Annotated in this window: 45 protein-coding genes (2 of these 45 cut by a window edge); 14 read left to right on the top strand and 31 right to left on the bottom strand. The window is 66.1% G+C overall.

Going from position 1 to position 57,671, the window contains the following annotated elements; translation table 11 throughout:
- Positions 1-158: the 5' portion of a CoA transferase gene (locus ACT89H_RS23660; RefSeq protein ID WP_445110845.1), read on the bottom strand. Its footprint begins 1,048 nt before the window's first position; 158 of the gene's 1,206 nt are visible here — the first part of the coding sequence; it begins with the start codon at positions 156-158; the stop codon falls past the left edge of the window.
- Between the two features lie 100 nt (positions 159-258).
- Here ACT89H_RS23660 and ACT89H_RS23655 point away from each other — a divergent pair, with 100 nt between their 5' ends.
- Positions 259-1,050: a crotonase/enoyl-CoA hydratase family protein gene (locus tag ACT89H_RS23655; protein ID WP_445110844.1), complete on the top strand. Its 792-nt coding sequence runs from the start codon at positions 259-261 to the stop codon at positions 1,048-1,050.
- A gap of 108 nt (positions 1,051-1,158) precedes the next feature.
- Here the strand turns inward: ACT89H_RS23655 and ACT89H_RS23650 are convergent, their stop codons facing one another.
- The 9 genes from ACT89H_RS23650 to ACT89H_RS23610 form a co-directional block, all read right to left on the bottom strand.
- Positions 1,159-2,406: a cytochrome P450 family protein gene (locus tag ACT89H_RS23650; protein ID WP_445110843.1), complete on the bottom strand. Its 1,248-nt coding sequence runs from the start codon at positions 2,404-2,406 to the stop codon at positions 1,159-1,161.
- A gap of 455 nt (positions 2,407-2,861) precedes the next feature.
- Entirely contained in the window at positions 2,862-4,643 is a 1,782-nt protein-coding gene (locus tag ACT89H_RS23645) for a CocE/NonD family hydrolase (RefSeq protein ID WP_445110842.1), read from the bottom strand.
- A 106-nt stretch (positions 4,644-4,749) separates the two neighbouring features.
- Entirely contained in the window at positions 4,750-6,390 is a 1,641-nt protein-coding gene (locus ACT89H_RS23640) for a PEP-utilizing enzyme (RefSeq protein ID WP_445110841.1), read from the bottom strand.
- Positions 6,387-7,394 (bottom strand): DUF7064 domain-containing protein, encoded by a 1,008-nt coding sequence (locus ACT89H_RS23635; RefSeq protein ID WP_445110840.1) that lies wholly within the window; start codon positions 7,392-7,394, stop codon positions 6,387-6,389. Before ACT89H_RS23635 ends, ACT89H_RS23640 begins: the two co-directional genes overlap by 4 nt.
- Positions 7,391-8,887: a pyruvate, phosphate dikinase gene (locus tag ACT89H_RS23630; RefSeq protein WP_445110839.1), complete on the bottom strand. Its 1,497-nt coding sequence runs from the start codon at positions 8,885-8,887 to the stop codon at positions 7,391-7,393. Before ACT89H_RS23630 ends, ACT89H_RS23635 begins: the two co-directional genes overlap by 4 nt.
- On the bottom strand, positions 8,884-9,498 hold the full coding sequence (locus tag ACT89H_RS23625; RefSeq protein ID WP_445110838.1) for a hypothetical protein: 615 nt from the start codon (positions 9,496-9,498) through the stop codon (positions 8,884-8,886). The genes ACT89H_RS23630 and ACT89H_RS23625 overlap by 4 nt, the downstream gene beginning before the upstream one ends.
- A 213-nt stretch (positions 9,499-9,711) precedes the next feature.
- On the bottom strand, positions 9,712-12,357 hold the full coding sequence (locus tag ACT89H_RS23620; protein ID WP_445110837.1) for an AAA family ATPase: 2,646 nt from the start codon (positions 12,355-12,357) through the stop codon (positions 9,712-9,714).
- A 201-nt stretch (positions 12,358-12,558) separates the two neighbouring features.
- A complete protein-coding gene (locus tag ACT89H_RS23615; RefSeq protein WP_445110836.1) occupies positions 12,559-13,809 on the bottom strand; it encodes an NAD(P)/FAD-dependent oxidoreductase in 1,251 nt (416 codons plus the stop codon).
- Entirely contained in the window at positions 13,776-13,967 is a 192-nt protein-coding gene (locus tag ACT89H_RS23610) for a ferredoxin (protein WP_445110835.1), read from the bottom strand. The genes ACT89H_RS23615 and ACT89H_RS23610 overlap by 34 nt, the downstream gene beginning before the upstream one ends.
- A 59-nt stretch (positions 13,968-14,026) precedes the next feature.
- Between ACT89H_RS23610 and ACT89H_RS23605 the strand changes: the two genes are divergently transcribed.
- Both ACT89H_RS23605 and ACT89H_RS23600 read left to right on the top strand, forming a co-directional pair.
- Positions 14,027-15,190, top strand: coding sequence for a thiolase C-terminal domain-containing protein (locus tag ACT89H_RS23605; protein WP_445110834.1), 1,164 nt, complete (start codon positions 14,027-14,029; stop codon positions 15,188-15,190).
- Positions 15,191-15,195: 5 nt separating this feature from the next.
- Positions 15,196-15,654 (top strand): Zn-ribbon domain-containing OB-fold protein, encoded by a 459-nt coding sequence (locus ACT89H_RS23600; RefSeq protein ID WP_445110833.1) that lies wholly within the window; start codon positions 15,196-15,198, stop codon positions 15,652-15,654.
- A 95-nt stretch (positions 15,655-15,749) separates the two neighbouring features.
- Here ACT89H_RS23600 and ACT89H_RS23595 read toward each other — a convergent pair whose 3' ends face one another.
- Positions 15,750-16,310, bottom strand: a complete 561-nt coding sequence (locus ACT89H_RS23595; RefSeq protein ID WP_445110832.1) for a TetR/AcrR family transcriptional regulator — start codon at positions 16,308-16,310, stop codon at positions 15,750-15,752.
- A gap of 66 nt (positions 16,311-16,376) precedes the next feature.
- Here ACT89H_RS23595 and ACT89H_RS23590 point away from each other — a divergent pair, with 66 nt between their 5' ends.
- The 5 genes from ACT89H_RS23590 to ACT89H_RS23570 are packed head-to-tail and all read left to right on the top strand — an operon-like array spanning position 16,377 to position 24,637.
- Complete coding sequence (locus tag ACT89H_RS23590; protein ID WP_445110831.1) at positions 16,377-17,822, top strand: aldehyde dehydrogenase; 1,446 nt, start codon at positions 16,377-16,379, stop codon at positions 17,820-17,822.
- A 20-nt stretch (positions 17,823-17,842) separates the two neighbouring features.
- Complete coding sequence (locus ACT89H_RS23585; protein WP_445110830.1) at positions 17,843-19,108, top strand: cytochrome P450; 1,266 nt, start codon at positions 17,843-17,845, stop codon at positions 19,106-19,108.
- A 10-nt stretch (positions 19,109-19,118) separates the two neighbouring features.
- The gene (locus ACT89H_RS23580) at positions 19,119-20,660 is read left to right on the top strand and encodes a succinic semialdehyde dehydrogenase (protein WP_445110829.1); all 1,542 of its coding nucleotides are present in this window, start codon (positions 19,119-19,121) and stop codon (positions 20,658-20,660) included.
- Complete coding sequence (locus ACT89H_RS23575) at positions 20,657-22,483, top strand: AMP-dependent synthetase/ligase (protein WP_445110828.1); 1,827 nt, start codon at positions 20,657-20,659, stop codon at positions 22,481-22,483. Before ACT89H_RS23580 ends, ACT89H_RS23575 begins: the two co-directional genes overlap by 4 nt.
- Positions 22,484-22,534: 51 nt before the next feature.
- Complete coding sequence (locus ACT89H_RS23570; RefSeq protein ID WP_445110827.1) at positions 22,535-24,637, top strand: molybdopterin-containing oxidoreductase family protein; 2,103 nt, start codon at positions 22,535-22,537, stop codon at positions 24,635-24,637.
- 75 nt (positions 24,638-24,712) lie between these two features.
- Here the strand turns inward: ACT89H_RS23570 and ACT89H_RS23565 are convergent, their stop codons facing one another.
- Positions 24,713-26,446: an FAD-dependent oxidoreductase gene (locus tag ACT89H_RS23565; protein ID WP_445110826.1), complete on the bottom strand. Its 1,734-nt coding sequence runs from the start codon at positions 26,444-26,446 to the stop codon at positions 24,713-24,715.
- A 612-nt stretch (positions 26,447-27,058) separates the two neighbouring features.
- Here ACT89H_RS23565 and ACT89H_RS23560 point away from each other — a divergent pair.
- Entirely contained in the window at positions 27,059-28,828 is a 1,770-nt protein-coding gene (locus ACT89H_RS23560; protein ID WP_445110825.1) for a sigma-54-dependent Fis family transcriptional regulator, read from the top strand.
- A gap of 230 nt (positions 28,829-29,058) precedes the next feature.
- Here the strand turns inward: ACT89H_RS23560 and ACT89H_RS23555 are convergent, their stop codons facing one another.
- The 12 genes from ACT89H_RS23555 to ACT89H_RS23500 all read right to left on the bottom strand — a co-directional run bounded on the left by ACT89H_RS23555 (position 29,059) and on the right by ACT89H_RS23500 (position 44,104).
- Positions 29,059-29,382, bottom strand: a complete 324-nt coding sequence (locus ACT89H_RS23555) for a putative quinol monooxygenase (RefSeq protein WP_445110824.1) — start codon at positions 29,380-29,382, stop codon at positions 29,059-29,061.
- Between the two features lie 27 nt (positions 29,383-29,409).
- Complete coding sequence (gene groL / locus ACT89H_RS23550) at positions 29,410-31,059, bottom strand: chaperonin GroEL (RefSeq protein WP_445110823.1); 1,650 nt, start codon at positions 31,057-31,059, stop codon at positions 29,410-29,412.
- A 39-nt stretch (positions 31,060-31,098) separates the two neighbouring features.
- On the bottom strand, positions 31,099-32,124 hold the full coding sequence (locus tag ACT89H_RS23545; protein WP_445110822.1) for an NAD(P)-dependent alcohol dehydrogenase: 1,026 nt from the start codon (positions 32,122-32,124) through the stop codon (positions 31,099-31,101).
- The gene (locus ACT89H_RS23540) at positions 32,121-32,867 is read right to left on the bottom strand and encodes an iron-sulfur cluster assembly protein (protein WP_445110821.1); all 747 of its coding nucleotides are present in this window, start codon (positions 32,865-32,867) and stop codon (positions 32,121-32,123) included. Before ACT89H_RS23540 ends, ACT89H_RS23545 begins: the two co-directional genes overlap by 4 nt.
- The gene (locus ACT89H_RS23535; RefSeq protein WP_445110820.1) at positions 32,864-33,889 is read right to left on the bottom strand and encodes an amidohydrolase family protein; all 1,026 of its coding nucleotides are present in this window, start codon (positions 33,887-33,889) and stop codon (positions 32,864-32,866) included. Before ACT89H_RS23535 ends, ACT89H_RS23540 begins: the two co-directional genes overlap by 4 nt.
- Before the next feature lie 100 nt (positions 33,890-33,989).
- Positions 33,990-34,325, bottom strand: coding sequence for a propane 2-monooxygenase effector subunit MimD (gene mimD / locus ACT89H_RS23530; protein WP_445110893.1), 336 nt, complete (start codon positions 34,323-34,325; stop codon positions 33,990-33,992).
- A 5-nt stretch (positions 34,326-34,330) separates the two neighbouring features.
- The gene (locus ACT89H_RS23525) at positions 34,331-35,437 is read right to left on the bottom strand and encodes an aromatic/alkene monooxygenase hydroxylase subunit beta (protein WP_445110819.1); all 1,107 of its coding nucleotides are present in this window, start codon (positions 35,435-35,437) and stop codon (positions 34,331-34,333) included.
- Between the two features lie 47 nt (positions 35,438-35,484).
- Positions 35,485-36,534, bottom strand: coding sequence for a 2Fe-2S iron-sulfur cluster-binding protein (locus ACT89H_RS23520; RefSeq protein WP_445110818.1), 1,050 nt, complete (start codon positions 36,532-36,534; stop codon positions 35,485-35,487).
- A gap of 83 nt (positions 36,535-36,617) precedes the next feature.
- On the bottom strand, positions 36,618-38,249 hold the full coding sequence (locus ACT89H_RS23515) for an aromatic/alkene/methane monooxygenase hydroxylase/oxygenase subunit alpha (protein WP_445110817.1): 1,632 nt from the start codon (positions 38,247-38,249) through the stop codon (positions 36,618-36,620).
- A 228-nt stretch (positions 38,250-38,477) separates the two neighbouring features.
- A complete protein-coding gene (locus ACT89H_RS23510) occupies positions 38,478-41,144 on the bottom strand; it encodes a LuxR C-terminal-related transcriptional regulator (RefSeq protein ID WP_445110816.1) in 2,667 nt (888 codons plus the stop codon).
- A 172-nt stretch (positions 41,145-41,316) separates the two neighbouring features.
- Entirely contained in the window at positions 41,317-42,777 is a 1,461-nt protein-coding gene (locus ACT89H_RS23505; protein WP_445110815.1) for an aldehyde dehydrogenase, read from the bottom strand.
- Between the two features lie 13 nt (positions 42,778-42,790).
- A complete protein-coding gene (locus ACT89H_RS23500; protein WP_445110814.1) occupies positions 42,791-44,104 on the bottom strand; it encodes an oxygenase MpaB family protein in 1,314 nt (437 codons plus the stop codon).
- A gap of 324 nt (positions 44,105-44,428) precedes the next feature.
- Between ACT89H_RS23500 and ACT89H_RS23495 the strand changes: the two genes are divergently transcribed.
- Entirely contained in the window at positions 44,429-45,976 is a 1,548-nt protein-coding gene (locus ACT89H_RS23495) for an acyl-CoA synthetase (RefSeq protein ID WP_445110813.1), read from the top strand.
- 47 nt (positions 45,977-46,023) lie between these two features.
- Here the strand turns inward: ACT89H_RS23495 and ACT89H_RS23490 are convergent, their stop codons facing one another.
- Entirely contained in the window at positions 46,024-46,593 is a 570-nt protein-coding gene (locus tag ACT89H_RS23490) for a TetR/AcrR family transcriptional regulator (protein WP_445110812.1), read from the bottom strand.
- A gap of 110 nt (positions 46,594-46,703) precedes the next feature.
- Here ACT89H_RS23490 and ACT89H_RS23485 point away from each other — a divergent pair, with 110 nt between their 5' ends.
- Together ACT89H_RS23485 and ACT89H_RS23480 are read left to right on the top strand one after the other, a co-directional pair.
- On the top strand, positions 46,704-47,033 hold the full coding sequence (locus ACT89H_RS23485) for a hypothetical protein (RefSeq protein WP_445110811.1): 330 nt from the start codon (positions 46,704-46,706) through the stop codon (positions 47,031-47,033).
- Entirely contained in the window at positions 47,030-48,052 is a 1,023-nt protein-coding gene (locus ACT89H_RS23480) for a phosphotransferase family protein (protein ID WP_445110810.1), read from the top strand. The genes ACT89H_RS23485 and ACT89H_RS23480 overlap by 4 nt, the downstream gene beginning before the upstream one ends.
- A gap of 141 nt (positions 48,053-48,193) precedes the next feature.
- Here the strand turns inward: ACT89H_RS23480 and ACT89H_RS23475 are convergent, their stop codons facing one another.
- From ACT89H_RS23475 to ACT89H_RS23450, 6 genes are all read right to left on the bottom strand, one after another.
- On the bottom strand, positions 48,194-49,930 hold the full coding sequence (locus ACT89H_RS23475) for an amidohydrolase (protein ID WP_445110809.1): 1,737 nt from the start codon (positions 49,928-49,930) through the stop codon (positions 48,194-48,196).
- A gap of 591 nt (positions 49,931-50,521) precedes the next feature.
- Positions 50,522-51,715: an acyl-CoA dehydrogenase family protein gene (locus ACT89H_RS23470; protein ID WP_445110808.1), complete on the bottom strand. Its 1,194-nt coding sequence runs from the start codon at positions 51,713-51,715 to the stop codon at positions 50,522-50,524.
- A 46-nt stretch (positions 51,716-51,761) separates the two neighbouring features.
- The gene (locus ACT89H_RS23465; protein ID WP_445110807.1) at positions 51,762-53,318 is read right to left on the bottom strand and encodes an AMP-binding protein; all 1,557 of its coding nucleotides are present in this window, start codon (positions 53,316-53,318) and stop codon (positions 51,762-51,764) included.
- 110 nt (positions 53,319-53,428) lie between these two features.
- The gene (locus ACT89H_RS23460) at positions 53,429-54,430 is read right to left on the bottom strand and encodes a zinc-binding dehydrogenase (protein ID WP_445110806.1); all 1,002 of its coding nucleotides are present in this window, start codon (positions 54,428-54,430) and stop codon (positions 53,429-53,431) included.
- A gap of 751 nt (positions 54,431-55,181) precedes the next feature.
- A complete protein-coding gene (locus tag ACT89H_RS23455) occupies positions 55,182-55,754 on the bottom strand; it encodes a MarR family winged helix-turn-helix transcriptional regulator (protein ID WP_445110805.1) in 573 nt (190 codons plus the stop codon).
- A gap of 156 nt (positions 55,755-55,910) precedes the next feature.
- The gene (locus ACT89H_RS23450) at positions 55,911-56,318 is read right to left on the bottom strand and encodes a MarR family winged helix-turn-helix transcriptional regulator (protein WP_445110804.1); all 408 of its coding nucleotides are present in this window, start codon (positions 56,316-56,318) and stop codon (positions 55,911-55,913) included.
- A 168-nt stretch (positions 56,319-56,486) separates the two neighbouring features.
- On the opposite strand from ACT89H_RS23450, the gene ACT89H_RS23445 reads away from it, so the two are divergent.
- Complete coding sequence (locus tag ACT89H_RS23445) at positions 56,487-57,347, top strand: p-hydroxycinnamoyl CoA hydratase/lyase (protein ID WP_445110803.1); 861 nt, start codon at positions 56,487-56,489, stop codon at positions 57,345-57,347.
- Positions 57,344-57,671: the start of an aldehyde dehydrogenase gene (locus ACT89H_RS23440; RefSeq protein WP_445110802.1), read on the top strand. Its footprint extends 1,142 nt past the window's final position; only the first 328 of its 1,470 coding nucleotides appear in the window; it begins with the start codon at positions 57,344-57,346; its stop codon lies beyond the right edge, outside the window. The genes ACT89H_RS23445 and ACT89H_RS23440 overlap by 4 nt, the downstream gene beginning before the upstream one ends.

The following is a 57,671-nucleotide window of genomic DNA, read 5'->3' as shown; positions in this document are numbered from 1 at the left end:
GTGATGCGGCGAGCGGCTTCACCGCCCGGCGCCTCGATCTTGATCACTTCGGCGCCGAGGTCCACCAGAACCTGACCGGCCAACGGCCCCGCGACGTTCTGAGTGAAATCGAGAACGCGGAATCCCTCGAGCGGGCGAGGAGCGTCGATGCTCGGCATTGGCGGCCTTTCCATAACGTAGTCTATGGTGTTGTCAGAACCATATCCCATGCTATGGTGCGAGTCCAGGGCGGATTCGCATCTCGGAAGGACTCAACTCATGCCCGGTGCCGAACCCGCGGCCCTCGTGGAACGCCGCGGCGCGATCGCGATCCTCACCCTCAACCGCCCCGAGTCGCTCAACGCTGTCAACAGCGCCCTCGCCACCGCGGTCGGCAACGCACTGGAGGACATCGCCGGCGACCCCGACATCCGCGTCGCCGTGCTGACCGGGACCGGACGTGCCTTCTGCGCCGGCGCCGATTTGAAGGCCTTGGCCGCCGGTGAACGCATTCATGCCCAAGACCACGAGGAATGGGGCTTCGGCGGAATCGTCAGGCATTTCATCGACAAGCCGGTCATCGCCGCGGTCAACGGCTTCGCTCTCGGTGGCGGCACCGAGATCGTGCTCGCCTGCGACCTTGCGGTAGTGAGCGAGGAGGCGAAACTCGGACTACCCGAGGTGCGCAGAGGACTTGCGGCCGCAGCCGGCGGATTGCTGCGCCTGCCGCGTCAGATCCCGCTCAAACTCGCACTCGAAATGGCACTCACCGGGGCCCCGATCAGTGCCCGCACCGCGGCCGAGTGGGGGCTGGTCAACCGCGTCGTCCCCTCCTCCGAGGTGCTCGACACCGCGCTCCGCCTGGCCGGAGAGATCGCCGCCAACGCGCCGCTGTCCGTCCGGGCCAGCAAGCGGGTCGTCTACCGAGCCGCCGAGTTCGGTGGCGACTACAGCGATGAGCTATGGGAGATGAACGCCGCGGAGCTGCGGCCGGTCTTCCGGAGCACCGACGCCGAAGAAGGACCTCGGGCCTTCGCCGAGAAGCGGGTCCCGCGCTGGCAGGGTAGGTGAGTCGTGTCGCACCGGCACCGGGTTCGGGATCGTCGCTGATCACGGGGTTACTCGGGAGTGTGGGTACGACAGAGCATCAGGCGCGCGTCGCGGCTCTGCCGCACCGATTCACCGACGCGTTTTCGGGAAAACTACTGGTAGTGCGGCCATAGCGCGACGGAAAAGGCTGTTCCGCCAGGGCAGTTCGTCCGCGGGGACGGCCAGCTGGATCTCCGGCAGCGCATCGATCAGCTGATCGATGGCAGTTTGCGCTATCAGGTACGCGGGGGATCTGGCCGGGCATGCGTGTGGCCCGGCACCCCAGGCCAGGTGCGAACGATTACCGGTCAACTCGGCGGAACTGATAGTGGGATCCGCGTTGCAGCCGGCCATACTGATGATGACCGGTTGGTGAGCCGGCAACCAGATGCCCTCGATGAGAATCGGCTGCCGCGGATAGGTGACACAGAAGTTCGCCAGTGGGGGTTCGGTGAACAACACTTCGTCGAGCGCGTCGCGGGTGGACAGACTGCCTCCCAGCAAATCGCTCGAGAATCGGTCATCGGTGAGGATCAAAACCAAGCTGTTGGCTATCAAGTTCTGCAACGGCTCGATTCCGGCGCCGTAGATCACGACGACCTGATCAGCGACTTCTGCATCGTCGAGTTGGTTCGGATGTTGCAGCAGCCGCGTAGTGATATCGTCGCCGGGTTCGACCCTCTTCAGGGCGATCAGTTCCGCCACCACCCCGGTGAGCATGCGATTGCCCTCCTCAGGATTGGTGCCGTCGAACATCATCATCAGCGCCTTGCTGACCTGCAGGCCGATCTCGGGCGGACATCCGAGCATGGCATTGATCACTTGCGAGGCCAGTGGCAGCGCGTACCGGCTGATCAGGTCGGCGTTGCCCTCCGAACAGAAGGTGCCGATCAGCGAGGTGGCGATCTCCTCGACGGTATCCTGCAGCGCGTACAGATCGACCGCGTCGACGGCCGCAGTGTTGGCCTGACGGTAGTGGGTGTGCTCCGCACCGGAGTTGCGCGATGCGTTCGGCCGCCACTGCAACACCGGCAGGAGCGGGCAATCAGGCGGAACCGTCTGCTCCCACAGCCGCGGATCGGACGGGAAATGATCGGGATCGTGCAGGATGTGCACTGCGGTGCGATAGCCGATAACCAGCGTCGCCGGCACGCCCGGCGCGAGATCCACCGGTACCAGTGATCCGTACCGATCACGCAGCGCCGGGTACATACTGTGTGGATTCCTGCTGAATTCCTCCGAGTACAGCGGTATCCGATCACCGTCGGGCTCGGTGGGCGAACCGTGATGGGGCGCGAGGTGAGGGTCGGGCCGAGCCGCCGCGGGCGGTGTGGTCATCTGGGCTCTCTCTGGTACGGCGGGATCCGATCGCGCTTTCCGACCTCACCTGCTGTCGAGGCGGTCACACTCCATTGGCATCCTCTGTCCTAGAGCCTGCACGCTCGTCGGGTAACCGGAAGGTGGCCGGAGGCGCATTCGACATCCTATGTGGCCGAGTTCGATCAGGTGCAAGCCAGTCGCACGGCGGTGTGTTCATCGAGCAGGTGCCCGCTGAACGCATCGCTGCCCTGAGGAGCTCGCGCCGGCACCGGCCGAGGCCTCGATCGCTTGCGCAGCCCGCCGGGGGCGCCGCAGTAAGACATCCACTGCGGCGCCCTTCTCGCCGATGCGCTCATCTGGCCGACGGCGACTCCACAACCGAAACCAGTGGATTCACAACGGCCCTCGACTACCCGGCAGCGGCTCACTTCGACACCGGCACGGTGCGGGCAGCTGTCCCGTCACCACGAAGATCACCGCTTGATGATCGGCAGGACCAGGCGACTGGGATGCGCAGGTCCGTGCAGCACGCGATTCGTAGCGATCACCACCTGGTCTGCGGTGTCTGCGGAGATGAGCCCGCCCGTGTTGGTATTGCGGTCGTATCGAGGAAAGTCACTGCTGGAGACTTCGAGCCTGATGCGGTGACCCGGCTGGAACACATTCGACGTGATAGCCAGATCGAGGGTCAGCTCGTACACCTTGCCCGGCTCCAGCAGCTCCGGGTCCGCCAGTGAATTGCGGTACCGCGCACGAATAATGCCTTCGGTCAAATAGAAAGCCCGACCGTCGGGAAAGACATCGACCAGCTTTCCGGTGAAGTCGGTATCGAGCGCAGAGGAAGACACATGAAGAACGAGCGAAATGTGGCCGGTTACCTCGACCGGGTCGGTGAGGACTTCAGTGGTGAAGCACAACACATCGTTTCGAGCCTCGTTGACCCGTTGATCCGCAGGACCATGTCCCTTGTAGTTCTTGAGCAGGCGCCCGCCCACGGTGCGAACAGGATCACGAGGATCGTAATCGAATACATCCACCGAATCTTCGGCCGGCAGTTCGATGCTCAGCCGCCCGTCCCCGTCGGCGGTGTTCGCAGCGCCTCGGCTGTCGAGGTAGTAGGAGACGTAGCTGGTGTCCGGCAACGGCCAGTCCTGCTCATCGCGCCACTGATTGATGCCCATGACGAAGATCCGCACGGGGGCGGTCCCGTCCAGCGCATCCGATCGACCTCGCAGCCACCGATCGAAGAACCGAATGTGCGCCCCGGTGACGTCCACTGCCTCAGGGTTCGCCGCCACCCCGAACTGACGCTCACGGAACGCGCCGGTGAATCCCTCGTCGCCACCGTGCGCCCACGGTCCGACGATCAACTGCTGGCCTTCACGCGCCGCGACACTGTTGCCTTCGGTTTTCATTCGCCGGTAGGTCTTCAGGCCATTGTTGGCGAAGGGGTCGAACCACCCGGCGATATGGAATGCGGGTGCCGTGACCGCGCCCAGGCGTTCTCCGACGGAGATTTTCTGCCATGATTCGTCTCGCGAGGGATGGGCCAGCCATTGCGTCCACCACGTGGTGGCCTTCTCGAGGACCGGCCTGGCGTCCGTGGGAAGCATTTCCAGGTTCGAATCCAGATCGTCCAAGATCTCGACCAGCTCGGCGATCTTCTCGGCGGCGTCCGGCGCTCCGGATGCCAGGTCGCGATACGTGTTGTTCATCGCCATCAGCGTGGACCAATACAGCACGGTGTGCCACGACATCGCTCCGCCATCGGAATACCAGGGCGTCTCGAAGTAATCCACGGTTGCCAGGGCAGGCGCAATTGCCTGCGGCCCTTCGGATCCCTCCGCTGCTACCGCCCACTGGACGAGACCGAGATAGGAGGCGCCGAATGTTCCGACTTGTCCGTTGCACCAGGGCTGTTTCCTGATCCAGTCGATCGTGTCGATGCCGTCGCGGGGCTCGTCGACCATCGGCACGAACTCGCCTTCCGAGCCGAACGTTCCACGGCAGTCCTGAATCACTATCGCGTAACCGGCATCCAGCAGTCGCCACAGATTCGGGAAGAAGGGGTCCGCGATGATCGCCAGGGTGTCCTTGCCATAAGGAAGGCGAACCAGCAGCGCTTCCCCTGGTTCCGCTCGTCCCGGCAGCCAGAGGTCCGTCGCCAACGAGACGCCGTCTCGCATCGGCACGGGAATGTTCTTCGAGATGCGCACCTCGCGCGTACGAGTATCGGCGCCGACAGTGTCGGTCAACGTCTGCTCCTAACGTAAATCAGATCGAAATCCCTGAACTGTCAGCCTAGTTCAGCGAAGCATGCAGAACCTGCGAGCACCTGGACGTGGCCGGATATGACCCCGGTCACGCCCGGGTCTCCGCGACGGCCACGACGGTCACTGTGCCCTTCGCGCCGTCGACGATCACGCGGTCACCATCGCGCAGACGACGGGATCCGTCGACAGTGTTGACCACCGCGGGCAACCCGAGTTCCCGGGCGACGATCGCGCCGTGGCTGCCGACGCTGCCGATGTCGATCACGATGGCGTCGACGAGCAGGAACAGCGTCGTCCAACTCGGGTCGGTGGCTGCGCAGACAAGCACGTCGCCCGGTTCCAGATCGGCGTCATCTGCGTCATCCTCGGCATGGCGTATTACCCTGACCCGCCCCTCGTGAGTCGATCCACTGACGCCGATGCCCTGAATGACATCGCCCGGCTCGGCTCGGGTGGCGTCTCCCCGCACTGGTTCGGGCATACCGGTGAAGGTCGTGGGCAGGGTGATCTCAGTGAATTCTTCCCAATCGCGGCGGCGGGCCGTCACCAGTTCGGTTGCGGCCGGCCCCAGATCACTTGCCAGTTCGTCCATCTCGAGGAAGAAGACGTCATCCCGGTCACCGAGGACACCTCGCTCGACCAGATCAGTTCCCAGGTCGCGAGCCGCTGCCCGGAATCCGTCGATGGCTGCCAGAAAAGCGGCCTTCCCGAGCTCGGTCTCGCGCACCACATCGGCGATCTCCGCCAGCAGCGCCGCGAGTTCCGTGCGCTGGTCGTCGTCGAGCTTCGCCTCCAATTCTCCGACGGCCTGGCGGGCCTGTCGGGCGGCCCGTTCGGCACGGCGCCGTGGGTGGTCGTCCTCGGGCCTGTTTCGCAGGGCCGCGAGTGTGCGGTCGAGCAGGCTCGGGTCCTCCCGCCAGGAACGCCCGGCCGGGTTGCCTTCGTGCTCGCCATGGAAGCCGTGTCGTTCGAGGAAGGTGCGCTGGTCCAGATCACCGTGGGCGAGAGCCCAAAGGTCATCGGCCATCGAGAGTTCGGTGACATCACCGAAGGCGGAGGTTACGGCGGGCACGGTGTCGATCGAGCCCGCGGCGGCGGCCAGCCGGTAGATACCGCTCATCGCGGCCGTGCTGAGCAACCGGGTCTCGTTGTGCAATCCGATCGCCCGGACGAAGCGGTCGAACGCTGCCCGCAGCCGCTCCATCGGAGTGCCGGTGTGCGCGCCACCGAACACTTCGGCGCGCCACCATGCCATTTCCGCGCGCACTTCCGCGTCGAGCCGTTCCCGGTGGGTGGCGCGCACCGCGGCTACCGTTTCGGCCACGAATGCCTGCTGGACATCGGTCAGCGGTGGCACCGGCTCGGCATCCGGCCGCATGGCGCCGGCCAGCCCGAATTCGAACTCGTCGCCGGACATGCCCGGGAAGCGGTCCACGTAGCGGCGGATGGCATCGATGTTCATCGCTTGCCTGCCGTAGAAGATACCGGTGAGTCGATTGCTCTGGTCCGGATCGACCACGATCTCGTCCGGCCCGAGTAAGCCGAATCGATGCCATGTGCTTCGGACGGCGAGTTCGTTACCCGGTCCCCACAGACTCCAGCACAGTGGCGTCAGCACGGCCGGTGCCGCCTCACCGATATTCGCGGTGGTCCAGAACCGGTTCGGGGCACTCGTGCCGCGGGTGGGATTCACCGAAGCGGTCTCGCTTCGTGGTTCGGTGATGGTCATCGCTCCTCCTCGTCGAGCAGCTGGATCAGGGCGCCACGGTCGAGGTATCCGATTCCTCGCTCGCCTTCGCAGGTCCAGTCGATGAAGTAGTTGGTGAGGAAATACCGGTCCGGCCGCTCGAGATCGGTTCCGAGGCAGAATTCCGCGCCGTCGGTGACGGTGAAGCTCATGCCGCCACGGAGTCGGCCCCGCAGAGCCACGATGCGTTCACCGGTCCGCAGCTCCACGGTGAAGTCCGCCGGGTCACCAGCCGCCGTGGTCAACCCGGGCCAGTCCGTCATGGTCGCCTCCTGGGCGCCGTCGACGTCGAAGATCGCCGCACGCTGGAATTCGCCGTGCACGTAGCGACCGTGCATCGCGGCGAATGCCCAGCCCGATTCGAAGACACCATTGCCCCAGAACGCGGTGCGGAGCTTGCTCATATCGCGCGGGCCGATCGAGTGATCACGGTGTCCGAAACCGGACAGTTCGTGAACGGTGCCGTCGATCGAGACGATTCCGCTGACCGCGACGGCCTGCTCATGATGAAAACGTCCCCAGTCGCCGAACTGAGTGGAGCCCTCCGGGATCCATACCGGATACAGCGCCGACAGATCCAGTTCGATCTCGACCGTGGCGTGCTGGTCGTCGGACACGAGCCCCTCGGCGCCCCGATGCCCGGTGACGTCGAGCATTCCGCCGAGAAACTCCAGTCGCCACCGCTGGTAGGGCTCGATCGTCCGCAGTTGCGCGCCGGGCGGGCCGAAGTTTCCTGCTCCTGGTGCCACGATCTTGGTCGAGTAGACGGCACCTTCAGCGGTCGTCACCGTCACCACGACGTGCCACAGGCGCGGGTCTCGCAGCATGGTGCCTGCATGCAGGATGACGCCGAGGCCTGCGTCGTCGCGCACGTTCCACTGGATGTTCTCGGCCCATCGATCGACGCCACGATGCGGCTGGTGGACGAAGTCGTCAGCGGGATCGAGCGTGGCGTCGTGGGCGCCCACCGTGGTGTCGGTACTCATCGGTCTCCTCGGGTCCGCAGTTCCAGCAGGTCCACTAGGCCGCCCTCGGCCTCGGGACCGAGATCGTCGCGCAGCCACTCGGTCAACTGAGCGAGGTCGGGGTGGTCGTGTTCGGTGGTCGTGATCGGCGTCAGCGCATCGGCGTAGACGACGCCGGCGCCTGCGTCGACGGTGACGGTCCGGCCCGCCAGCGCGGCAAGCGATCCCGCCCCGGTCCCGACGACGCACGGCACGTTCATCTCGCGACAGACCACCGCAGCGTGCGAGGTGCTGCCACCCAGTTCGGTGAGAACCGCGCGGACCACCGACATCGCGGCGACGTCATCGGGATCCGTCGTGGGCCGGGCGAGAATCACATCCTCGCCCGCCTCCGCTCTGGCTTCCGCCGCATCGGCATCGGTGACCACGACGCCGGTCGCGATACCCGGACAAGCCGGCTTTCCCGTCGCCACCGTCGTCGCCGCCGCGGCTTCGGCGGGGTCGAGATGTGGGGTGAGCATCGCGCGAACATGGTCCGGCGAGATGCGGTCGAGGGCCTCGGATGGCCGGAGCAGGCCCTCCCGGCACAGTTGGGCGGCGTGCCGTACGACGGCGATCGGTGACCGCTTGGCCGAACGCGCCTGCAACAACCACAACTTTCCGCTCTCCACCGTGAACTCGACGTCTTGCACGTCGCGTCCACGCTGTTCGAGCAGTGCGGCGGCATCCAGCAACCGGTGGTGTACCTCCGGCATGGACTCCCGCAACGCCGCCAACGGCAGCGCGTTCGCACGGCCGGAGACCACGTCCTCGCCCTGTCCTCGTGGGAGCCACTCGCCGTAGGGTTCGTGATCTCCGCTGAGCGGATTACGCGTGAACAGGACTCCGGTCCCCGAGGTGTCATCGAGATTGCCGAAAACCATCGCCTGCACGGTCACTGCGGTACCGCCGTCGTCGCTGATGCCCCGTTCGCGCCGGTAGTGCACAGCGCGCCGCGACTGCCACGAATCGAGTACGGCGATCACGGCCAGCCGCAACTGTTCCCACGGGTCCGCGGGCGGGGCGACCGCGGTCACCCGCTCGAACTGCTCCTCGAAACGGCGCCGGGTGTCGGCGGCGTACTCGGCCCCGCCGGTGGCGGCCAGCACAGCTTCGATCTCGTCGGTCATGCCGAGGTTGAGGATCGTGTCCATCATCCCCGGCATGCTGGTGGCCGCGCCCGACCGCACCGAGACCAGCAGCGGACGTTCGCCCCCGCCGAAGGTCCGGCCGGTCGCCTCCGCCAGGCCGGACATCATGCGAGGCACCAGCGCCCAGACGTCGGACGGCACCTCGCCCACGCAGTCGCCGTAGTAGGTACGGCAGACTTCGGTGGTCAGCACGAACGCGGGCGGCACCGGGATGCCGAGTAACATCATGCGCTCGATGCTGAAGGCTTTACCGCCCAGGGTTTCCCGATCCAATCCTGTTGTCCCGTCGAGGATTCGCACCGGCGCGGTGATCATGCCGGTCATCCCGCACGTCCCGCGGCGGCCTCGGCGTGCCGGGTCAGCCCGCACAACCCGATCAGATCCTCATGCAGTTCGAACCAAACGGTGTGGTAACTGTCGCTCAACGGGTTCGCCAGCCAGGTGTGATCACCGTTCTGAATCCGATCCAGCGCGGCGGTGAATCGTGGCCGGTAGTTCCCCAGCCGAGGTGCGAGGGCGGCCACGCGTGCCAAGAACGGCAGGAATCGCTCGTGCAGAGACCGGAGCCGCTCGATGATCGCAGCGTCATACGCGGCGTCGCCATGGTCGTTGGGACGAGTTCCATCGACCAGTTGCCAATCGGTGACCAGTTGCTTGAAGGACGTGTTGAACTCGCCGAAATCGTGATACGCCGCGCTCATCATGTCGGCGTGGATCATCGAGCGCTCCGTCTCGATCAGCACTGCGAGCCGCTCGCGCCCGAGATCTGTGATGCGGACGCGGTCGCGCACGGGTTCGACATCGCCTGCCGCCAAGGCCCGCCGCAGGGTCGCGTCCAGAGTGTCGGCGTCGAGCCCCGTGCTGTGCGACAGTTCCTCGATCCGTGGCCGCCGCTTGAGCCGGATCGTCAGGAGTAGCGGCAGTTCTTCGTTCATAGTCGGGCCTTCCGGATTTTCCGCACCGCAGGCGAGGGCGAGCCGCGCACCACGTGCCGTGACGGGTGCCGGGCGGACGAGAAATCGCCGGCGACACCATGTGATCGTTGCCTCAAAGGCCCCTCAATGTGACCACGAACACAAATTGTCGGGCAGGGGTGGACACCCCCCTTTTTTCGCTCCCCCACCCCCTCCCGCGAAATACCCGAGGGGTTATGTATGAAGGTCGCCCATGGTGGCCAGGGCGACCTCGAGCTCGGATCGACCACCGACGCCCAGCTTGCTGTAGACGCGTTGCAGGCGGTTCTCGATCGTCTTGACCGATAAGAACAGCTCATCGGCGATCTCTTTGTTCGAGCGGCCGGACGCGGCGAGCTGCGCGCACTTCCACTCCGCGGGTGTCAACCGGGCGCGGGACTCGAGCGACCGCAACGCGGGAGTGTCGGCTCCGGGACACCGCGCAACCAGCCAGGCCGCTCTGCGCGCCGCCGCTGCCGCGGCGCGCCGATCCCCGCGCCGCAACCAGGCCACGGCGGCGTCGGCAGCCGCCTCGGCGCACAATAGATTCGCTCCCATCGTCTCGAACTGCGCCGAAACCGCTTCCAGCGCGCTCGGATCGCCGGCGGCGATGGCACGCGCGTGCTCGGCCCGCGCCCCCGCGAGGTCGCCCTCGATCCCCGCGGACACGCCCGCGAGCCGGGCCGCCACTTCCTTGGCATGTCCGGTACGCGCGAGCGCGTGCATTGCGCAGCTGGCCCCGACCAGGTCTCCGATCCGTTCGCCGCGGTCGGCGGCCTCGCGGAAAACTGCCGCGGCACGCGTGGGATTCCCATTGGCGATCTCTGTCCAGCCGCGCGCCAAGGGCAGATCCACACCCAGGAAGTTGGTCACAGTGACGTCGAGTTGATCGTGCAGTTGCAGCGCTTCCGAGGCTTCGCGGCCCCGTCCGCCGATCGCCAAGGACAACACCAGGGCGACGGCACCGAATTCGATGTATTGCGGCCGGTCCAACTGGCGGTTCATCGCCATAGCCATGCGCGCCCGACGAACCGCGTCCTCCACATCGCCCCGGTCGGCCACCGATTTGCTGAGCAGCCAGGCGAACATCGCCTGGGCTTCGACGGAGCCCTCGGCGACTCCCGCTCGGTACCGCTCGCGAGCCAGGTCGACGGACTCCTCGAACCGCCCGGCGTAGGCCAGCGCGTCGGCCTGGTTGAACAGGTGTACCCACGGATACCAGTCCATCGGTGTGGTCAGCGCCGCGTGCTCGCGACGGCCCCGTTCCGCCGCCTCGAGCGCGGCGGCGATACGGCCGGCGCGAGCCAGACTCCACGAGCCCGGCAACGCCGCGCGAACCAGCGCCGGACCGGCCGAGTCCGCCAGCAAGGTCTCGGCGAGGTCGGCGGCAGCGCCCGGCCCTTCGTCGGCGAGCACCAGCACGATGCGCTGCGCGGCGATTTCGGGCCCCCACCGGGTGTGCGCGAGCTCGGCCTCGGCTTCTTCGGCGATGCGCAGCCCTTCATCCACCGTTCCGGCATAGATGAGCCGGTTGTCGAGCCGGGTCAGGGCAACGCGGGCCCGCTGCTCGTCGTCGACGGCTTGTCGCGCCAGCTCCGAAAGCTCGGCGGCCGCTTCAGCGGATCGTCCGGTCAGCGCGGCGAGCTGGGCCGCGAGCAGCTGGGCGTCGAAACCCGCACCCGCGCCGACCGCCGCCCCAGCCAGTCGCTCGGCGAGGTCGAAGTCGTACCGCCAGCGCGCGGCCGCCGCCGCCGCCAGCATCGTGGCCGGATCCGCGCCGCCACCGATCAATCGCCACGATGCCACACGCAGCAGATCTTCCCGCCTGCGTGCTCCCGTCGCGTCCACCGCGTCGGCGAGTGCGCGGACGATCGAACGCGCGGTCAGGGTCGGCACCTGCGTTCTGAGCACGTCGCCGTAGAGCGGATGGGCCAGCCGCACCACCACCCGCCTGCCTTCGGTGGAGCTGGCCAGAAGACCGGAACGCTCCAAGCGATCGACAGCGTCGAGGTCGGCGACTGCGGCCAGTTCGGCGGGGCCGAGTGGCTCGCCGAACGCCAGGACCTCCACGAGCTTGCGTTCCGGCGCCTCGAGACCCGCCAGCCGGGCTTCCACCAACTCGACGAGCCGTTGGCTGGGCCGCAGCCGCCCCGCGAGCCGCCACACCCCCGCTTCGTTGCGCAGCGTTCCGTCCTCCAAAGCACCGATCACCAGTTCCCGCAGGAAGAGGGTGTTGCCCTTCGTCCGATCGGCCAGAACGGCTACAGCGGCCTCGTCGATCGGGCCGTCCAATGCTCTCGCGAGCACCTCGGCGACGTCGTCGAGGGTGAGTCTGGGGACCTCGATCCGCTCGGTGAGCTCGTCCTTCCACAGGGCGACGATGGGGTCCGGCGCGGGCTCTCCGCTGCGCACAGTAGCCACCACGAACGAGTCGGAGTCGGTCGCGAGCTGATGTACCAGCGTCGCGGACATATCGTCGAGCACGTGGGCGTCGTCGACGAACAAGACGAGGCGGCGCGCATCGCCGCGTTCGAGCAGCGCGGCCGAGCATCGGCGCAGCAGATCAGCCCGGTCGTCGACGAGCCCGGGTTCCGGGTGCCGGCCCAGGGGCAGCAGCGGAGCGAAGGCTCCCAACGGTATTCCAGCGCCCGCCCTGGTTGCGGTGACTCGGGCGGTCGGCAACCCGGTGCGCTCGGCTCGGTGCGCGAACTCGCCCGCCAGCCTGCTCTTGCCGACTCCGATGGGTCCGGCCAGCACCACACCGCGACTACCCGGATCGGCCAGCAGGGTGTCGAGGTGCCGCAGGATCTCTTCTCGCCCGACCAGCGGCCACTCTTTCACCGTGGCGTCCAGGGGCGGTTGCCGGATGCCGGTACCGGCTCGGTATTCGCGAGGACACCTACCGGATCAGTGACGCGAACCGGAAATCGGGGGCCGAGCGGAACCATTGATAACTCCATGCGAGTGCGGACGTCGTCGTCTCGGCACACCATAATACGAGATATGGTTGGCGGAACCAGGTCGTATCAATCGGATGCCGAGTCAGATCGCGACGACGGGAGACGGCCACGCTGACACCCGCTGAGCCGCGAAGGCAACAGCATCGCTCCACGCGGTGCGCTTGGCGACCATCGCGCGTAACTTCATGATGTCCGCCTGCCGATTCAGCGCGAGCGCGCCTACGATCCGGCTACCGTCGCCGTAGAGCGCGAGAAACCGACCCTCTCGAACCGATCCGAAAACTTCGAGGTCCTCCGCCTCCGGTATGCCGACGAATTGGATGCGCGAACCGTACCAGTCGGACCAGAAATACGGGACAGTGACATAGGGCACCGCATTCGCCGGATCCAGGACGTTGCGCGCCGCCAGCGCGCCCTGCTCCTGCGCGCTCGTCCAGTGCTCCAGCCGCATGGATCGGTCGAATGCGGCATTGCGCCAGCGTGCGACATCACCCGCCGCGTACACGCCGGGCGCGGAGGTGGCGAGCGTGGCATCACAGACGACACCGTCGTCCACCTCCAGTCCCGAGCCCGCCAGCCATCCCGTTGCGGGTTGCGCCCCGATGCCGACGACAACCAGGTCGGCGTCGACCGTGGTGCCGTCGGACAGGCGCACCCGTTCCACAGCGCCGTTGCCCTCGACCGCCGTCACGGTGACACCGCAACGCAGATCGGTGCCGTTGGCCGCATGCAGCGAAGCGCACATCTGTCCCATGACCGGCCCGACGGCGCGCACCAGGGGCGTCGGCAGTCCCTCGAGCACGACCACGGGCAGACCTCGTTTGCGGGCGGCCGACGCGACCTCCGACCCGATGAAGCCGGCGCCGACCACCACCGTCCGCGCTCCGGCATCGAGCGCCGCTCGCACAGCCCTGGCATCGGCGACAGTCCGCACCGTGTGCACGCGGTCGAGAGCGCCGGTACCCGGCAGGGGGCGTGCGTGCGCACCTGTCGCGATGATGAGCCCGTCGTAACCGATCCGCTCGTCGCCCACCACCACGGTTCGACTTACGCTGTCCAATGCCGTGGCTGTCGTGCCCAGTCGAAGATCTACGGCCAACTCTCGCAACTCGGCGCGAGTGCGGTAGTACGGCACTGTCGGTTTGGCAGCGTCGAGAAACGCTTTCGATAGCGGTGGGCGATCGTAGGGGAGCTCGCGCTCTCCCCCGACGAGCGTGATCGCGCCGGAGAAGCCGTTCTTGCGAGCGCTCTCCACCGCCTTCAGGCCGGCGAGCGAGGCGCCGACCACCACCAGCCGTTTCACCGCTCGAGTCGCAGCGCGAAGGTCGGGCATCCCTCCACCGCCTGCTCGACGGCCGGCAATCCCGCTTCGGTGACCTCTTCTTCGAGGATCACCAGATCACCGTGCTCGTCGACCTCGAAGACATCGGGAGCGAGCGATTCGCAGATCCCGAGACCGGTGCACTTCGTGCGATCCACAACAATCTTCATAATCCTGACCATAACACACTCTATGGTATGGTAGCTTTCCAGAGGAAGGGAGAACATTGGTGACGACACCTGGTCGCGCCGCCATCGCGGGCATCGGCATCACCGAGGTCGGCAAGGTATACGGGCGCAGCGCAACGGATTTCGCGGCCGACGCCGTGCGGAGGGCGACGGCCGACGCGGGATTGACGACCGCCGATCTGGACGGCCTGCTCGTCTCGGCGGGAATGAAACGCGATGTCGGCATCTCCCTCGCCACTGTCCTCGGCCTGCGCAACCTCCGGCTGCTGAGTGAGATGAACAGCTTCGGCGCGACCGCCGGGGCGATGGTCTCCTATGCCGCGGCCACCGTGGCCAGTGGCGCCGCGCAAGCCGTGGCATGTGTATTCGCCGACGCCCCGCTGCGGCCGAAGGTCTCCGCCGGCGCCGCGTACACCGGACGCGGCCGCAAGCCCCTTACCGGTTTCCCCAGCTATTCGGTCGCCGGCGGAATCACCAACGCCAATGCCAAGTACGCACTGGCGACCCGCAGGCACATGGAGACCTACGGCACCACCAGCGAGCAACTCGGCCACATCGCGGTGGCGCAGCGCGCCTGGGCGGCGATGAATCCGCTGGCCCAGCTTCGCGAACCGATGTCGCTCGCCGATCACCAGAACTCCCGCTGGATCGCGGAGCCGCTACGCCTTCTCGACTGCTGCCTGGTGTCCAACGGTGGCGCCGCAGTCGTGGTCACCAGGGCCGACCGCGCACGCGACCTCGCGCAGCCACCGATCGAGATCCTGGGCTGGGGACAAGGCCATCCGGGTCAGATCGACGAGCGCGGCTCGGTGTTCGGTCTGCGCACCGGTGCGGCGATCTCGGGCCCGACGGCACTGAAGATGGCCGGGGTCACGGTCGCCGACGTGGATGTGGTTCAGCTCTACGACTGCTACACCTTCACGGTCCTGATCACCCTCGAGGACTACGGCTTCTGCGCCAAGGGGGAAGGTGGCGCCTTCGTCTCCGACGGCAGACTCGGTCCCGATGGCAGCTTGCCACTGAACACCGGCGGCGGACAGCTCTCCTCGTTCTATCTCTGGGGTATGACACCGCTCTCGGAAGCCGTCATCCAAGCCCGCGGACAGGCGGGCGAACGGCAGGTCGACCGACGCGAGATCGTTCTTGTCAGTGGCAACGGCGGCATTCTCGATCACCACTCGACACTCGTTCTGCGGGGAGCGTGATCGGCATGACCACAACCCCATCCGGCCCGCCCGTGGTACGCGACGAGCGCAGCGCGGCGTTCTTCGACGCCGCTGCCGAGGATGTACTCCTGATCAAACGCTGTACCACGTGCGGCCACTGGCTCGGCCCGGAAGCACGCACCTGCACACGCTGTGGCCGCACCGAATTGGACTGGGCGCCGGCGTGCGGGACAGCCGAACTCGTCACCTGGTCGATCGTGCACCATCCACCGCACCCCGCGTTCGCCGAGCAGGTCCCCTTCCCGATCGGCGTGGTGGAACTCACCGAAGGCCCCTGGTTGACTGCACGCATTTCCGCCTCCCTCGATGAACTCCGTGCGGGCATGCCGCTGCAGGTCCGATTCGTCCATCCCGACGAGGGCGAGTCCTATCCGATCTTCGCCGCCGACCATCAGGAGCGACGACCCACGCATGCGCCGCGAACTGATCACCGTGGACGGTGATCCCGGGGATTTGTTCACCCGATTGATGCCGGTCGACTTCGGATGACCATCACCGGTTGAATCGGCCGACCGGAGCACAAGTACGTCGGCGCCGGTCAGACCGGCTGCTCGACGGAGTGATGCGAATCGACCAGCCGGATGTACTCGTCGAGCAGCTCGCCCAGATCCTCGCGGTGCCCGGCGGCCGACAACTGCTGGTAGCCGATCAGCATCGCCATCCCCAGTGACGTCAGCGAGCGTGCGACGGCATCGTCGCCGACGACGCCGCGGACCGTCCGGTACACGGTTTTGCGGCGAGCGTCGTCCACCCGGCGCTGCACTTGGCGCACCGCCTCGTCGTTGGCGCCCCAGGCCCGGATCGCGGCCTCCGCTTCATGGTGCAAGCCGAGAGTCAGCCTCCGTAGCTTCTCGACGTCCGACTCCGGCGTGGAACTGCCGAACTCCATTTCCTGCAACAGCACCACCTGCCGCCGTTCCCAGAAGCCGAGCAGTCCTTCGACGAACCCCGCGTAGCCGCCGAAGTGGTGGTAGAAGGAGCCACTGGTGACGCCGAGGCCCTTGACCAGAACTCCGATGTTGAGCCCCTTGAACCCCGATCGGGCCAGGGTCTCCAGCCCGAACAGGAAGTACTGCTCCTTGTTCACCACTCGCGTCATCCATTCACCGTAACTCATCCTACTGTGCCACTTCCGGTCGACCGTAACATGCTCTATGGTGTGGTCATGACGCGCGAGTACACCCGGCTGTTCGTCGGCGGTGACTGGGTGCAACCCCGATCCGACCAGGTGATCGAGGCGGTCTCGGCTGCCTCCGAGGAGGTGGTCGGGGTAGTCCCCCATGCCACGAGCGCTGATGTCGACCGTGCGGTCCACGCGGCCCGCCGGGCATTCGACGACCCGGTCGGGTGGGCGCATTCGGCTGCTGGAGAACGAGCCCGACTGCTCCGCCGATTCGCCGAGGAAATGGCCGCGCGCCGGCACGAGATCGCCCGCAGCGTGAGCCTGCAGAACGGCATGCCGATCGCGATCGCGCGGCGGACCGAGGCGGTAGCGCCGGCGATTCTGCTGCGCTACTACGCGGACCTCGTCGAGAAAACTCCAACGGAAGTGCCGCGACCCGCACTGGTCGGTGGAACCACCGTCGTACGCACGGAACCGATCGGCGTCGTCGCGGCGATCGTGCCGTGGAACTTCCCGCAGAGTCTGACGTTCTTCAAGATCGCGCCTGCGCTCGCGGCGGGATGCACCGTCGTACTCAAACCGGCACCGGAAACCGTACTGGATGCATTCCTGCTGGCCGAAGCCGCGTCCGCAGCAGGGCTACCACCCGGCGTACTGAACATCGTCACCGGCGGCGGCGCCATCGGCGCGCACCTGGTCGCTCATCCCGGCGTCGACAAGGTCGCGTTCACGGGATCCACGTCCGCGGGCTCGGCGATCGCCGAGCAGTGCGCACGGCTGCTGCGGCCGGTCACCCTCGAACTCGGCGGAAAATCAGCGGGCATCGTGCTCGACGACTTCGACCCGTCGGCCGACCCGGCCGGATTGTTCGACGCCACGCTGCTGAACCAAGGCCAGACCTGCTACCTCAGCACCCGGATCCTCGCACCCGAGAGTCGCTACGACGAGATCGTCGACGCCTTCACCGCACTGGCCGCGGGCCTTCCGGTGGGCGATCCCCTCGACCCGGCAACCCGCATCGGCCCGCTCGCCACGCAGCGCCAACGCGAAACCGTCGAAGGCTATATCGCCAAGGGCCTGGCGGAGGGCGCGCGCATCACCACCGGCGGCAAGCGGCCACCGGACCAGCCGCGAGGCTGGTACGTCGAGCCCACGATCTTCGCCGACGTGAACAACTCCTCGACCATCGCCAGGGAGGAGATCTTCGGACCTGTCCTCTCGATCATCCGTTACCGCGATATCGACGAGGCCATCCGAATGGCCAACGACTCACGCTACGGGCTCGGCGGCACCGTCTGGACCGGGGACGCCGAGCGCGGCCTGCGGGTCGCACGGCGCATCCACACCGGCAGTGTCGGCGTCAACGGCTTCGCCCTCGACCACGGCGCGCCGTTCGGCGGCGTCAAGAACAGCGGAATCGGCCGCGAATTGGGCCCGGAAGGGCTCGCGACCTATCAGCAACTCAAATCCGTCTACCTACCAGCCTGAACGCAGTTCGGAGACCCACCATGAGCACCGTCGACACCTCCGTCCGCCCGTTCCACCCGGTGGAACTGTCCTCCAAATCGTTCTGGGGCCGGACCGCGGCGGAACGGGAGAAGTCCTTCGCCATCCTGCGGGCGCAGGAGCCGGTCAGCTGGCAGCCGCAAGTCGAGGACCCGTGGATGCCCGAGGACATCCCCGGCTACTGGGCCGTGGTTCGGCACGCCGACATCGTCGAGGTCAGCAGGACCAGCGACGTCTTCGTCTCCGGTCTCGGCGTCACCTTCGAGAACCTGCCGCCCGACGTCCTGCGCGGATCGCAGTCGATCCTCGCGATGGACCCGCCGGATCACACCAAGATCCGCAAACTGATCAGCGCGGCGTTCACACCCAAACAGGTGCAGCGCATCGAAGGTCAGATCCGGGCCAACGCGACCGAGATCATCGACGATGTCGCGAGCGCCGGTTCGGCGGAGGTCGTGTCCCAGATCTCCGCGGTACTGCCCATGCGCACCGTCTGCGACATGATCGGCATCGAGCGATCCGAGCAGCCCAAGGTGGCCCAGGCCGCCGAGGTCATCACCGGATGGAACGACCCGGCCGTCCGCGGCGGCCGCGACCGCGGCGAAGCGCTCGCCGAGGTCGGTTGGTACCTGACGAAACTGGGCCGCCGAATCGCCCGTGAACGCCGCGACGAGCCCCGCGGGGACCTGATGTCGGCTCTGGTGCACGCCGAGGTCGACGGACAGCACCTCAACGATGTCGAGATCTCCTCGTTCTTCACCCTGCTCTGCGTCGCCGGTACCGACACGACCCGTCAGACCACTACCCACACCATCAAGGCGTTGACCGATTTCCCGGACCAACGCCGGTGGCTGATGGCGGACTTCGAGGGACGGATCAGGACCGCCATCGAGGAGATGGTGCGGTGGGCTTCGCCGGTGATGACCTTCAAACGCACCTGCGTACGGGACTACGTACTCGGCGGGCAGCAGATCCGGGCGGGTGAGAAGGTCGTCATGTTCTATCCGTCGGGCAACTGGGACACCGAGATGTTCACCGATCCGGATCGGTTCGACCTGTCCCGCGACCCGAACCCGCACGTGGGCTTCGGTGGCGGTGGCGTCCACTTCTGCCTTGGCAACCAAGTAGCCAAGAGCCAGCTCGAAGCGCTGTTCCGGGAGCTGCTGACGCGGATCCCCGATTTCCGGGCCGGCGAGCCGGAGATGCTGGCAGGCAACTTCATCCACGGCATCAAGTCGATGCCGATCACCTTCACACCCGAGAAGTGAGGCTAGAACCGTGAAAAGTTCACCGGCGGCCACCACCATCGGACGGCTCACCGGTCGGCTGGCGGGAAACGGGCCGGAGACGACCACCACCGATCCGGTCACCGGCGCCCCGCTGGCGACCGTGCGCCAGGCAACCGAAGCCGACGTGGCCGAGGCATTCCATCGCGCCCGCAAGGCGCAACTCGCCTGGGCCGACGTACCGGTCGGGCGACGCGCCGAACCGTTTCTCGCGTTGCACGACAATGTCATCAACAATCAGGAACTCATCGGCGTCATCCAGGCCGAGACGGGCAAATCCCGCAACAGCGCGTTCGAGGAGACTCTCGACATCGCCGGGGTAGCTCTGTACTACGGACGCCGCGCGCACCGGTTCCTCGCGCCGCGGCGCCGGGCGGGCGCGATCCCGCTCGCCACCCGGGTCCGCGAACTGCGCCGGCCCAAGGGCGTCGTCGCGATCATCTCGCCCTGGAACTACCCGTTGTCCCTCGGCGCGGGCGATGCGATCCCGGCGCTGCTGGCGGGCAACGCGATCGTGCACAAGCCCGACACGCAGACCGTCTGCACTGCTCTGCTGGCCAGGCAACTGCTGGTCGAAGCCGGACTGCCGGAGGAGTTGTGGCAGATCGTGGTCGGCGAGCCGGAGGTCGTCGGTGACACGCTGATCGACTACGCCGACCACGTCTGCTTCACCGGATCGACGAGTGCCGGTCGCCGGATCGCCGAAGCCGCCGCCGCGCGCCTGATCGGCTGCACGCTCGAACTCGGTGGCAAGAACCCGATGATCGTCCTCGCCGACGCCGACATCGGCAAAGCCGTGACCGGGGCGGTGCGGGCCTGCTTCTCCACCAGCGGCCAGCTGTGCCTGTCCACCGAACGCCTCTACGTCGCCGATGCGATCTACGACGAGTTCGTCTCCGCCTTCGTCGCCAATACCGCGAAGTTGCGGCTCGGCAGCGGCCCGGGCTTCGACTACGACATCGGGACCCTGACGCTCCGACGTCAGTTCGACCGGGTCCACGAGCACGTCGAGGACGCCCGGAACAAAGGTGCCCGTGTCCTCGTCGGCGGGCAGCCCCGGCCGGATCTCGGTCCGCTGTTCTACGAACCCACGGTCCTCACCGGCGTCACCGCGGACATGACCGTCCACCGGACGGAGACATTCGGTCCCGTCGTCTCGCTCTACCGTTTCCGAGACCCCGACGACGCTGTGGCGATGGCCAACGACTCCGAATACGGGCTCAATGCCAGCGTCTGGACCCGCGACGTCGGCCGCGGACGCCGCATCGCCGAGCGAATCCGATGCGGCACGGTGAATATCAACGAGGGCTACGGTGCGGCGTACGCGTCCAACGACGCGCCTATGGGCGGCATGAAAGCTTCCGGGCAAGGTCGCCGCCACAGCGAGCACGGCATCCTCGAGTACACCGAACTGCAGACGGTCGGAAGTCAGCATCTCGTGGGCTTCGATCCCCCGCGGGGTGTATCCGTCGAACGCAACGCCGCCCTGCTCACCGCCACGTACAAGTTGATGAAAGTGCTGCACCTCAAATGACATCCCTCTCCCGCACCGCCGCGGGCGCACGCCCGGACGTAAGCGCCTCCCCCGGCCCGTATTCCGTTCGGGCGCGCACCATGTGCGAAGCCTTCCAGGCCACGGTCGCTCGGAACCCGGACGCCGTCGCGATACGGACCGTCGGCGGAGTCCGCACCTTGACCTTCGCCCAGTGGGGACGGCAGGTCCGCGAGCTGGCCGCGGGGTTCGCCGCGCTCGGTATCGGACCCGGCGACACCGTGGCGTTGGTGCTGACCAACCGGCCGGAGTTCTATCCACTCGATGTGGCCGTCCAGCACCTCGGCGCCACAGCGTTCTCCGTCTACAACACCTCCGCGCCCGATCAGATCGCCTACCTGCTGCGCGACTCCGAGTCGAAGATCGTCGTCTGCGAAAAGCAATACCTGTCCACAGTTGTCATCGCCGCGGCAGGTACCGCCGTACAGCACATCGTGTGCGTCGATGACGCTCCCGAGGGCTGCCTCGATCTCGACGGCGTTGTCGCGGCGGGCGATCCCGCCTTCGATTTCGACAGCGCTTGGCGGGCAGTGGATCCCGATGACGTGCTCACCCTGATCTACACCTCCGGCACCACCGGCGACCCCAAGGGCGTCCAGGTCACCCATGCCAACATGCTCGCCATGGTGCTGGGCGCGGAGAAGCTCTGGCGGTCCGAGCCCGGCGACCGCATCATCTCGTTCCTGCCCTCGGCTCACATCGCCGACCGATTGTCGGCGCTGTACCACCTGATGGTGGTCGGGAACCAGGTCACCACCGTCGCCGACCGCAAGGACATCGCCCGAGCGCTCGTCGACGTGAAACCGACCATTTTCGGTGCCGTTCCGCAGGTCTGGCAGAAGCTCAAAGCCGCGATCGAGGCCAGGTTGGGCGAGGCGACCGGACTCAAAGCGCGTCTGGCCCACTGGGCGGTGGACGTCGGTCGCCGCAAATCCGATCTCGATCTCGACGGCAAGCCGGTACCGGCACTGCTCGGTGTGCAGCACACGGTGGCCGACGCTGTCGTCCTCACCAAACTCCGTCACGCGATCGGCCTCGGTGACCCGAAACTCGCGATCTCCGCCGCCGCGCCGCTGTCGGAAGAGATACTGCGGTTCTTCAACGGACTCGGCATCCCGGTTTCCGATGCGTGGGGCATGTCGGAGTTGTCCGGTGTAGTCACGATGAGCGCCAAGGGCCAGGTACGTCCCGGCACGGTGGGCGCTCCGCTGCATGGCGTCGAGATCCGAATCGCCGACGACGGCGAGATCCTCGTCCGCGGTCCGATGGTGATGAAGGGGTACCTCAACAAGCCCGAACAGACCGCGCAAACGGTGACCGCGGACGGGTGGGTCCACACCGGCGATATCGGGGACCTCGATGACAAGGGCTATCTGCGCATCGTCGATCGCAAGAAGGAACTGATCATCAACGCCGGTGGCAAGAACATGTCGCCCGCGAACATCGAGAACTGGATCAAGGCGTTCTCGCCGCTGATCGGCCAGGCAGTCGCCATCGGTGACAACCGCAAGTACAACGTCGCCCTGATCTCCCTCGACCCGGAATCCAGCATCGCCTACGCGGAAAAACACGACTTGCCCCGGACCGCGAGCGCACTGGCCGCTCATCCCGTGATCATCGACGCGATCGCGCAGGCGGTCGAGCAGGCGAATACGAAGCTCTCCCGCGTCGAGCAGATCAAGAAGTTCCGCATCGTCCCGGACTTCTGGGAGCCCGGCACCGATGTGCTCACCCCGACGATGAAGCTGCGCCGCAAACCGATCCGCGATCGGTACGCCGACCTGATCGACGATCTCTACACCTGATGGGCGCACGATCGGCCCGACGGTAATCGCCTATCTGCCGAGGAGATACAGATGACCCGTACGACAGTGCCCAGCTACTGCCGCATCTGTGAAGCCGGCTGCGGCATTCTCGTCGACGTCGAAGGCGGCCGTGTGCTCGGGATCCGTGGCGATCCCGAGCACCCCTCATCCCGAGGTCTGATGTGCCCCAAGGGATCGCTGATGGCGAAGGTGACCCACGACCCCGAGCGCCTCACCGAGCCCATGCGCGGCGATCGCCACGGCAACTTCGTGCCCGTGACATGGGATGAAGCGCTCGACGACATCGCCGGACGGGTCCAAGCGCTGGTCGCTCGCCACGGACCGAACTCGATCGCGTACTACTCCGGCAATCCGGCCGGGTTCAGTATGGCCGGGCACATGTGGTCGAAGATGTTTCTCGAGCACCTGGGATCGAAGGGCTCCTACAGCGCTGCCCCGCAGGACACCTCGTCACGCTGGGCAGCATCCCACTTCCTGTACGGCAACAGCCACGAGACTCCCCTGCCCGACCTCGACCACACCGACTTCTTCCTCTGCTTCGGAGCCAACCCGCTGGTCAGTCACGGGTCGCTGATGTCCAGCGGCCGAATCCGTGAGCAGCTCGCCGAGATCGTCGAACGCGGTGGCCGGGTCGTCGTCGTCGACCCGGCCAGGACCAAGACCGCGCAGATCTACGAGCACGTCTCGCTCTCGCCGAGCAGTGATCCGCTGGTGATCGCGGCGATGCTGCACGTGATATTCGCCGAGAACCTCATCGCCGCTTCGGTTTCCGAACACGCTGTCGGACTCGCCGCACTCGCCGCGGCGGTCGCGCCCGCTTCACCGGAAGCGGTGGCCGGTCGCACCGAGGTGGACCCGGACGCAGTACGTTCACTCGCCCGCGACTTCGCCACCGCGCGCACCGCGTGCGCCTACGGCCGGCTCGGTCTGTGCCGCGGCGAGTACCCCACACTCGCCAACTACTTGCTCGACGCACTCAACGTCGTGACCGGCAATCTGGACCGCCGCGGCGGAGCGGTGTTCGGTCACGGCTTGATCGACTTCCCAGCGATCAACGCCAAGGTCGGACGTAGTTCGTACGCCGGCGAAACGACGCGGGTCGCGAATCTGCCGATCGTCGGCGGACGCAAACCCTGGGTACTGGCCGAAGAGATCCTCACTCCCGGACCCGACCGAGTCCGTGGGGTATTCCTGGTGGCGGGCAACCCGGTGTCGTCGACCCCCGACGCAGGTCGCCTCCTGCAGGCGTTCGATCAGCTCGACCTGCTGTTCTCGGTGGACTTCTACATCACCGAATCCAACGAGCGTGCCGACTACGTGCTACCGGCGCCGACCTTCCTCGAGCGTGCCGACGTACTGCTGAATTTCGGCGGGGGAATGACCCGCCCCTGGACGCAATGGACCGAACCGGTCATTCCACGCATCGGCGATACCCGCGAGGAGACCGAGATTTTCGCGGAACTCATGCGCCGGACCGGCGCTCCGGAGGGGCCCGGACCGTGGGAGCTGATCGACCAGATGGTCCGCAGCGGCGAACGCGGCGCCGCCGAGAACTGGACACTGGACCGCATCAAACGGCACCGGCACGGTGTCGAATTGGGCGGTGAGGTCCCCACCGGCGTGCTCGCCGAGCGGATCGCGCTCTACACCCACGGTGCGCGCGACAAGGTCGATCTGGGCGCGGCGGAGGTACTCGATCAGCTCGCCGAATTCCTCGATCGCCCGCCGCTGCCGCCCGGCATGCTGAGATTGATCAGCCGCCGTCATCTCCGCAGCATGAATTCCTGGATGCACAACGCACGGCCTGCCCGCATCGGCGGTGGCCCGACCCTCCATCTGCACCCCGCCGATGCGGCGGAGCGAGGCATCGCCGACGGTGACACCGTGGTCCTGTCCTCGGACATCCGCGCGGCCGAGGTGATCGTCACCGTCACCGACACGGTACGGCCGGGAACAGTCAGCTACCCCCACGGTTGGGGGCATTCGGGCAGATGGTCGAACGCCGTCGCGCACGGCGGAATCAACATCAACACGCTGATCCCGAACGATCACGCCGCGAAGGACCGCCTCTCGGGAATGTCGTTCCTGGACGGCGTTCCCGTCACCGTGACGGCGAAGTCACGAGCCCGCTGAGCGTCGGCCCACCTTGCCGAACACTTCGGCAGCCGAGGCACAGTGACCTCGGCCGCCGACACGCGTGCACGCCGGCTACTGCGAAGGGCCACCCAGCTCGTCGCCGGCCACGGCGGCCATCTGCTCAGCATCGACCAGTTTCACGCGCGGCCGGTGGGAGGCCTGTCCCAGCGCCCGTTCGTATCGGTCCAACCGCAGCCATCCCGCGTAACCGAACGCGTTCGGACGGCGAGCGGCGACCAGATCGTCCAGTTTCTCGGCGCCGAGGGCCGGTTCGCGTAGCCGGCCGGTGGCGTGGTCGGCAAGCAATGCCTCGACGGTTTCGTGCGCGCACCTCTTGTTGGTGCCGATCACGCCGGATGGCCCGCGCTTGATCCAACCCGCGACATAGGCCCCGACAACAGGTTCGCCGGTAGCGGGGTCGAGGACGCGACCGGCCCGGTGCGGCAACCGACCGGCCGCATCGTCGAACGGTAGGCCCGGGACCGGCCGTCCGCGATACCCGGTCGAACGTAGTACGAGCCCGCAGGTGAGCTCCTCGAACTGCCCTGTGGGTATCGCCTCGGGACGGCCGGTCCCGGATACATCCATCAACTCGTTCACCCCCACACGCAGGGCACGCACCTTCTCCTGCCCAAGAATTTCCACCGGAGAACGCAAGTAGCGCAGAACGATGCGGCGATTGTGGCGCGGACGCCGTGCCGCGAAACGCTGGACCACCGATACCTTGTAGCGCGCGATCTCGCCATCCGGGCCCGACGGCAGGTCGGTGACCTCGTCCGGCCGGGCCTCGGCAGGGTCGACGACCACGTCCGCGTTTCGCAAGTGGCCCAACGCCATCAGCTCCGGGGTCGTGTACGCCGCCTGAGCAGGACCTCGACGACCGAGCACGACGACCTCGCGGATCCGGCCTGCGCCCAGTTGCGCCAACGCGTGGTCGGCGATGTCGGTCCGGGCGAGATCCGCGGGGTCGGCGACCAGAATCCGCGCGATGTCCAGCGCGACATTGCCGTTGCCGATCACCACGGCTCGTTCGCAGGACAGATCGAAGGTGCGCTCACGGGCGTCGGGAGAGCCGTTGTACCAGGCGACGAACTCTGCGGCCGAATGACTGCCGGGCAGATCCTCGCCACGGATACCCAGCCGCTGGTCTGCCGAAGCCCCCACCGCGTAGATCACCGCATGGTGGTGGTTGGACAACTCTTCGTGTGTGATGTCGCGTCCCACTTCGACACCGAGGTGGAAGGTGAACTCCGGACGGGCCGCAGTGCGCTCGAAAAGCTGAATCACCTCTTTGGTCTCCGGATGGTCCGGCGCCACCCCCGCCCGGACCAGGCCCCACGGCGTGGGCAGCCGCTCGAACATGGTGACCCTCGCGCCGGGATGGCGGGCCAGCACCTCCGCAGCGGCGTAGCAGCCGGACGGTCCCGAGCCCACGATCGCGACTCGCAACAGCGTGGTGGTGGTGATCACCGGCTCGGGCGCGACCTCCTCGGCAAGTCGCATTCGGCCCGGCACCAGAGACGACGGCGCTCGCCGGCTTTCCTGTCCGGGCCCGGCATCGAAGTACCGGGCATTCAGGCCGGCGAATTCGCGCGTCCGCGAGGTCAACTCGTCATCCGGCACGATCGCGCCGACCGGACACGCCTCGATGCAGGCTCCGCAGTCGACACACAGCTCGGGATCGATGTACAGCATCTCCGCCCGCGCGTAATCGGGTTCGTCCGGGCCCGGATGGATGCAGTTCGCAGGGCATACCGCGACGCAGGTTGCGTCGTTACAGCAGGGCTGGGTGATCACATGGGCCACAACTGCGCTCCTTTGCAGCACTTCAGGAACCCAAGGAACCCGAATGCTCGTGGCGGCCGAACTCCACAGAAACAGCGGCGAAGCGGGAACCGGGCACCTCGCAGTACCGATCACTGCGCCAATTGCAGTGCGACGACACAGCTGCCGGGTGTGTTGATCCCGCCTCGTCCACGACGGCGCCGTTGCCGCCTCCTGGCTACCGGCAGAACACCCGCACCATAACATAGTGTCCGTTATTGTCCGGATCGCGGGTGACGCACACACGTGCACGATTGCCCATCCGGCGTCACGAAGACGATGGGCGCGCCGATCTCCACTGCCCCAAAATGCGCGCTGTCTGCGGAATTTCGTCGACTCGGCGGGACCGGGCCACCGCACGACGCGGAGCCTTCGATTCTTCGGACTCCGCCGCGGCTGCCAACGCCGGCTCGCCTCTACCGCGACGCACGCTGCCGGCGGATCGGGATGCGGGAGTGCCACAAGGGCACTCGGAGCAAGAGCCCACGACATATTGACCTGTGCCGCCGACCACCAGTGTCTCAAAATGAGATCTGACTCACAGCGAAGGCGCGTAACGTGGGTTCACGGCGATGAAACTAAGGAAACTCGATGATGAGCGACGACTACGCCGGTGTACGGCTCCTGCAGGCACGAGATCAATTCCTGAGCTCGGGGGCGGTCGACGGCAAGCTGATCTCCGACACTGTCCGCGACTCCTGGCAGCGTTCTCGTGAGCTCCGGATCCACCCCGACCGTGTGGACCTGCCTTTCGTCCGGGAGCCGGACCTGGAGTCCCCCTTGGTCACCGCGGCCTCGCCGGTCATCCATCGTTTGGCCGATACGCTCGCGCCCCAGACCGTCAGTGTCATTCTCACCTCGGCCGACGGACTGGTCCTCGACCGTGTCGCCGCCGACCCCAGCATCCGCCGCACCCTGGACGCAGTGCAACTGGCTTGCGGCTACAGCTACGCGGAGAAGTTCGTCGGCACCAATGGCATCGGCACGGCGGCGGAGACCGGGCGACCGACCTTCATCCGCGGCGGGGAGCACTACCTCGGCGCCCTCGGACAGCTCACCTGTGCCGGTGCCCCGATCCGTGACCCACTCTCGGGGCGCATCGTCGGCATCCTGGATCTGACTTGCTGGGCACAGCAGTCGGATCCGCTGCTGGTCGCATTGGCCAAGACAGCGGGCGCGCAGATCGAGGATCGTCTGCGCGCCCACACCACCGAGAGCGAAGCCGCGCTGCTGGAGACCTATCTGCGGCAATGTCGCCGCTACCCCACCGGCGTCCTCGCTGTCGGAGACGACATCGTGTTGATGAACCGATATCTGCGTCAACAGCTGGACGCCCTGGATCAACACGCCATCCTCGAACACGCAGCCGATCTCCAGCGCTCGCTGGCGACCACGACGAGCGCCGTGCTGCCGAGTGGAATGTTCGCCAAAGTGACTGTCGCGGAACGGATCAGGCTGCGAAGTGGCCGAACCGACATCGTCACCCACATCACCCTGACCGAGAGCGCCACCAGCAGCCCCCGTCTCATGCCTCGTTCCCCGACGATCCCCGGCCTGGCGGGTAGGAGCACCTCGTGGCGGCGAAGCTGCCAGCAGGTCGAACGCTGCTGCTCCGATCGCAATTGGGTGGTCCTCGACGGCGAACCCGGTTCGGGCCGCGCCAAACTCGCGGAGATGGTCGCCCATCACGTGCGCCCGGACAAAACAGTTCGAGTGCTGCGCACCGGTCGGCACCTCGACGCCGAGGATGTTCTCGCCGCGCTCGAAGCCGAAGTCGCCAAAGACGACTTCGACATCGTTCTCGCCGATGTCGACAAACTGCCCGGCGAGGTCATCGAACCGATATCCGCCGTTCTACAGTCTTGCGCGGGCCGCGGCTGGATCGCGGCCACGATGAGCTCGATGAACCAATCCCCTGATGTGGAAGCTCAGGTGCTCCCACTGTTCATGCACACCGTGCCGGTGCCCGCGCTCCGTCACCGCATCGAAGACCTCGACGACCTGGTACCCCACCTGCTCCGAGAACTCACCAGGGGCGCCGACATCGAGCTTTCCCCCCTGACGCACCGGCAGTTGTCGAAATTGCCGTGGCCCGGAAACGTCGCACAGCTTCGCCAGGTCCTCATCGACACGCTGACCCGGCAACGCTCCGGCGTCATCATGCCCGACAAACTCCCACCCGAGTGTCATTCCGTCGCTCGACGCACCCTCACGTCGATGGAAGCTCTCGAACGCGACGCGATAGTGCGCCGCCTCCACGATCACAACGGTGACAAACAAGCCGCCGCGGCCGACCTCGGCATCTCACGTGCCACGATGTATCGCAAGATCAGGCAATTCGGAATCGGCATGGAATGCCACTGACCTTTCCCGAACCGTAGTGCGGCGGGGCCGGGTGGTGCACGCGCAGAGTGCTGGTGCACCATGATCCGGATGGCGACCACCGCGGCCGGATGCGGGGCCGCCCTTGACGACCCCGCATCCGACGGTGGCAGTAGGCGCCGGTACGTCGGATCTTCGGGTTCCGGTCGCACCCCACCGCGATCGGCCGACCGGCTGGAGATCAGCGACCGATCACATCGCGGAGCGGCTCGTCACGGTATCTCCAGCTCTCCCATACGCGCCCAGTCGGTACCAGGAATCTCGGTATGGATGATGCGCGGTGTCTCGGACAGCGCCGGCCGCATCGCGTCCAAGCCCTTACGGAAATGGTCGGCCTTCACGTGATCCACACCGGCCTGGCTGTCTCGAAAGGCCTCCACCAAGACGTACTCCGCAGGGTCTTCTGTGCTGCGGTTCCATTCGAACCAGAGGTTTCCCGGTTCCGCCCGAGTAGCGGCGGTGAACTCGCTGGTTATGAGCGGCCACTCATCCTGAAATTCTTCGCGCACTGCGAATTTCACCACAATGAAAATCATGATGACCCTATCGATCGTCGGTCGATTTCAGTAGATGTTGGAGGGACGGACCATGCCTTCGGCCAAGTCGCCGAAGCCGGGGGCGATGATGGCGCCGGGATTGCCGACGACCTCCTCCACTATCGCGGTCTCGGTTGTGATGAGCAGGGCCGCAATGGATGCCGCGCTTTCGAAGGCAGCGCGAGTCACTTTGAACGGATCTATCACTCCGTCGTCGAACATGTCGCCGTACGCACCGGTGAGTGCGTTGAAGCCGTGGCCGAGCGGCAGCCCGGCGACCACCTCGACAACTTCGTCGCCGTCGAATCCGGCGTTGATCGCGATCCACCGCAGCGGTTCGGCGAGTGCCCGGCGTACGACGTCGCAGCCGATGGCCTCGTCACCGGGGAGATCGAGATCCGCCAGAATGCGGTGCGACTGGGCCAGGGCGGTGCCGCCGCCGGCGACGATGCCCTCCTCCACCGCGGCGCGCGTCGCCGCCAAGGCATCTTCGACTCGCAGCATCCGTTCCTTGAGTTCGACGCTGGTGGCGCCGCCGACTCGGATGACCGCCACGCGGCCGGTGAGCCGGGCGATGCGCACTTCCAGGCTGTCGCGGTCGGCGTCGATCTTGGCGCGTTCCAGTTGCGCTTCCAGTTGCGCGATGCGGGCGTCGAGCAAGTGCTGATCCCCCCGGCCGCCGACGATGGTCGTCTCGTTCTCCGTCACCGTGATGCGGTCACAGGAACCGAGGTGCGCGAGGGTCACTTCGGACAGTTCGATGCCGGTGTCCTTCGCGATGACATGCCCGCCCAGAGCCACGGCCAGGTCTTCCAGTTCCGCGACACGGCGGTGCCCGAAGCCGGGAGCACGCACGACCACCGATGGCATGGTCTTGTGCATGTTGCCGCCCACGAGCAGTTGCAGCGCCGGCCCGTCGACGTCCTCGGCCAGCACGACCAGCGGCCGGTCGGCCCGCTTGGCCACCTCGATGCTGGGCATGATGTCCTGCACCTGGGTGATCTTCTTGTTGGTCAGCAGAATCAACGGGTTGCTGTGGACCGCTTCCATCCGCTCCGGGTCGGTGACCATATAGCCGGAGGTGTAGCCGTGATCGAACTCGATGCCGTCGACGATGTCGACCGACAATCCGAACGCGTCGCTCTCCTGTGTGCTGACGATTCCGGACTTGCCGACGTACTCGACGGCCCGCGCGACCGCCTGCCCGATGGTCTCGTCGTCACTCGCCGCGAGGGTCGCGATCCGCTGCAGGTCACTGAGACCGCCGACCTCGGCGACCTGCTCACCGAGCGCAGCGATGACCGTGGCCACGGCCCGCTCGATTCCGCGGCGCACCCGCATCGGGTTGGCGCCGGCCTCGACGGCGCGCAGCCCCTCGCGGACCATGGCCTGGGCAAGGACCGTGGCGGTGGTGGTTCCATCGCCCACCACGCCGTTGGTCTTCATCGCCACTTCCTTGACCAGCTGCGCTCCCATGTTGGCGAAGGGCTCGCGCAGCTGTATTTCGCGGGCGATGGTCACGCCGTCATTGGTGATCGTGGGCGGCCCGGTGAGCTTTTCCAGCACCGCGTTGCGGCCCTTGGGGCCGAGGGTTACCTTGACCGCGTCGGCGAGGGCGTTGACGCCCTGCTCCAGCCGGGATCGCGCGTCCTTGTTGTAGCGTAGCTCTTTTGCCATGGCTGGCTTCCTTTCGTGCGTCGTTGCGGAGGAGTCGGCCTAGGGGACGAGAATGGCCCGGCCGCGTACCCGCCCGGCATCGAGATCATCGAGTGCCTGCTGGAAGCCGGTGAGCGGATATTTGGTCGTGTGCAAGGTGACCTTGCCCTGGGCGGCGAGGGTCATGAGCTCCTGCAGGTCGTTGTAGGAGCCGACGAGATTTCCGATGAAGTTGATCTCGGTGGAGATCACGTCGATCGTCGGGACGTCGATGTTCTCGCCGTATCCGACGACGTAGTAATTACCGGCGCGGCGCAGCATCGCGATTCCCTCTCGGGTCGCGCCGCCTTCACCGACGAAGTCGACGACGGCTTCGGCTCCGTGTCCGCCGGTCAGCTCCAGCACCTGCTGGATGTGCGTCCCGTCGGCGACGATGCCGTGATCAGCGCCGATCTGCACCGCGAGCTCGACCGCGGCGGGGTTGCGGTCGAGGACGACCACCGTCACCGCGGAGATCGCTTTGAGAACCTGAATGCCGATGTGACCGAGGCCTCCGGCGCCGATCACCACGCACACATCGCCCGGGCGGGTCGTCTTCGCGACCTTCGCGACCGCGTGGTAGGCCGTCAGGCCCGCGTCGGCGAGCGCCGCGACGTCCGCCGGCTCGAGCGAATCGTCGATCCGGACCACGCTGCGGGCGGTGGTACGCAGATATTCGGCATAGCCACCGTTGACGTCGATGCCCGGGAACTGGCTGTGCTCGCAGTGGACATCGTCGCCGGAGCGGCAGGCGCGACAAAGTCCGCAGGTGATCAGGGGATGCAGGATCACCTTGTCGCCGACGGCGACGTGGGTGACCGCATCGCCGATGGCGTGGACCCATCCAGCGTTCTCGTGGCCGATCGTGTACGGCAGCTCGACACCGCTCTTCTCCTCCCACTGCCCCTCGAGAATGTGCAGATCGGTGCGGCACACGCCGGCGCCGCCGATGCGCACGATCACATCGAGAGACCCCTCAATGGTGGGTTCGGGAATTTCGGTGAGCTGCAGTTTGGTGTGGTAACCCACCACCTGCACGGCCTTCATTGCGGGCTCCTGGTTGTTCGGCGGTTGATGATATGCGGTGTTCCGCCGACGGACTCGCTGTCGGCGTAGCGGGTAGCGAGCAGACCGCGGCAGAAGTGGGCGTTGCCTTCCATCGATATGCGCACCGACTTGGCGAATCGCAGGCGGATCGGTACGGATTCGGGCGGTATGCGCTGCCCTTTGTCGTCGACGAATACCCGGCTGGCCGGGCAGATGCTCAACCCGATGTCCATGCGGCGGCGCAACAGTGCCGCCTTGTCCTTTCCGGGCGGTAGGTCACCGACGGTCAGTTTGTAGATCTCATTGGCGCCCACGCGGCTTCGCTTCAGATACGCCTCGACGCATCGTTCCATCGCCGCGGCATGCGCCTTCACCCGAAAAGTCCTGCGCAATTCGTGCAGGCTCTCCTGCGCCTCGGATCCGAAGGTGCCGACATACCCGGCGTCGGCGGCCAGGCCGGCATTGATCTTGTCACTGTCGTGATGATCGTCGAGCAGCACCCGGACCGTACCGGCTCCCTCGACCAGGCGCAGGGCGTCCAGGGCATCGGAGGCCATCAAGTAGGCGAAATTGGGCGAACAGAAAGCGGTGGGCAGACGCAGGTGAACAGTAACACCGTCGTCGTCGAGGATCAGCGATCGCACAAAGCCCAGATCGGTGATCGCCTCGTCCAACTCGGGGTCCATGACCGTCGAGAGCGCCCCGAGCACGTCCTGTTCCGTGCACACGGCGACGACAGTCATGACGACACTGATTCCCGCGCCCCGGATACGACGTCGTCCTGCCCGGCGCGCAGCTCCACGGGGACGTCGATGTCGTACAGGGCTGCCGCGTTGAGGCCCAGAATCTTCTTCTTCTGCTCGACGGTGATCGGGGCGTACTCGGTGAGGTCGGCCGGGATCTGGAAATCGACGAACTTCTCGATCAGCCACTTCGGCGTCCAGAGCGCGTAGTCGCTGCCGAACAGGATCTTGTCCTCACCGATCCAGTAGAGGAGCTCACCGATGATCTGGGCGAAATACCGGGGCCGCGTGTGGATGAACGGCAATGCCACCGCCAATCCGCCGTAGACGTTCGACTCCTGGGTCGCGATCCAGCAGAAGTCCTCCAACCGGGGCAGGCCGACGTGCTCGACGATGAAACGCAGGTCGAGGTAGTCGGTGGCGACCTTGTCGATATCGGAGACATCGAACGCATCGCGGTCGAGTGGGCGGATCGTCGGGCCCTTGTGGACGTGGATGTTGTTGATGCCCAGCTCGACGCATTCCTCGAGGTAACGCCGCGACCAGGGGTCGTCGAGCTTGTAGCCGCGGGAGTCGCCGTACCATTCGGCGGTGTAGAGCTTGACGCCCTTCAGGTTCATGCGCTCGGCGTCCCTGCGCAGCTGCTCGAGGCCGGCCTGCTCGTGACGCGGGTCGTAGGCGTGGTTGTAGGTCAGCTTGCCGGGGTTCTTGCGCACCAGGGCGAGCGCTTCCTCGGTCTGCCCGAATCCGTTGTGGTAGAAGTCGCTCAGCAGCGTGGCTTGAAAAATCGCGTGGTCGACATATCCCTCCACGAACAGATCCCGCTCGAAGCGGTCGCTGCCGTAGTAGGTGTAGGTGTCGTAGTCCCACAGGTATTCCTCGGGGCTGAGGTTCTTGTGGTAGTCGTAGAAGCAGTCGATGAACTGCTTGCCGTGCACGTTCTTGTGATTCGACTCGCGGCCGTCCCAGATGTGGACGTGGCCGTCCACGACGAAGTACTTGTCGCCATTTTTCTCGTACATGCTGAATAACTCCGATATTCGGGCTGTGGGATGGTGCGGCGCCGTCGCGCACGACTGGTTGCGCGACGGCGCCGGCACGCGGTTACTGCAGGGTGCTGATTCAGTGCGCGGTGAGGTCGAATCCGATGTATTCGGCGGCGTCCTCGGGGCTGGCGAAAAGCAGGGTCTTCTCGTCGAGGTGGACCATGCGCCCGTAGTGCGTGGAGCTGATCTCCTCGAAGGTGGAACCGTCGAACTCTTCGCCCAGAGCGTCGCTGAGTTCGGCGTAGTCGAAATCGAGCAGGCGCTGGCCGTCGACGCGGATCATCGACGGATACTCGGTCAGCTCGACGCCTTCCTTCGCGCCCATCACCCCCGCGACGACGCGTCCGATCGGGGTGTTCATCAGGGTGACGCCACACATGTTCGAGAACTCGGTGGACGATCCGAATTGCATGCTGCTCACTTGTCCAACTCCTTGGGGATATCCAGCCCGAGGTCCTCGAGCAGGGAACCGAACTTCTCCTTGGCGGTTTCGAGGCTGGTCGCGAAGGTGACCGCCTTGTCGGCCGGCTGCGACCAGATCGGCTGCAGCGCCCGAGCGGCGTCGAGGCACCGCGGCACCCAGGTCTCGAGCCAGCTGCCGAACAGCTGCTTGTTCGACGCGCCGTACTCGGGATCCCGAGTGAGCAGGCGGAACAGATTGCGGGTGTAGGCCAGGTCGCGGTCGTAGTCGTGCTCACCGGTGCCCACGATCGTGGGCGTGATGTAGTCGCCGTTCCCGGCGGCGATCTGCATGACCAGTTCGCTGCGGAACAGCGAGCCGACCAGTTGCTCGAAAACGATGTTCGAGGCGAACAGCAGTTCACACCAGTCCGGCACCGCGGTCAGCCGCTCGACCACCTCGCGGGTGGGTTGCCACTCGGGCGCGGACTGCCAGACCTGCTTGTGCACGGTGCCGTCGAAGTCCTCGGTGGCTTCGGACAGATCCAGGTTGAACAACGCCAGGTCCTGCGCGAACCGCAGCTTGTGGGCGGCGTTCACCGCGACGGCGGTGTTGATCATGTTCGTCGGGCAGGAACGCTGGACGGAAGTGAACACGTGCAGCGCAAGACCGTTTTCCGCGTGCATCCACGCGCCCAGGTTGCGGGCGATGAACGTGAGCCACGGGGTGTTCCACGCGTCGTAGACGCGAGCGCGCTTGGCGTTCGACAGGCACAGGTCGACCTGGTGGACCACCTTGGAGTTGTTGCGGTAGATCGTCTGATCCCACTCCTCGTTCGGGTCGAGGAAGGCATGCCAGTTCGACGACTTCGCGACCGTCCACTCTTTCGGGTATCCGCCCGGGCCGTCCGCGAAGCCGTAGATCCAGCCCTGGGTCAGGTGACGCTCAGGATCCGGCTGCACGTCGACGGTCACGTCCTCGTACATCGTCGAGCGCAGTTTGGCCGGCTTGTAATAGTTGTAGGTGCGGCTTCGGGAGCTGGGGAAATCCAGCGCTCCCGCCTCGGAGTCGGTGAATTCGATAGTGGGAAAGCTGCGTTGCTTGTTCCCGCTGAGTGCGCTCATCTCGTTTCTCTGTTCTTGTCGGTGCCGGAGAACGGCAGTTCCTGCGGTTACTGGTCGAAGGCCGGACTGGTGAACTTGTCGTAGAAGACCTGGTCTTTCGGGGTGTTGTTCGCCTCGAGCAGTTCCAGAGCCGCGTCGACCATCGGCGGCGGTCCGCAAAGATAGACCTCGGCTCTGCCGATGCCCGGTTCGCGGCGAGCGACCACGTCGGTGACATTTCCGCCCTCGGCAACGATGGATCCCGGGATCGACGCCGGGTCCATGGATTCCGAGAGACACACGACGAACTCGAATTCGGCCAGGGTCGCGCCCAGTTCGAGGATTTCATCGAGATAGAACAGGTCCTGCGGGGTGCGGGCCCCGTAGTAGAAATGCACCTGCCGGGTACTGCCCGTCTCGCTCATGTGCCGTAGCAATGAGAGAATCGGAGCCATCCCCGCTCCGCCGCCGATGAAGATCAGCGGCAGGACGTGACCCTCCTTGAGGGTGAAAGAGCCGTACGGACCGGTCAAACCGATCTCGTCGCCCACCGAGATCCCGTCCTCGAGCAACCCGGCGAACTTACCGCCCGGATATTTCTTGATGAGGAATTCGACCTCCCGCGGTGTCGACTGCGTCGTCGCCATCGAGAAGGACCGATGTTCCTCGGTTCCGGGGATACGCAGGTCGGAGTACTGGCCCGGTTTGAACTCGTAGGCCGCCGGTTCGACGATCCCCAACCGCAACGACACGATGTCCTTGGTCATCGGCTCGATCGCCACCACCTGTGCACGCACGTCCTGGATGGCGATACCGCTGAGCAGTTCGTCCTCGTCGAAATTGAGCAATTCGATTGTGCATTCGCTGAAAGCGTGTGCCCGGCAGAGCAATACGAATCCCTCCTCGACCTCGGCGTCATTGCACGCGAAAGTCGAGTAGTTCTCCATCTGGATTTCGCCGTCGAGGACATAGGACTTGCACGCCGAGCACCGCCCCTCACGGCAGCCGTGCATCAGGTGAATCCCCTGTCTGAACGCGGCATCGAGGATCTTCTCCTCTTCGTCGACTTCCATTTCGATGTCGACGGGCTCGAATTTGATGCGGTGCTTGTCGCCCACGGGTGCCTCTCCTGGACTATGGAACTGGTGTCAGGCAGTGGGTGGCACCGGGCTGGACACCGGTGCCACCCACCGTCCCGGGGTCAGGCCGAGACTCCGCCGGCGCGGTAGGCGGCGACATGCGCCTCGCGTTCGTCGTCGGACATCTGGTTCAAGAGCACGTTCGGGCTCTGGAACGTGTTGCCACGCACGTCGTCGAGGGTCCACAGCTTCTTCGGGTCGTCCAGATTCAGATGCGGCTGGCCCACAAGGGTTTTGCCGTCGTCGCGGACGTACCCGAGATCGGAGACGATGTCGGCGAGGTCCTTGTCGTGGTGCAGGGTCTCCCACTCCCGGAATCCCGTGAGCCGGCCCATGTTCGGGGTCGGACGGCCTTCGTACTCGCCGCGGAATGCGACGGCGTCGGTCCAGTGGCAGGTTTCCGAGCAGTAGGTCCGCCACTGGCCATCGACCTTGTCGACAACCAAGTCCTCACGAATGAGCGCAGGCACCATGCAGGTCCAGCACCGGTGCGGGTACTGGTAGCCGACCTCCTCGAACGCGATCGGCTTGTTCCGGCCGGGGTAGGCGAGCCGGTTGTACTCCTCCCACCACTTGCCGTACTTCGAGTACCAGCCCGGGTACTTGTGCTCGAACCACTCGAAGTCCTTGTCGGTCATCGCGTCGATCCGCCAGTAGTTCACCGGCCAACCGGTGGCGAAGAACCGGCCCACCTCATGGACATAACCCTTGTCGACGATGCGCTTCCACGCTTCCTCGACCAGGTCGTGCGGAATCGTCAGACCGTACTTCTCGAGCGGGATCAGGTAGCTGCGGTAGTAGTCGTCGTAGATCCACCGCCGCCACATCTCGGCGTAGCTCTCCCGATCCTTGCGGCGGTCCTTCGTGCCGTACTCGATGAAGGTGCCGATCGCGGCGTCGACGACACAGTGGTTGTTCCACCACGCGTACCGCAGGTCGCGTTCCAGCAGCGGGCGGTTGCGTTCGTCGGCAAGCGCCATCAGCAGGATCGAGTAACCGTTGGAGATGTGCCGGGACTCGTCGGACTGCACCGAGTGGAAGACGGTCGGCAGCAGGTAATCGCCATTCGCTGCCGCCTCGTCGGGCATGGCCACGAAAAGGGTGTTCGTGAAGGCCGTTTCCGCGACGACGGTCAGGTAGATGTTGGCGGCCGTGATCGCGTCGCCGGTGATGAACCCTTCACCGAACTGCCGGCCGATGGTGCCCGCGTAGTTGTTCGCGAACGCCTTCTCGGTCATGTCGAACCCGGCGGGGTCGATGTAGTTGTTCATGTACAGCTTCTTGAGGTTCATCTGAATCGTCGAATGACGGACCTCATCGATCATCTGCACCGCCAGCCCGTTGTGGATCTCCGGGTTGGGCACGGCATCGATGGCCATCGGCATCGCCCGTGCGGCCGAGATCTCCGGGAAGGGAATGATCGACAGGAACAACTTCTGCCATTCGAGCCACCGCTGCTGCACCTGCCGGAACATGTTGCCGCGGATCGCGCCGTCCATGGCGCCGTACACGCGGTTGTCCTTCTCCTCCTCCATGGGGAAGTAGGACCGCATGATCTGCTTGAGCGGGTCCTTCTTCGGCGCCTTCTCGAAGGTGTAGTCGGTCCCGAATCGCGTAGCCGGCGTCGCGAATGTCGGTTCCCATGCCAACTCGGTGATTTTCGCGTGCGCCTTCGTCAGGCTTTGCCTACTCAATGTTCGCCTCCTGGATCGACAGCCGCCCGGTGGGGCAGCTGTGGGGCCGTTCCCTGATCCATTTGAGCTTGTGATCCACATCTCGCGCGTCTCAATCTGAGACGAGCATCACACCCTTGCGAGCAGCGCGAACCCTGGCTGCGGCGAGCCCGAGACAGCCGCACAAAGTCGCCCCGGGCGTAACCGCGGCTCGTCGCCGACAGCGCCGGACCGGTCCGGAATCAGCGTTCACCGCATCGAGGTTCGATGCCTGCCCTCGACAGCGCCGAGGACCGCGGCCAGTTCGCGGCGGTTGCCGACGCCGAGGCGGGTGTAAGCGCGCAGAAGCCGCCCCTCGACGGTACGCACAGACAGATGCAGCTCAGCCGCGATCTCCTTGTTCGAGCGGCCCGCGGCAGCAAGCATCGCGGCATCACGCTCGCCGCGGGTCAGTACCGCCGGTGACCGGACCTGCAACAGCGCGGGTGTCCGGACACCGGCACAGCGTTGTGCCAGTTCGCGGGCGTGCCGTTCGGCCGCGGCGACGCGGCGCCGGTCACTGCTCGCGCGCACGGCGACAGCTGCGTCCGCGGCGGCCTCGGCCGCGAGCAGATCGGCGGCCATGCTCTCGAAGGCCTCACTCGCCTCGAGGAGCGCTCCGGCATCCTTGCGCGCCAGGGCTCGCGCGTGAGCGGCTCGGGCCTGGACGAGATCCCCTTCGATGCGTTCGGCTTCCAGATCGAGCGCGGCCCGCACCTCCCGGGCGCAACCCAAGCGGGCGAGCCCGTGCAGCGCGCTCGCCCGGCCGACGAAGTCCCCGATGACCTCCGCTTTCGTGGCAGCTTGCTGCAGCAGATTTCGGCCAAGGGGCAGATCTCCGCCTGCCACCGCAGTCCACGCTCGCGCCTGTAGTGGATCAACCCCCATGAAATGATCCGAGGTATCGAGTGCGTCGAGTTCACGCAGGACCGCCGACGCCTCGTCGGCGCGGCCCCCCAGGGCCAGCGCTTCGGCCAGGTAGGGCAGGACGAACGCCATGAATTGGGGGCGTCCGAGTTCGTGGAACAAAGCCACGGCTTCCCGGCCGTGCCGTTCGGATGCGGCGATATCGCCCTGCTCACCGACGACGCCGGCGTAGAACCAGGCGAACCAGGCCTGGGCCTCGGCGCAGTGGTCGCGCAACGCCTGACCGTACTGCTCGGCGGCCAGCACATGGGCTTGCTCGAACCTACCGCTCCAGGAAAGCACCTCGCACCGGAAGAACAAATGCGTCCACGGGTACCAATCGAGCGGCTCCTCGGTGCGGCGATGAGCCATGCGGCCGCGCACGGTCGCGTCCAGGCCGGCCTGGATGCGGCCGAGGCGACCGAAGGTGAAAGAAGCGACCTGCGCGGCCCAGGCAAGCGTGTTGCCGTCCGCGCGATCCAGAAGTGGCGCGGCGACTTCCGCTCCTGCCCTCGGGCCCTCGACCGAGAAGACCAGGGCCGAGCGCCTGGCTTGGATCCGGTCGCGCCAGATCGAATCGGCCGAGGCGGCTTCGGCCTCTCGGGCGAGGGTTATGCCCTCGGCCGGACGCCCCAGATAGAAGGCCACGTTGTCGATTCGGCTGAGGGCAACCGCCGCGCGTTGCGCGTCGTTGTCCACCCGCGCGGCCAGTTCCGCGAACTGGCGTTCGGCGTCTTCGCCATGCCCTTGCAGGCTTGCCAGTTGCGCGGCCAGTAGTTCTGCCGGAAAGCCTGCGTCGCGGGATCGGGCAGCCGCGGTGAGCCGCTCGGCGAGGGCGAAGTCGTAGCGCCAGCGGGCCGCCCGTGCCGCGGCAAGCATCTGCTCCGCCGTCCCGCCTCCGCCTTCGAGCCGCCAGATCGCGATCCGCAGCGAGTCCTCTCGGCGGTTCGACCCGGACTGCTCGGCCACATCGGCCAACGAACGAGCCAGGAGCCGACGCCGCAACCCGGCCATCTGACCGCGCACCACCTCGCCGTACAGCGGGTGCGCGAACCTGATCACGCAGTCTTGCCCCTCCATGGCGGTGACCAGGAATTTCTTACGCTCGAGTTGCTCGGCCACCAACGGATCGCCCAATTCGATCAACTCGTCGATGCCGAGGGGCTCGCCGACCGCCACCAGTTCGAGCAGGGACAATTCATCGGCGGTCATCGCGCTCAGCCTTGCTCCGATCAATTCGGCCAGGCGCTCGGAGATCCCCGGTTCGCCCCGCAGGCGCCAGATTCCCCCATCGTCGCGCAGTGCGCCTCGATCGAGTGCGGCGATCACGAGTTCGCGCAGAAAGAGAACGTTGCCGTCGGAACGTTCGGCGAATTGAGCGACCGCGCCCGGGTCCACCGGGCCCGCCAGCACCGCGCGGAGCAGTTCCGCGATCCCGCGGGCGCTGATTCCCTCGATCTCCCGCCGTTGCGCCGATCCGTCCTTCCACAGGGCCGTGATCGTGTCGCGAAGCTCCTCTCCGGTCCGCAATGTCGCCACCACCGACGCGGCCCGGCGCACCACGAGCTGGTGCACCAGCGTCGCCGAGACCTGGTCGAGAAGGTGCGCGTCGTCGACGAAGACCACCAGGCGCTGCGGCGCTGCTCGTTCCACCAGCCGCGCGGCGGTGCGGCGAATGAGTTCGGCCACGGCGTCGACCCGTGTGGTGACCTCCGAGTCGGCGGGCGGCAGCATGGAAGCGAAGGCACCCAGGGGCAGGTTCGAGGCCGCACCCAACCCGGTGACCCACACGGTAGCCAGCCCCGCCCGCTCGCATCGCCGGCGAATTTCCGACGACAGCCGGGTCTTACCCACTCCGGCCTGCCCCGCCAATATCAGTGACCCACCACGCCGAACGATCACATCGGCGCACTCCCCGATCTCCCGTTCTCGCTCGACAAGTGGCCATTCGATACCGACGCTGGCATCCATGAAATCTCTCCCGGTGTCGATCCGCTCCGCCGTTGGGGCATCGAGACAGTGCACACCCTCCAGCGGGATCTGAAGGGTGTGCCGGAAAGATCCATCCTAGGTCACGATTACGCCGGGCGGGGCCGCCCCGGCAGGTCTACATCGGTGCCGGTGTGCGGGCTCTGAAACGCCGTCAGACGGCGAGGAAGATCGACTTCAGCTGATGGTAGGCCGCGAGCCCCTCCGGGCCGAGTTCACGCCCGAGGCCACTCGCCTTGATACCACCGAAAGGGGCGCCGTAGTCGAGGTTGTAGAAGTTGACCCCGACGGTTCCCGATTCGACTCGGCGCGCGATATCCAGGCCCTTGTCGCCGTCCGAGGTCCAGATCGTGCCGCCGAGGCCGTACTCGGAATCGTTCGCGATCGCCACGGCTTCGTCGACATCCCGGTACGGAATCACAGCCAGGACGGGTCCGAAGATCTCCTCCCGCGCGATACGTGAATCGTTGCTGACGTTGCCGAACACGGTGGGGGCGACGAACCAACCCTTCTCGATGTCGGGACGCTTTCCGCCGGTGGCCAGAACCGCTTCGCTGTCCTTGCCGAGCTGGATATATGCCTCGATGCGGTCGCGCTGCCGAGCGCTGACGACCGGGCCCACACCCGTCGCGGGGTCGAGCGGATCACCGATCGTGAGACCGGCCGCAAGTGCTGCCACGGCTTCGAGCATCTCGTCATGCCGGGTGTGCGGAACCAGGATGCGTGTGGACAGGAAGCAGATCTGCCCGTTGCTGAGCAGCGAGCTCGTGGCCAGACCTGCCATGGTCTGCGCCAGGTCGGCGTCATCGAGAACGATCGCGGCCGATTTGCCCCCCAGCTCGAGACTGACCGGGCGCATGAGTCTCCCGCAGATCTCGCTGATTTTTCGGCCTGCCGCTGTGGATCCGGTGAAGGCGACCTTGTCCACACCGGGGTGGGACACGAGGTACTCACCGACCTCGGCATCGCCGGTGACCACGTTCAGCACGCCGGCCGGCAGACCCGCGCGATCGGCGGCCGCCGCAAGTTCGAAGGCGTCCAGCGAGGTCTCCGGCGACGGCTTGATCACGATGGCGCATCCCGCGACCAGGGCGGGAGCCAGTTTGGTCATCGTCAGAAACTGCGGCGCGTTCCACGGGACGACCGCGGCCACGACCCCGATCGGATCACGTCTGACAACGGTGGTCCCCGTGCCGTCCGCTCTCGGCCGCCGCTGCTCGAGCGGGGTCTCCCGGCCGAGAGCGATGTAATACCTCAACAGGCCTACGACACCTTCGCCTTCTGCCCAGTTCGACACCCCGATCGGCATTCCGTTCTGGATCGTGGTCACAACGGCACGTTGCGCAGAGGTCTTCTCGAGTTCGTCGGCGAGCCGGGCGAGCAGGTCCAAGCGCTCCTCGGGCGAGATCCCGGCCCAGTCGGGCGAGCGAAGCGCGATCCGCGCCGCCGAAACCGCGCCATCGACGTCCGCCGGCGCGGCGAAGGTCACCGTAGCGATGGTTCGCTCATCGATCGGCGATACCACGTCGGTCGATCGCCGACCCGATGCCGCGTGCCAGGCGCCGCCGAAATAGAGCTGATTGTTGGTGAATTCCATCGACTTCCCATCTGTCATCGGATTTGTGCCGTCAGAGCTGAACCGGACGCCGCATCGTTGTCTCCAGATCCGCCTCGTGCTCGCGAATCGCGCCGTTCACTTCGTCGTCGGCGGCGATGGCCTTCTCGTCGTCCACCGCGAGTGCGCTGTTGATTTCCCGCAAGGCGGACATCGCCTTGCGCTCGTCGTCGCGGGACAGCCGTCGAGTGACGACTTCCTTCAGGTTCACCACCGCGGAGGCCGCCTTGACGACATGCTTGAACCTGGTGTCGGGAATCCCCATCCGTTCACAGAACTCGTCGCTGGTGAGGTGGCGCAGCAGTCCGTAGCTCATCACGAGCTTCTGCCGTTGCGTCATGGTGCCGATCAGCCACAGCGGCAACGGCTGATACCCGTCGGTGGTGCTGGTCGAGTACTTGATGAGCGAATGCAGCAGAATCCTGCACGCCTCGTCCGGTTCCCGCTCGACCGCGACGACGATCTCGTTCTTCGCGAGCGAATCCGCCTGGTCCACGTGGTTCAGTTCCTCCGGCACGCCCATGACGTACGCGATGTAGCGCCACAAGGCGAAGATGTCTTCCTTCTCCCTCTCGGTGTAGCGAATACCGAGCAATTCGAGCGCGCTCACCAAGTTCGCACAGAACACTTTGCTGGTGGTGAAGAACAAGTCGGTGTTGGTAATGGGAAGCCCCCACTCGTTCCACTGCCACTTGGGCGACCGCGAGACACCGAAGCGGACAGCGCAGTGCACCAGACGCACCCGCACCGAGTACTTGAACCCCTGGCCCGCACGGCGCATCCCGTCGGGAGTGGTGACGGCGGCGACCCAGCGCAGCGTCTCGGCCATGCGTTGGCCGGCCCGATCCTCCTCGATCAGCAGCCGGGTGAAGTTGAGCGCTTTGGTGCCGCCGTAGCTGCTGAAGCCGAAGCCGATCGAGGAATAGCCCAGGCAGATCGGCACGAAGCGACCCGCGCGCCAGATCGCGATCGCCCCGCAGCGGAGCTGGTCCCAGTCGACCCACTCCGGCACCGTGTCGAGCTGCTCGAACAGGCGCACGAGTTCTGCGGGCGCGTTCTCGACGGCGTCGATACCCTCGTCCAGCGCCTGAGCCAGCATCTTGTGACCCCGGATCTTCAGGGGCCGCAGAGCGAGCCAGGCGTCGTAGGCCAGCTCGTCACCCAACAGCATGTGGTCCACGAACGTCTGCGCCAGCCGCGGATCGAGCCGCTGCTTCACGCCGTCCAGATCGACCACCCGGCCCAGCTCGTGGGCGGCCACCAGAGTATCCGGGGTATCGGCGGGCTTGCGCCGCCGATCGGCGACGGTGCGTGCAGCGGCGTCCATCAACTTCCTCCGAGATCTTCAGTTCGGACCCGAGGTCCGACCGGCTGGTTCTGGTGTGACCCAGTACACAGCTGCGGCTTCGTCGCGTCTGGCGTAGTGACTACGCATCCTTCGAAGCGCGCCACGCGATCGACCTCTGCGCCATCTGCACGGCTCCCGGCCAGGCGGCATGAGGGATCGTCGCCGGTGAGACCGCGAACCGCGTGGACGACACCGTGAACGGTCGAGTGCGGCAAGTTGCGTAGTCACTACGCCAGACAGTGCCCTCGGTCACGCTTCATTCTCGACGGGCACATGCTCTGCGAAACGGATGAGGAAGACTGCGTGTTTCTGACCGAAGGTTTGCACCGAGCCGTACAACTGCGACCCGAACTTCCCGCGACGATCCATCGGGGCCGTGTCCGCACATGGGCGCAGAGCGCCGCTCGGATAGCTCGCTTGGCCGCTGCGCTCCGGTCGATCGGCGTCCGCCGCGGCGACCGGGTCGCGATGCTCGCGTCGAACTCGGATCGCTATCACGAATACCTGTTCGCCGTTCCCTGGGCCGACGCTGTTCTCAATCCGGTGAACACGCGCTGGAGCTCGGCTGAGATCGCCTACTCGCTCGCGGACTCGGGAACACGCGTACTCGTCGTCGACGACGCGTTCGCCTCCACGGTCCCGGCCCTGCGTGAGAGGTACGACGAACTCGGCACCGTCATCTATGCCGGGGAAGGCCCTGCGCCGGAGGAGATGATCTCGTTCGAAGACCTCATCGAGGCTCATCCGCCGATCGAGGATGCCCGCCGCGGCGACGACGAGATCGCGGGAATCTTCTACACAGGTGGCACGACCGGCGCCCCCAAGGGGGTGATGCTCAGTCACGCCAACCTCGTTGTGTCGTCGCGTGGTTTTATCGCATCCGGAGACACGATGACACCGGGTGGGCGGCTGCTGCACACGGCGCCGATGTTCCACCTTGCCGACATCGGGGCGTGGATGTCGCGCAACGCGGTCGGCGGTACCCATGTCACGGAGCCGGTGTTCGAGCCCGAAGCCGTGGTGGAGGCCATCAGTCGATACGAGGTCACGGATCTGTTGCTCGTGCCGACGATGCTGCAGATGCTGGTGGATCACCCTGCCGCGGCACCAACTGCGCTGGCGTCGGTCCGGCACCTCATCTACGGCGCGTCACCCATCTCGGAGGCTTTGCTCGATCGTGTCGAACGAGCGATGCCGGCGGCGAGACTGATCCAGGCCTACGGAATGACCGAACTCGCCCCGGTAGCGACCGTACTGGACGGTGACGACCACGCCGATCCCACTCTGCGCCGATCGGCCGGAAAGCCCGCACCGCACGTCCGGCTGCGCATCGTCGACGCGCATGGAGAAGAACTACAGCGTGGTGAGATCGGCGAGATCGTCGTGCGGGGCGGCAATGTGATGCTCGGATACTGGAACAAGCCGGAGGAAACGGCGGCGGCACTGCGCGATGGTTGGATGCACACCGGCGACGGTGGCTATATCGATGACCGCGGCTATGTCTTCATCGTCGACCGGCTGAAGGACATGATCGTGTCGGGTGGGGAGAACGTGTACTCCGCCGAGGTCGAGAACGCCCTCGCCGGCCACCCGTCGGTCGTGGCGTGTGCTGTGGTCGGGATACCCGACAGCGACTGGGGTGAACGCGTTCATGCCTTCGTTGTCCGCGCCGAGGGAACGAATGTCACCGCCGAGGAGCTGCGCTCGCACTGCAAATCCGAAATCGCGGGCTACAAAGCCCCCCGCAGTGTCGAGTTCGTCGAACAACTACCGCTGTCGGGTGCAGGAAAGGTTCTCAAGCGTGAGCTGCGGGCCAAGTACTGGCCCGCCGATGATCGAGCGGTGCACTGAGGGCAGCAGCCGCCGCGGCGACTGCTCGAGAACGCGTCACAATCCGATCAGGCGTGGATGCCGACCACACGGAGGGCGAATTCGCTGTACTGCCAGACGACGGCGTCTTCGCTGTGATCGCCGCCCTCTCGATACCAGGCCGAGACTCCCATACCGAGGTCGAGAATGGCGTAGGAAGCCAGGCGAACCGAGGAGACCGAGAAGGCTCCCGCCTCCACACCGGTTCGGATGAGGTCGCGGAAGCCCGTTTCGTAGTCGCTACGCAGCTGGAGGACTCGGCTGCGGTGGGGCTCGACGAGACTTCGTATCTCACGATTACCGACGAAAGCTTCCAGTCGGTGGCGGGCGTGGTAGCGGACGTGGGCCTCGGTGGCGCGGCGGAGCCGTTCGACGGGATCGACACTGCCCGCGACTGCTGTGCGGTGCCCTGCGATCAACTGCTCCATGGTGGCGATCATGATGTCGGCCAGCAATTCCTGTTTGGACCCCACGTGCTTGTACAGACTAGGGCCGCGGATGCCGATCGCCGCGCCGATGTCGGCCATGGTGGTGGCTTCGTAACCCTTGACCGCGAATAGCTCCAATGCCGCGTCGCGGATGCGCTCGCTCTGGTGCACGCCACCTCCCGTCCTATCGCCTAATGAACTATAGCTTCACCGCGACCCAGTTGACTGCGAAGACAGGCGAACAGTAGGTTTGAGGCTAATGGACATTAGCCAATGATTGGATGGATATGCTCACGGACCTCGTGCGCGGCACCGATCTCACCGTTCCCGAGCGAACCGCAGCTCTCGTCGGCGACGTGGTGATCCCTGGGGAAGAACGGCAGCGGAACGCCGCCAAGGAAGCGGGAGTATTCGCGCCGCCCGTCCCACGCGAGTGCGGCGGGCACGGGCTGGGCATGCCGGCGCGTACGACGGCGTCGGAGAAGGCCGGACACTCGGCACCCGGGCTGCTCCCGGCGAACTCGGCCGCGCCCGACGGTGCCACCATGCACCCGCGGTGGTCGACCGCCCGGCGTGCGCTGCGCCGCCTGAACGCGGAGAGCGCGAGATGAGCTCCGGTCCGGATGGGCTGGATATGCCGGCACTGGAGCGATTCTTCACCGAGCAGGTCCCCGGGTTCGCTGGTGGACTCAGCGCGACACTGGTGCAGGGTGGCCGCTCCAACCTCACGTTCTTGCTCACGGACGGCTCCCGCCGCTGGGTGCTGCGGCGTCCGCCGCTGGGCGGACTCACGCCCTCCGCGCATGACATGGGCCGCGAGTATCGGGTCGTCGCCGCGCTCACCGACTCCTGCGTGCCGGTCGCCCGAGCGGTAGCGCTGGCCGGGCCCGACGTGCTCGGCGCCCCCTTCTCGGTGGTCGAGTATGTCGAAGGCCGCGTGGTCCGTACCCAGGCACAGTTGCATGCGATGCCCCCGGCCGACATCGAGCGCTGCGCGCACGGGGTGGTCGACGTACTCGCCCGACTGCACCACATCGATCCCCGAGCGGTGGGCCTGGAGGATTTCGGGCGCCCACAGGGCTACCTGGAGCGGCAAGTGCGGCGCTGGCACGACCAGTGGCTCCGGGTCCGAACCCGACCGCTCGCCGATATCGAAAACCTGCATCGGGCCCTCGCCCGGAGCTGCCCCCCGGAGAGCGGCGTGTCGATCGTGCACGGCGACTACCGCATCGACAACGTCATCCTTCAGCACGACGATCCCGCCGTGGTACGTGCCGTGGTGGATTGGGAAATGGCAACGCTCGGTGATCCACTGGCCGACCTCGGCCTGCACCTGGTCTACGCCGACCCCGCATTCGCACCCGTCCTGGCCGGAGATGCCGCATGCACCAGCGACCGCCTGCCCGCCCCCGCGGCGATCGCCCAGCGGTACGGGCACACCAGTGGCCGAGACCTTCCTGACCTGCGTTTCTACCTCGGTCTGGGGTATTTCAAGATCGCCGTCATCGCCGAGGGCATCCATGCGCGCCACCAGCAAGGCCACACCCGCGGCGAGGGCTTCGACCAGGTCGGCGACGCCGTCGCCCCGCTCGCTGCCGCCGGATTGCGAGCGCTGTCGAAAGGACTGTAGAGCGTGACCACCTCGCCGCCCGGCGCACCACCCGAAGCGACGGCCGTGCGGCGACGAACGGCCGCGTGGCGGCCCGCTGCAGTTCGGGCCGCCACGCGCTGATGGGCGGTGCCGGTCGCCCTCGGGCGACCGGTCTTTCGGCTACGCGCTGGGAAGCGCGCCGTCGTCGTGGACCAGGCGGCCGCCGACGTGGGTGCGCAACACGCGAGTCGCCGGGAGCGCGTCGATGTCGCAGGTGATCGGATTGCGGTCGACGATGGCGAGGTCGGCGTGGTTGCCGGGGGCGAGCGTGCCGATGCCTTCCCATCCGAGCAGCCGCGCGCCGTTCGCGGTCCACATCGCGAACGCCTCGGCGCGCGAGATGACCTGTGCGGGGCCCGCGTTGGTGCGTCCGCTCGACATCCGGTGGGTGACGGCGATCTGCATCTGCTCGAACGGGTTGGTGGGGCCCCAGTCCATGCCCGCGGCGGTGGACAGTCCGGCGTCGAGGTGAACGCGGAAGGTGTTGAGCAGCTTCAGCGCCTCGGGGCCGAACCGTTCGGCGATTATGTCCCCCTTGCCGAAGGTGAAGCTCGAGCTGACGGTCAGGTCGAAGCCCAGCTCGGCGAATCGCTTCGACTGGCCCGGCCGGGTCATCTCGGCGTGCTGGATGATGCCGTTGAGGCGGTCCAGGCCGTGCTTACGGATCGCCTCTTCCGCCAGCGCGATGGCCTCATCGTGCTCGTCAGGGGTGATCGAGACGACGTTGAGACGCAGCCCGTGCTCGGCGCAGAAGTCGAAGGCCAGCCGCATGTTCTCTTCGCTGATCGCGCGGTGCCCATGGGTGATGTTGCCGTACGGGTCCAGGTAGCCCTCGTGCGACAGGACATTGCCGCTGTAACACGTGCCGTAGGTGCACGCCGTGACACCGTCGACGCGCACCCAGTCGTCGTCGAGCGTCCGCATCGCCAATGCCGCCTCGAGCAGTGCGCGTGCTTCCTCGACCGACTTGGGCCGGTCTCCGGGCAGTGCCGTGCCCTGGAGCTCCGGGGCTGCCTGGACGCGCAGGTTCAGCAGACCCTGAGCGCGGAGACCGCGGTAGACCTCGATCTGCGGGATCTCGATGGCATGGCCCTCGTACACCGTGGTGATACCCATGGCGTTGTATCCCCGGACAGCCTTCAGCAGAGCGTCGACGACCAGGTCGCGCTGGATCAATTCGGGCATCTGCTCCCGCAGGCTGTTGAAGAACGGGTCCTGGTTGTAGTAGCTGGTGACACTGCCACGCAGGATGCCGGTGGGGCGGCCCTCATCGTCCTTTTCGATCCACACGTTGTTCACGCGGTCGGGAGTGGAGGCGGAAATGCCCAACTTGGCCAGGGCCGCGGAGTTCATCGCCACCACGTTCGGCAGCACGGGGGCAACCGCCTGGATCAAGACCGGGTGGTCCGCGGTGGCCCGGTCGAGAACATGCCGGTCGGGCAATGCCCCTTCGGCAAGGTCACGCCAGGAGCGCCGGTGGAAGTAGTGGTACTCGCCCACCGGAGTGGTCAGGATCCACTCTCCGGCAGGCACCTCCTGGGCCTTCTTTTGAATCGCCGCAACGATATCGGCGTGGTTTCGCGCCTCCGTGATTTCCACGAGCGGGGCCCGCATCGCGGAGAAGTGCATCAAGTGCGGGTGGGTGTCGATCAGACCGGGAATGACCGTGGCGCCGTCCAAACTCTGACGCTGCACTCCAGGGCCGGCGGCGCTCAGGATCTCGGCGTTCGAACCGACCGCGGCGACGCGGCCACCGCGGATGAGGATGGCCTCCGCGGCCGCACCTGCGGAATCGACCACCACCTCGCCATCCGTGTAGACGATATCCGATTGTCCGGTCTGTGATACGTCGCTCATTTCGTTCTCCTGCCGACGAACGTGGTTGAAAAATTCCCGAAATTCGGGCTCACCGCATATATGCCGGGCAACTCCGAAGGGAATCGATGAGGAGCCCGACACCATGCGTTCGGCAGTTTATTCGAGAAAACTGATCCGTAGCCGATCCGTACGTGTGTCCATTCTCGCCATTGACAGGCCCTATGGTGCGTGAACAGAGCAATCCCACATCCGCAGCGCCACCACTTGACATCCCGCGAAGAATGCTAACCGCAAGGTATGGCGCGGGGTCGTGGTACACACCTGGCGAAGAATTTCAAATCGGCAGCGCGAAGGCTCTTCCCGATTTTCCGGTGTTCATTGCAATTGAATAATTTCCGCGGCCGGATCCAAATCCCGAATTTGTCATAATTATTGAATAAATTACGACTTCCACTGTGCTACCGAATTGCGGTTCACCAGACCCGCGATCCCCGTCTGCCTGCGGCGCGCACCAGAACACGATTCCCGCCGGCCTGCACCTGCGGGGATCCATCGGCCGACCGGCTGCACCGCGCTCCGGTGCGCCGGCCCGAGGCAACGGCGCACCGGGTCGCGGCGGCAGCGCCGGCGTCAATCGGCGGCGCGATCCTTCCGGCTTCGGAAGGCATGCCGCGCCACTGTCAGCTTCATCATCTCGGTGGTGCCCTCGGCCACCTGTCCGATTCGGGCCTCGTAGTACAGCTGAGCCAGGCGGCTTTCCTTCACCATTCCGAGGCCACCGTAGATTTGCATTGCTCGATCGATGACCCGGGCAGCCACTATGGGAGCTCGGCATTTGACCATCGCGACCTCTCGACGCGCGTCCAGCCCCTCATCCAGCATCCATGCGGCCTGGTAGACCAGGAGCCGCAGTTGCTCGATGTCGATCTCCGAATCCGCGATCATCCATTGAACGGCCTGCCGATCGGCGAGTGGTCGACCGAATGTCGAACGCTTACTCGCGTATTCCACCGCCTTGTCCTGCGCCCACTGCGCGGCACCGACGAGCCGGGCACCGATCACACACCGGTTGCGGTTGAGCTGGTCCATCATGTGACGGAATCCGAGGCCTTCGGCGCCGAGCATGTTCTCGGCGGGAACCACGCAGTCGGTGTACCGATAGTCGCAGGAGCGGCCGAGATATCCGCTGCCGATGGTGTCGAACTCCTGGACGACCGACACCCCGGGATGGGGATAGTCGACGAGGAACATGCTGATCCCGTTGTGGCCCTTGGCCGGATCGGTCACGGCATAGCAAAGCAGGTAATCGGGCGTCACCGCCGGATGGAAAGGCGGCGGCGCCCATCGTTTCGTGCCGTTGATGATGTAGTTGTCGCCGTCCCGAACGGCAGTCGTGGTGATTCCGGCGGCGTCGGACCCGGTACCCGGCTCGGAGATGTGGATGTGGAAGAACCTGTCGTCACGCAGGATCGGGTAGAGGTACTTCTCCTTCTGCCATTCCGGCGCGTCATACAGCGCGGGATTGGGCTCGAGCAGACCCGACCAGGTCGTGAGCCCGCCGTGGAGCACCGGAGACTTCAGGATCTCCTCGTAGACAACGCACTTGGCGACTGTGCCGTATCCGTGCCCACCGGCTTGCTTCGGTACCGAGATTCCGCGCAGTCCGTACTCGCGGAATTTGGCGACGACAGTCATCACGAGGTCGGGATCCACGTCGTAGTCGTCCGGAGCCCACTTGTGCTCCAATGGATCACAGACTTCTCTGATGAATTCCCGTACCCGTTCTCTGATCGCTTCCTGTTCGGCACTCAGCGTGAATTGCACTTTCTTCCTCCTGAATCAACGAAGAGCCGGTCTCGATTCCGCAGAGCTAGCCGATCATGCGATCTGTCCCTTGCCAGTACCGCGCCTTCACGGCCTTCTTGTCGATCTTCCCGACCGGCGTACGGGGTAGATCGGCCACCACTTCGACGTATTTGGGCGCGTGAATGGAGCCTTTGCGCTGCTTGACCAGATCGATGAGCTGCCGGCCGTCGACCTGCGCTCCCGGGCGCGGAACGACCAACGCGGTCACCGCTTCGCCCCACTTCTCGTGCGGGACACCGATAACCGCGACCATCGCCACATCCGCGTGCTCGGACAGAATGTCCTCGACCTCACGCGGGAAGACGTTGAACCCTCCGCTGACGATCATGTCCTTCTTCCGATCGAGGATGTAGAGGTAGCCGCGGTCGTCGGCACGCGCGATGTCCCCGGTGTGCAGCCAACCACCGGCCAGAGCCTCAGCTGTCTGTTCGGGCCGACGCCAGTACTCCGACAGCACTTGCGGCGCACGGACACAGATCTCGCCGGGCTCGCCCGGTGCCACTTCTCGCAGATCCTCGCCGAGCAGACGGACTGTGCAGCCAATGGCGGGGTAACCGCAGGACGCCAGGAGTTCGGGTCGGCCGAGATCATGATCCTCCCGGGGAAGAACGGAAATCGGATAGCACTCCGTCTGGCCGTAGAGCTGGGCGAAAACCGGCCCGAACCGGTCGATCGCCTCGGCGAGCCGGCCGGGTGCGATCGGCGACGCGCCGTACAGCAGCAGTTCGAGCGAGGACGTGTCGGTGCTGGACAGCGCCGGATGGTCGAGCAGGGTGTAGATCATCGTCGGGACGAACAGCGCGAAGTTGATGCGCTCACGTTCGATGGTGGACAGCACCTGCTCGGGGTCGAATTTCCGGGCGAGATGGACGGTGCCGCCCAGCGTCAGGGTGGGAATGATCTTGATACCGGCCACATGGCTGATGGGCCCGACGGCCAAATAGTTCGGTCGCACCGGAAGATGGAAGTTGACGATGGTCGATGACGCGTAGTGCGCCATTTCACGGTGATAGCGCAATACGCCCTTGGGTCGCCCGCTGGTGCCGCCGGTGTAGGCCAAGGTGGCGGGATCATCGAACCGGGAGAGCGACGACGGTGTGGCGGCTCCCGCCGCCTGCGCGACCGCATGCAGATTGCGACCGATGACCGCCGGTCCGAGCGCGAAGGTCACCTGAAGGGATGCCGCGGCCGCGTCGAGTTCGGCTCCCCGGTCGGCGAACGTGTCGGTGTCGACCACCAGCACGCTCGCCGCACAGTCGTCGAGCTGCACGAGGTGGTCGGCGAGCGAGCCCTGCGGATGCAACCACGTCGTGTTCAAGCGGCTCATCAGCGCCGCCGCGTACACACACCAGGCATCGGCGCGATTCGCGCTCAGCATGGCTACGGTGCTGCCCACGGGCAGATCCAGCTCCAACAGAACTCGCTGCGCACGGCCGATGAGATCGAGCGCGGCACGATACGTCATCGCTCCGCCGTCCCAGGCGAAGGCGGTGCGGTCCGGGTAGCGCGCAAGAGCACTCAGGATCTGGTCACCGAGGCCGGGAGACTCGTTCAACGTCACTTCATCAGCTCCATTCGACTGGCCGAATCGGCCCGTAGGCAGGGACAGGGGGGCGCATGTGATCGGCTACGGCGTCGCGGATCGCAGGCACCGCAACGGCGGAATCGGACTCAATCCCGCGGCGTCAGTACGAGGCATCCGATCGAGCGACGATCTCGGATCCGGCCGAGCGCGGAGCGCACCTGGGTCAGTGGCCACAGCGTGTAGTGCGGCGGGCGTAGTCGGCCGGAGGCCAGCTGCCGAAGCACCTGCGCCGAGAGTTCGCCCGCGGTGGCCGGCTCGGAGGCGGCGAAATCTCCCCAATCGATGCCGATGACCGCCCGATTGCGCAGCAGGACCCGATTGGCGGCGATCGCAGGCATGTCACCGGAGGCGAAGCCCACGATGCCGTACCGGCCGCCGGAGTTCAGGCAGCGGAGCAAGGTGGCACCGACAGCGCCGCCGACCGGGTCGATCACCACGTCGACTCCCCCGCCGGTGATCCGAGCGAGGTCATTTCGCACCGTCGCGTAGCCGATGACCTCCTCGGCGCCCGATTCCATCGCGGCCTGCCGCTTCGCGGGTGTCGACGCGATGCCGATCACGCGCGCCCTCTGCGACCGCACGAGTGCCACCGCCGCCAGGCCGATCGCTCCCCCCGCTCCTGCGACTGCCACCCATTCCCCCGGGGCTGGCGGGATGCGCCGGGTCAATGCGAAATGCATTGTCGTGTAGGTCTGGAGTGCCGCGACCGCGGTCGGGGCATCGCAACCGGGCGGAAGAGGTCGCACGTGGTCGCTGGGGACTGCGATATGCGTGGTCCAGCCGCCCAGCGCGGGCAGGTTGGCGAACACCGGGGTGCCGATGTCGAGATCGCCGGCCTCCGTTCCGACGGCCGCGATTCGACCGGCCACCACGAAGCCCGGAGTAAAGGGTAACGAGGGGCGGATCTGATACCGGCCCGCCACGATGAGCCCATCGACGAAGCCGACCCCGGCCGCGTCCACTTCGATGAGAATCCGCCCTGCTCCGGGGATCGGCAGCGCGCCTTCGACGATGTCGAGATCGGCGATGTCACCGAACCGGTGGCACAGCACCGAGCGGCGGCTCGGGTTCAGGCTGTTCGTACTCACTGGCAAGAAGGCTTTCTGCGTAAGAGCGACGGCTGGATCAAGGAGCGGCGGTCCGAACCTCGTCTCCTTCGAGCCCTCCGCCGCCATTCGTCATCACCGCTGGGGGCGACAAGCAGACCGGAGAAAACCGATGGCGGGGGATTCGCAGCTATCGGCCACTGTGTGTCGACCACCACACTATTTGTCAGAACCCTGACAGTCAAGGAGGCGGAAAAGCCGCAGATTCCAGTAAATATCGAGTAAACTCAGTCAGAATCCCGGTTCAGACTTGTTCGACCCTTGACACGTTTGCCGTCGCGCAGAACAACGCGGGAAGCTCAGATGCGCGTGCTGAACGGCCTCGAGCACACCCGACCTCGCCCGCCTCCAGCGTCCGAGCCGGCCACGCGCGATATCACTTCGACCCTGGGCCCGTATCGGGCCGCGGCTCGCCCGGCGCGATGATCCTCACGCCGCTCGCGACACCATCGGCCTGCGACGGGCCGGCCATCGGCCCGGCCGGCTGTCACCGCGGCACTGCGCGCCTTCGCGATCAGCAACGGCGCGCTCAGCCTCGGCCTGTTGCGCCCTGGTGCCTGCGGCCGGGTTGGCCGGGAGCCTGTCGCATGGGTTCTTCTACCGCACGACCGGTGCGGCCTTCGCGGTGGCCGTTCCGATCGGCACCGCCCGCCTCTGCGGATCTCCGCATTCGGAGGAGTTCTCCGACCGCGTCCACGGCTGGTGCGCCGACCTGCTCCAGGCCCGGAACCTCTTACTCCGACGACGACTCGCTGCGGGCGCCCTGTCGACCGGACGCCGCACGGCTCGGCACATCCTGACCGACCAGGGTGTTGAGCAGGTGCAGCAACTCACCGAGCTGATCATCACGCAACACATCGGTCCAGGCGGTCAGCCGATCCGCCTGGATCGCCACCGCCCGCTCCAGAATCGACAACCCCGCCGGCAACAACTCCACCACCAGCTGACGTCGATCGTTATCGGCAACCCGGCGAGCAACCAGTTCCTGACGCTCGAGCGTCGTCAGCGCACTGGACACACTGGCCCGCGACGTCCCCGACAACCGCGTCAACTCGTGCTGCGGCGTCCCACCGAACGCCCACAACACATTCAGAATCCGGAAACCGGCCCAGGTGATCCCCAACGGCCGATGCACCGAACGCTCGAAATCTTGGGACAGCCGGGCCTCCAGACGGGTCAGTACCGCCACCGTCTCCATCGCGTCCAACACCCGCGGATCCGTCGTGCCCAGCTCACGATGACGCTGACGTAACGACTCCGACAGCGCCCGACTCCGCACCCGACGCAACGAACCCTCACCCGCCATCCACCACACCACCTTCGAACCACTCCGCCGCCGGCAGCGAAAGACGCGCCGCCGAGCCGCTGCTGATCGTTCGACTTCTGACGCTACTGCACGGCGAGCGCAGCCGGTGACAACGACAGTCGGTGACCGACCGGCGCCGAGATGCCCACGGCGGCATCACCCATCGGCGAGATTGCGCACGCAGAGTTCGAGCGCAGTTCGCAGGGCGGCGACCGATGGCCTGTCGAGGCCGTCGAGCATCTTCTTCTCGACGGCCTCGGCCGCCTCTTCGCACCGGACCAGAGCGCCACGCCCCTTGTCGGTGAGGTAGTTGCACAGGATTCGCTGGTTGTCCGGCCGTGGACGACGCTCGACGTAACCGGAGCGCGCGAAGGCCGCCACCATCACCTGCATCGACTGTGCCGTGACGAACGCGCGCCTGGCCAGCTGCGCCGATGACATGCCCGGATGCCGGCCCAGGATGCTCAACGCCGCGTACTGAGGCGTGGTGAGACCGTGTTCGCGCAATGCGTCGTCCAGATCGCGACGAACCGCAGACTCGAGGCGCTTCACCAGATAGGTCACGCGCGCACCCCGGGTAGCGGGAGCGCCGACTTCGCTCTGTGCATTCGAGTCTCCGTTCACAATTGACAGGTTATCAGAGTGACTGATAAGTTCGAATATCAGAAAATCTTATATGAAGCTGCCGCACCGGTGTCCACCGGAGACGGCCACCCACCTCAGGGAGATCGCATGACCAACGACACCGATACCGAACCGTGGGGCAACACGGTTGCCGTCGAGTTCGACGAGCACCGCATCGCCTGGGTCAGCCTGAATAGGCCCGACAAGCGCAATGCCATGAACCCCACGCTCAACCGGGAAATGTTCGCCACGCTGGATCGCCTCGAGGACGACGAGCGGTGCGCAGTGGTCGTCCTCACCGGTGCCGGAGAGGCGTTCTCCGCGGGCATGGACCTGAAAGAGTACTTCCGTGAGACCGACGGAAAGCCGCGGTCGGTGCAGCACCGGGTGCGTGGCGAAGGCACCAACTGGCAGTTCCGCAAGCTGTACAACTACACCAAGCCGACCATCGCGATGGTCAACGGCTGGTGCTTCGGCGGTGCCTTCGTCCCGCTGGTGTCCTGCGATCTGGCGATCGCGGCCGAGGACGCGACTTTCGGGCTCTCGGAAGTCAACTGGGGCGTCACGCCGGGCAACCTGGTGACCCGGGCTCTCGCGGAGACCATCCCCACCCGCGACGCGATGTACCACATCATGACCGGAGAACCGTTCGACGGGCGCCGCGCTGCCGAGATGCGGCTGGTCAACGAAGCCGTGCCCGCCGACCAGCTGCGTGCCCGGACGGTCGAGCTCGCCCTCAAACTGACCTCACTGAGCCAGTGGGTGGTCCGTTGCACCAAGATCGGCTTCCGGCACTCGCGCTTGATGTCGTGGGAAGCGGCGGAGGACTTCCTCTACGCCAAGCACGATCAGGCGATCCTGTTCGACTCCGATGCCCGGGAGCAGGGCATGACCCAATTCCTCGACACGAAAACCTACCGCCCCGGCCTGGAGACCTACTCGCGCTCGGAAGAGGAAGCACGCCGATGACCACCACGGCCCACGCCACCACCGTCAACCTGCACATCGGCGGCACAGCGATCGCCCCGGAAGACGGCACCTTCTTCACCAAGACCCAACGCCTGACCGGGGAGGAGATCTCCCGGGTGGCGGCAGCCAAAGCCGCCGATTCGGTACGCGCCGCGACCGCCGCGGCCGAAGCAGCCCCGGCGTGGTCCGCGTTGGCCCCGGCCGCCCGGCGGGCGGTCCTGGAACGCGCCGCCGCGCTTCTCGAGGAGCGCAGCGCGGACATCGCCGCGACCATGGGTCGAGAGATGGGCGCGGCAGCCGCGTGGTGCGGTTTCAACGTGGCGC

Source organism: Nocardia aegles, from assembly GCF_052545135.1.
This window is presented reverse-complemented; position numbering and strand designations above follow the sequence as displayed.

Coding starts and splice junctions, on each gene's coding strand:
- ACT89H_RS23655 (WP_445110844.1), top strand. CDS start 259: ATGCCCGGTGCCGAACCCGCGGCCCTCGTGGAACGCCGCGGCGCGATC.
- ACT89H_RS23650 (WP_445110843.1), bottom strand. CDS start 2,406: ATGACCACACCGCCCGCGGCGGCTCGGCCCGACCCTCACCTCGCGCCC.
- ACT89H_RS23640 (WP_445110841.1), bottom strand. CDS start 6,390: ATGACCATCACCGAACCACGAAGCGAGACCGCTTCGGTGAATCCCACC.
- ACT89H_RS23635 (WP_445110840.1), bottom strand. CDS start 7,394: ATGAGTACCGACACCACGGTGGGCGCCCACGACGCCACGCTCGATCCC.
- ACT89H_RS23630 (WP_445110839.1), bottom strand. CDS start 8,887: ATGACCGGCATGATCACCGCGCCGGTGCGAATCCTCGACGGGACAACA.
- ACT89H_RS23625 (WP_445110838.1), bottom strand. CDS start 9,498: ATGAACGAAGAACTGCCGCTACTCCTGACGATCCGGCTCAAGCGGCGG.
- ACT89H_RS23615 (WP_445110836.1), bottom strand. CDS start 13,809: ATGCCCGACCTTCGCGCTGCGACTCGAGCGGTGAAACGGCTGGTGGTG.
- ACT89H_RS23610 (WP_445110835.1), bottom strand. CDS start 13,967: ATGAAGATTGTTGTGGATCGCACGAAGTGCACCGGTCTCGGGATCTGC.
- ACT89H_RS23600 (WP_445110833.1), top strand. CDS start 15,196: ATGACCACAACCCCATCCGGCCCGCCCGTGGTACGCGACGAGCGCAGC.
- ACT89H_RS23595 (WP_445110832.1), bottom strand. CDS start 16,310: ATGACGCGAGTGGTGAACAAGGAGCAGTACTTCCTGTTCGGGCTGGAG.
- ACT89H_RS23590 (WP_445110831.1), top strand. CDS start 16,377: ATGACGCGCGAGTACACCCGGCTGTTCGTCGGCGGTGACTGGGTGCAA.
- ACT89H_RS23585 (WP_445110830.1), top strand. CDS start 17,843: ATGAGCACCGTCGACACCTCCGTCCGCCCGTTCCACCCGGTGGAACTG.
- ACT89H_RS23575 (WP_445110828.1), top strand. CDS start 20,657: ATGACATCCCTCTCCCGCACCGCCGCGGGCGCACGCCCGGACGTAAGC.
- ACT89H_RS23570 (WP_445110827.1), top strand. CDS start 22,535: ATGACCCGTACGACAGTGCCCAGCTACTGCCGCATCTGTGAAGCCGGC.
- ACT89H_RS23560 (WP_445110825.1), top strand. CDS start 27,059: ATGAGCGACGACTACGCCGGTGTACGGCTCCTGCAGGCACGAGATCAA.
- ACT89H_RS23555 (WP_445110824.1), bottom strand. CDS start 29,382: ATGATTTTCATTGTGGTGAAATTCGCAGTGCGCGAAGAATTTCAGGAT.
- groL (WP_445110823.1), bottom strand. CDS start 31,059: ATGGCAAAAGAGCTACGCTACAACAAGGACGCGCGATCCCGGCTGGAG.
- ACT89H_RS23545 (WP_445110822.1), bottom strand. CDS start 32,124: ATGAAGGCCGTGCAGGTGGTGGGTTACCACACCAAACTGCAGCTCACC.
- ACT89H_RS23540 (WP_445110821.1), bottom strand. CDS start 32,867: ATGACTGTCGTCGCCGTGTGCACGGAACAGGACGTGCTCGGGGCGCTC.
- ACT89H_RS23535 (WP_445110820.1), bottom strand. CDS start 33,889: ATGTACGAGAAAAATGGCGACAAGTACTTCGTCGTGGACGGCCACGTC.
- mimD (WP_445110893.1), bottom strand. CDS start 34,325: ATGCAATTCGGATCGTCCACCGAGTTCTCGAACATGTGTGGCGTCACC.
- ACT89H_RS23525 (WP_445110819.1), bottom strand. CDS start 35,437: ATGAGCGCACTCAGCGGGAACAAGCAACGCAGCTTTCCCACTATCGAA.
- ACT89H_RS23510 (WP_445110816.1), bottom strand. CDS start 41,144: ATGGATGCCAGCGTCGGTATCGAATGGCCACTTGTCGAGCGAGAACGG.
- ACT89H_RS23505 (WP_445110815.1), bottom strand. CDS start 42,777: ATGACAGATGGGAAGTCGATGGAATTCACCAACAATCAGCTCTATTTC.
- ACT89H_RS23500 (WP_445110814.1), bottom strand. CDS start 44,104: ATGGACGCCGCTGCACGCACCGTCGCCGATCGGCGGCGCAAGCCCGCC.
- ACT89H_RS23485 (WP_445110811.1), top strand. CDS start 46,704: ATGGATATGCTCACGGACCTCGTGCGCGGCACCGATCTCACCGTTCCC.
- ACT89H_RS23480 (WP_445110810.1), top strand. CDS start 47,030: ATGAGCTCCGGTCCGGATGGGCTGGATATGCCGGCACTGGAGCGATTC.
- ACT89H_RS23475 (WP_445110809.1), bottom strand. CDS start 49,930: ATGAGCGACGTATCACAGACCGGACAATCGGATATCGTCTACACGGAT.
- ACT89H_RS23455 (WP_445110805.1), bottom strand. CDS start 55,754: ATGGCGGGTGAGGGTTCGTTGCGTCGGGTGCGGAGTCGGGCGCTGTCG.
- ACT89H_RS23445 (WP_445110803.1), top strand. CDS start 56,487: ATGACCAACGACACCGATACCGAACCGTGGGGCAACACGGTTGCCGTC.